This is a genomic window from Bacteroides oleiciplenus YIT 12058 (assembly GCF_000315485.1).
Lineage (GTDB): Bacteria > Bacteroidota > Bacteroidia > Bacteroidales > Bacteroidaceae > Bacteroides > Bacteroides oleiciplenus.
This window is the reverse complement of record NZ_JH992940.1, coordinates 893,786-951,456: the sequence shown is the minus strand read 5'-3', so window position 1 is coordinate 951,456 and position 57,671 is coordinate 893,786. Positions and strand designations below refer to the sequence as shown.

The window sequence follows — 57,671 nt, the reverse complement described above, 5'->3', positions numbered from 1 at the left end:
CTTTCTGGCTGTAGGATTGGAGATTAAGCGTGAATTATTAGTGGGAGAGTTGTCTTCTTTCCGGAAGGCGATTCTGCCGTTTATTGCGGCGTGCGGAGGTATGATACTTCCGGTTATTGTTTATTCATTGCTGGTAACTTCCGGCACTCCCGAAACGCGAGGTATGGCTATCCCTATGGCTACAGATATTGCTTTCTCTCTGGGGGTGCTCAGCTTGCTAGGTAAGCGCGTACCGTTGAGCTTGAAAATATTTCTGACAGCTTTTGCGGTAGTGGATGATATTGGTGGTATTCTGGTGATTGCTATTTTCTACAGTAATGAGGTTGCTTACGGTTACTTGATTGTGGCAGCCATACTATACGCATTCCTATATTATATGGGCAAATTCGGTATGACACAGAAGATTTTTTTCCTTTTCTTTGGCGTAATCATTTGGTATCTATTCCTGCAGTCCGGCATTCATAGCACTATATCCGGTGTAATACTGGCATTCGTCATACCTGCCCGTCCACGACTGGATGCAGGTAAATACATAAGACGTATTCGTACTATTGTTAGTTCCTTTCCTGTGGTACAGTCCGATACCATCGTGCTGACTAATGAGCAAATAGCTACGTTGAAACAGGTGGAGAGGGCTTCAGACCGTGTAATCAGTCCTTTGCAGTCTTTGGAAGATAACTTGCATGGAACGGTAAACTTTGTCATTCTTCCCCTGTTTGCTTTTGCCAATGCAGGGGTAGTGCTTAGTGGCAGTGGGGATGTTATAGGAAATGTAGGGCTTGCCGTCGGGCTGGGATTGCTCTTGGGTAAGTTCCTGGGCATTTATCTGTTTACCTGGTTGACTATTAAAAGCGGACTTACCCGTATGCCCGAAGGCATGAATTGGAAGAATATTGCCGGTGTGTCGCTGCTGGGTGGCATTGGTTTTACCGTATCTTTGTTCATAGCCAATCTTTCTTTCTCCGGTGACTATCCTGAATTGCTGAATCAGGCTAAATTCGGAGTGTTGTGCGGCACGGCTATTGCCGGAATATTGGGGTATATTGTGCTGAATCAGGTGCTTCCAAAGAAAAAGAAAGTATAATATAATAAGGTATATTGATTATCTACTGATAATATTAGTTAAACTACTGAGTCTTCTAGTTGAATAACTGGTATTAGTAGTTGTTTGTTTAAAACTTATTTCTATCTTTGCATTGTTCATCCCGATAAATAGAAAAAGACTATGAAACGATTGACTGCAAAGGAAGAAGAAATCATGCGGATATTCTGGGAACATGGACCGATGTTTGTCCGTGAGTTACTGGCTTTTTATGAAGAGCCGAAACCGCATTATAACACAGTATCCACCTTGGTACGTGGATTAGAGGAAAAAGGATTTGTGAAGTACAGACCCTATGGTAATACCTATCAATATTACGCAGCTGTATCCGATAAAGATTATAAACGCTCAGCACTAAATGATGTGGTAGCTCAATACTATAATAACTCCTATACCAATGTCGTGTCTACATTTATTGAAGAAGAAGGTATGTCGGTAGATGAGCTTAAAGCCCTGATAGCTCGTATCGAGGGTAAGAAAGCAAACGGATAAAGATACCCACCTGATAAACGAATGTATCATGGGAACTATATTATTCCATATATTTGAGTCGACTTTGTGCCTGACCATCCTGTATTTTCTGTTCAGGCTGTTCTTCAGGAAGGATACGCTTTTCCGTACGAATCGGCTGTTGCTGCTAATAGGAACAGTGGCTTGCATATTGTTACCGTTGATGCAGATAGATGTTTCTCAATATACTCCTTTGCAGTTGCCTGTGACTGCTGTCAGGAATCTGCTGACAGAGAAAGAAGCTGGTGTTGTTGATAAAGGAGAGGAGGTCAGTAAGGAATATCCTTTTGAAGGAACAGGTGCTTTCTTCGTAGACGAGGAAGAAAATTCTATTAAAGAATCTCGTGGCAGTGTAATGTCCGCCATTCCCGTAACTCTGCTCCTGGGTGGTTGCTATCTTCTGGGGGCATTCGTTGTATTTAGTTTCCTTTTGCTTTCCACTATCCGTATGTATCGGCTCATACACCGTTTTCCTGCTCATGAGTATGGGGAGTACAGGCTGGTTATCTGTCCGGAAAAGATTGTCTCTTTCAGTTGGGGAAAGACGATTGTCCTCTCACAGGAAGACTATGAACGGAATCCCGAAGAAATATTATTGCACGAACAGATGCATTTGCAGCATCGGCATACATTGGATTTGCTTTGGATGGAATGCCTCGTCATACTCCATTGGTTCAATCCTGCTGCATGGCTGCTGATGCGCGAACTCCGGGAAGTGCACGAATACGAGGCAGATAACAGCGTCATCAATCATGGCATCGATGCAACTCAATATCAACTTTTGCTGGTGAAGAAATCCGTAGGTACAAGGCTCTACTCTATGGCTTGCGGTTTCAACCACAGTAAACTTAAAAACTGTATCACAATGATGTTAAAAAGAAGAACGAACAATTGGGCACGTTTGAAGCTATTGCTTTTCGTGCCGGCGGCTGCCGGAACGCTCTATGCGTTTGCGTGGCCGGAAGTAAAGAAAACAGTGGAACAGGTGATGGCTCCTGTGGAGGTGAAACAAGATTCGATTCCCCAAAGTGAACTGGTACAATTAGAAGCCTTTTTCAAGCGGAAAGCTGAAGATGCGGCTGGCGAAAAGAAGGTATACCAAACTGATAAAAAGTCGGGAACCATTCATTCTTTCTTTGTAAATATGAACAATAAGATGATGTTGAATCAGAAATTGATAAAAGAATATGATGTGGCAACCTTATCGACCCGGCTTACCGACTTGTTGAGAGCGGAATATCAGAAATATGCGAAGGGAGATCTGAATTATTCAACGTATTTGCTTGTCAGGTATGATCGTGGTTCATCATCAGATGCCATTACTTCGTATCTTCGGACAATAAAAGACTCTTATCTGCAAGTGCGTGGTGAAATATCCGGGCAGTTGGGTGGAGTTTCGGAAGCCCGTTTGGATAGTGTATTTCCTATATTAGTTCATTTTGGAGAATCTAAAGTTTATAGTTCCAAATATAAGACGACTACGGATATTTCCTTGCCAATTCAGATATCTTTGTTCTCCGGCGGAAGTGCCGGTCCAGTTCTGAAGAATCCTTCTCTCCGGGAAGTAGAGCAGAGACTTAAAGAGTATAAAGCTACTACAGGCGCTGATCATTTAGCGGTAAGTCTTAAACTGGACAAGGATGTCGCTATGGGAGTGGTGGAAGATGTGAAAGAAGTTATCCGGAATACTTTATATGGCAAATAACGAATGATGAGAAAATATGAAGGTGTGTCGAAAAGGCTTTTGACACACCTCGTATTTTTATTTGATTTTAATTTCACAATTATCCAGACTTTCAATAATCGCCAAAGATTCTACATGAATGCCTTGTTCACGCAATTCATCCCCTCCGTGCTGAAAAGCTTTTTCGATGATGAAACCCATACCCACCAGTTCAGCACCAGCCTGCTTCACAAGTTCCATTATACCTTTGGCGGCATTTCCATTGGCCAGAAAATCATCTATAAAGAGTACCCGATCGCCCGGACGAAGAAAATCTTCACTGACACATACCTCATAAGAACGTTGTTTGGTGAAAGAATAGACAGAGGTAACCAGCATATTTTCCATAGTGCTGGGCTTTTTCTTTTTGGCAAAGACTACGGGAAGTTCCAATAAGTATCCCACCATAATGGCAGGAGCGATACCACTGGCTTCCACTGTAATAATCTTGTTGATAGGGGTGGAAGCAAACCGTCTGACAAATTCAACGCCGATGGATTTCATTAGGATAGGGTCCATCTGATGATTGATGAAGTTGTCAACTTTCAATATACCTCCCGGATAACATTTTCCGTCCTTCAGAATACGGTCTTTTAGGATTTTCATGTTTTATATATTTGATTTTGAATACTTATTTTATCAGTTCGGTTTCTTCTTCCTCTTCTTCCAGTTCTTCTCCTCTGGGTAACAACCTTGCTGAAATTCGTTTTTTAGGAGTGAGGCTCATGCCCCTCAGCATTTCCGCTTGTTTCACTACGCTTCCATTTCCATCAGAAAGTTGGTTGAAAGCCCTGTCATAGTCTTTTTGTAACCCGGTTAACTTGTCTCCGATGCTCAGGAAGGTATCGGTGAAGCCTACAATCTTTTCATACAGTGCCGTACCTCGCTTGATGATTGCCTGTACATTCTTTACCTGGTTTTCCCGTTTCCAGAGGTCAAGGGAAAGACGCAGGGCACTGATAAGGTTGGTAGAATTCATCAGTACCACTTTCTTGTTGTAGGCATATTCCCAAAGATTGGTGTCACTCTGTATAGCCAGCAGGTAGGCACCTTCGGTGGGGATGAACATCATGACAAAGTCCGGTGCTTTGCTGTCGTAGTGGGAGTAATCCTTTTGGCTCAACTCGTCTATATGCGTACGGACAGACTGTAGATGGGCTTTCAGCCAGCGCGTCTTTTCATCCTTGTGTTCGGCAGAAGTATAGGCACTGTAGGCTGTGAGGGAGACTTTTGAATCTATAATCATTTCCCGGTCATCGGGATATTTAACCAGAATATCCGGCTGCATTTTCTGCCCGCTTTCTTCGCTGGTGATAACTTCACCCCGTTCATCTTTCAGGAATTCCTGACGGAAGTAATGTTCGCCCTCAATCAGGCCGGATGCCTGGAGCAGGCGTTCCAGAATCATTTCACCCCAGTTACCCTGCATCTTCGAGTCACCTTTCAAGGCACGGGTCAGGTTGTTGGCATCCTCGCTGAGGCGGTTGTTCAGTTCCACTAATTCTTTGATACGTTCGCCCAGTGAGAAACGCTCTTTGGCTTCGTTGCTGTACACTTGTTCCACCTTTTCTCTGAAATCTTTCAGGTTGTCGCCCAAGGGGCGGAGCAGGTTGTTCAGATGTTCGGCATTCAGTCTGGTGAAGTCTTCTGTTTTGCTTTGGAAGATGCGGTTGGAGAGATTTTCGAACTCCATATTCATGCGTTTATGCATGGCTTCCGCTTCTTCCATGTTTCGTTTCAGCAACTCCACTTCTTTTTCCCGTCCTGTCAGTTCGGCTTTCAGGGCAGTGCTTTTGCGTTCCGCTATCAGATAGCCTACGCCGGCACCTATTGTCAGTCCGATGATTAGAAAAACGATCTCCATGCTTACTCCGTCAATATTTCGTTTCCGGTTTCAGTAATCAGAAGCATGCTTTCCCATTGTGCCGAAGGCAGTCCATCGTCGGTGCACACTGTCCATCCGTCAGCTTCATCAATGAAGACTTCGTAGGTTCCCATGTTTATCATCGGTTCGATGGTGAACGTCATTCCCGGAACAATGAGCATACCTGTGCCACGTTTACCGAAGTGTTCCACATCCGGTTCTTCATGGAATTTGATACCTACGCCATGCCCGCAAAGGTCGCGCACTACGCTATAGCCGTTCTTCTCTGCATGTTCCTGAATAGCTGCACCTACATCCCCCAGTCGCGCCCATGGCTGTGCGGTCTGCGCACCTATGTCGCGGCATTCCTTTGCCACTTGTACCAGACGTTGCATTTCCGGTTTCACGTCTCCGATCATGTACATTCTTGAAGCATCCGAGAAATACCCCTTGTAGATAGTTGAAACATCTACGTTCACAATATCTCCGCTGTTCAGGAACTCTTTTGTGCTTGGAATGCCATGACATACCACATCGTTGATGCTTGTACATACACTTTTTGGAAATCCTTCGTACAGAAAAGGAGCGGGTATTGCGTCATGGTCTGTTGTAAACTCATATACCATGTGGTCAATCTCTGCCGTAGACATCCCTTCGCGTATGTTTGCCGAAATATAATCCAGCAATGCGGTGTTGATTTTTGCACTTTCGCGGATACCTGCCAGTTGTTCTTCCGTGCGTAATAAATGGCGTGACGGCAGTTTATAACCTTCTTTTTTATAGTGTTGAATCTTCTCTTCTACCTCGTCGGAATAGTTTTTAGGAGCAAACCGGACTCCTTTTACGAACTTTTTCATTGTCTCTTTGATTTATAATTGCTACAAAAGTACATAATAATATGGTGTGCGGGCACTTGTAGGAGCAGAAAAATGATAACTTGGCACATACTTTTTCTTTCGCTTGCCCGAAAGAAAAAGTATCAAAAAGAAAGTGTATCTATATCATTCTTACCGTCCTAATCTCACTCCTCGAATTATCAACCCTCTTCACCTGTATCTGCGTTTTTATTCGTTCGCGCAGCCCCTCCACATGGCTGATGATTCCTACCTTTTTTCCACCCATCTGGTGTAATTTCTCCAGTGTGTCCATCACTGTGTTCAGATAATCGCTGCTCAGCGTACCGAAACCTTCATCAATAAATAACGTATCTACTGACAGACTTTGCCGGCTTAGTGAAGAAAGTCCGAGAGCCAGCGACAGGGAAACCAGGAAACTTTCTCCACCGGACAACGTACAAGCCGGGCGTGCTGCACCTCCCTGATAAAAGTCGCGCAGCAAAATGGTGAGCGAACCTGCCTGACATTCCAGTTCATAACGGTCCGTCAGGCGTTGCAGGTAGAAATTAGCTCCGCTGAGTAGTTCTTTCAATACAAAACTTTGGGCTATATTCCGGAAATTCTTTCCTTTCTCGTCACCGAAGTGGTGGCAGAGACGGTCCCATTTTAAATAAATTTCCCGTAATTCGTCCGCACGTTTCTTTTCATCCTTTATCCGGGCGATATTCTTCACATTTTCTTCCAGTTGTATTTTCAGTCGTAGGGCGGTCTGGGTTCCTGCCGCAATCTTTTCATCTGAAACGGTGATGAGGTTGTTTAGTTCATCAAGAGTCTCTTCTTCCTCCATTTCAGGTTTCTTGTTTAGGTGTTCTTCCAATTGCCCGGTTGTCAGTTTGAAGGCCGTCTGTGCAGCTACTTCTTCCTCTTTAAACTTTTGTTGCCCGGTACGCAAATGTTCGATCTGCTCGCTGGAATAAGCGGAGAGGGTAATGATACGTGCTTCGTTAATGTCCGGATGTGAGGTATAGAAGGTTGCCAGATTGGCTTGTAGTTCGTCTATATTCTTTCGGACAGACAGAATGTTTTGTTTCAGCCCACCCGCCTGAGAATTCAATGTATTCCATGCTGTTCCTAAGTTCTTGATTTCCATTTTTTCCTCTATTGGAAGATTCTTCCATTCGGGGAAAGTATCGCAAATTATTTCCCGGATAGCCGATATACCATCCAGTTCTTTAGCAATCAAGGAAAGGGTAGCTTTCAATTCAGCCTGCTTTTCTTGCGCCAGTTTATAATGTCCTGCTGACTTTTGTAAACGTTCGATGAATGCGGCAGGAGAGTTACTCCATTCTGTTTGCCATTCTTTCCAGAGAATCAAGGGAGTGACGCGTTCCAGAGTAATGTGAACAATATCTTTTTCACTTTCTCTCAGCGAATGTTTGTTGATGATATCATTTTTCAGTTTAGTCAGATTCTTATCGGCGGTGTCGAACGCTTTTCGGGCGGTTTCCACAGCTTTCTGATGTTCGTCTTTCTGATGCTGCAATCGAGAGATATTATTGGCGAGGTTTTGCACTTCATTCAGTTTCGCATTGACATTTTCAAGGTCTTGCTTGTTTACCTGAATCAGCTTTTCCAGCACCTCCTTGGTATTGTCGGAGGTATCCGGAATACGGCATCGGCTACATTTCTCCTGTGTCTCTGTTCGGGCAAGGTCATATCCTTTCTGAGCTTTCTCCGTTGCCAGACGATTGCTTACCATCATTTCCTCGTATGTTTTGCTCTCTGCTTGGTTGCCATTCAATGCCTGTTCCGCTTCTTTATAATCTTTCTCTTTTGCCTCCAGTGATTGCCGGATAGGAGCAAGCACAGATTGAAAGTCTTCATCCTTGCAGAGCAATTTTATCTCCTGTCCGCATACCGGGCAAGTATCTCCTACAGAGAGACGGGCACGGGCTTCTTTGGCCCATTCCTCTATTGCTTCTTTTTGTTTGTCATAAAGTGTCTTGATCTCATCGTATACTTTCTTCCTGCTGTCGAATTCGTCTTTGAGTTCTGCATACCGTCTCTTGCTGGTTTGCAATTTCTTGTCCAGTGACTTTTCGTTTTCCTTTGCCGTATCCAATGCTGTCTGCTTCTCTTGCAACACTACCAGAGAATTCTGAGCTTTCAGCAAATTCTCCTTGACGGTTTCCAAAACGTTCTTCTTTTCCTGCAAGGCATTCCGGTTCATGGATTCAAGCTGTACATTCAGTTGGTCTATCTCCTGTTGCCTGGTTTGATTTTCCTTGTCTTTCCGGTTGAAGTCGTTTTCTTTGTTCGTGCGCTCCTGCTCCAAGGTTGGTTGTTGCGGGGTTAGTTCCGTTATTTGCTTTTCATAGATCGCAATGCGCGAGCGGGCAGAAAGTATGGCATTGAGGTCTGCAATGATGGACTGGCTTTTCTCGAACATAGGGAGGAGAGGAGCATGAGTTTTCAGATACTCCCCGGCAAGCAGCAGTTTGGCTTGTTGCTCCTTCATATTCTCTTGCAGCCAGATGCAACCACTACTGAGGCGGATGAAAGCCGCTTTCAGACTTTCGGTTTGCCGGATATTACTTTCTTGTTGGCATTGCTGCTGTTTTAAAGAAGAGGACCAGTTACGGGCATCCGTTGTGTTATTCCAATCCTTAATCAGTGACTCTTTTTGCCGGAAATCATCCGATTGCAGTAACTCTTTTTTTGCTTCCCATGCTTTCTGCTGATTCTCCTGGTTGAAGATGAGTTCTGCATGCTTTTTCAACCAGTCTCGTTTCAGGACGGCTGTATTCTTTTGCCGGGTATTTTCATTGATTTCAGTGTTTAATGCAGCCATAGCTCCATCAATTTCAGCTATCTCTTCATCCGTCAGGATACGGATACCTTCCAGTTTCCGGTTCTGATTCTCATAATCCATGCGTTTCTCTTTGGTGATGGCATAAATTCCGGCACCTATTTCAGAATAAATCCCGGTACCTGTCAGCTTCTCCAGAATATCCGATTTTTCGCTTTCCTTGCTTTGCAGAAACTTGGTGAAGTCTCCTTGTGCCAATAGGGTGGTACGGCAAAACTGCTCGAACGTCAGTCCTACGGCGACTTGTATTTCAGCTTTAATTTCGTTTTTCTTGGTGAGCTGGATACCTGTTTTCCGGTTCTCTAAAGTCCATTTGGTATCTTGAATGGCACCGGATGCTTTCCGGTGTGCACGCGCCACGTACCATTTGGCTGTGTAGGGAATTTCGTTCGAACCTGTAAATTCCAGTTCGGTCCATGCCTCATTGGTATTCCGGCGCATCAGTTGGCGGCTGTCGTTGATTGCCACTTCTTCTTTTTTTGAAGAAAAGGCCTGTCCCACGTCCCTGTACCTTTCATTCTCTGCATGCTCCATACGGGGTGTTTCATTATAGAGTGACAAGCAGATGGCATCGAGTAACGTTGTTTTTCCGGCACCTGTCTCGCCGCAGATGAGAAATAGAGATTCCTCACTTAGCGGTCCGTTCTCAAAGTCAATGACGGCGTCTTCTATGGATGCCAGATTCTTTATAGTCAGTTTTTGAAGTTTCATGATTCGCCACAGATTATGCGGATTAACGCAGATTATTCTTTTCTCTCACTCTTTGCACGGCAGCATCCATCAGCGCGCAAAGTTCCTCGTCCATCTCTTCTCCTTCCGCTTCCTGATAGTAGAGTTTCGCAATTTCCAGTGGAGACATCTCCTGCATCTCCTGAATGGAGATATGCCTTGCTCGGTCATCCGAGGCCTGTTTCTCCCGGTTGGACTTGATGTAGCAGTATTTGCACTTTTTCCCTTTCACTGCGCCCGATGCCCGTTCGTTGCAGTCGGGTGCCAGGTAGTCTTTAATCAGGACATTCAGGCGGATATAAGCCGGTTTATCGTCCGGGTATTCCTCCAGTAGTTTTATGGCTTCCTCAAAAGTCACCGCCTCTTTGGGCAACGTGACGAGCGGCATAGGATTTTCTATTTCTACCGTTCTTATTTGTGGTGCTTCATGTCTCCGAACTTCGATGATAGAGACAGAATGCGGATAAGTTTCGTCGAAGTTCACGGGCAGGGGAGTTCCGCAATACCGTGCATGGCGGCCGTTTCCTTTGATATCCTGCGGACAATGAATGTGTCCGAGCGCCAGATAATCATACCCTTCGCCCATTGAACTGATGGGAACATATTCTATTCCGCCTGCGGTTTCGTCATGACCGGTCCGGTCACTGCCTTCTATAGAGAGGTGTGCCATTAATACGACGGGCAGTTCATCCGTATTTATTTTCTCTACTTCGTCCTGCAATGCCTGGAAGAAGCGTGCCTGTCGTTCTTCGCGGGGTGTCTCTGTATCCAGCATCGGGAAATTCTGCGGATATACATGGGGTACTGCAATGATGTATCCTTTCAGTTCTCCTTCTTTATCCCTCACTTCCACAATATGCTTTCCCAAATTCACCTCTTCCTGGTTCCGTTCTATGTTCCCCACTACTTTCACTCCGAAGTGATTCCACAGATTGCTGTCTATCTCCAATTTGGAACTACTGTCGTGGTTTCCGGCTGTCACAACAATTGCCATTTCCGGGCAAGCCCTGTGAATTTCGAGCATACCGTCCGTGTACATCTTTTGTGTGGTTGCTGATGGGGTGGAGTAGTGGTAAATATCTCCGCTCACTACCATTGCGTCCGGTTTCTCTTCTGCTACGATGCGGGAAAGTTGTTCCAGAAATGCTTGTTGCTCCTGGCTGCGGTCATAGTTATATAGTGTATGTCCCAGATGCCAGTCGCTGGTATGAAGTATTTTCATGTTTATACAGTTTTCTGCTTTCAAAAGTACGCAGAATATGGGAGATAAGCAAATCGACCGGACAAGTGCTTTCAATTCACCTTCACATGAAAAATCTCTTTTCGAAAACTATGAAATCACTGATTTTTAATTAGTTTTGCAATATAATTCATCTGTAAGACAGCCTTTTTGCTCTGTGTCCGGTAAAGAATGGATACACTTACAGAACAAACTATGACTTTGATGGAATATTTGCATAAAATGGCCAAGACATTTATTATATTAGTAATCTTCCTGTTAAACACCGTTAATGTATTGGGCGAAAGCTCCTCGACATTTAAGCCGGGAAGTGAAGATAGAATATTGATCCTCAACGCATATACCGGATCTTCCCGATGGAGTAACGACTTTATTATACCCATTTATAATTCTTTCCAGCATAAAAATTCTCCTTATGTGGTAGATGTTGAGCATATGGGGAGTCAATTTATGCAATTGCAAAATACAGAAAATTTGTCGGAATACGAAAAAAGACTCTTTGAAAAATATGCAGACAATCCTCCGAGACTTCTGATTCTTTTAGGTAGTGCTTCCTGGGGCTTATTGAAAGGTGATATAGAAAAACAGTGGAAAGACGTCCCTGTTATACTTTGTACGGAGACAGATTATGTCGGTCCGCAAGAGGCTTATTTAAAAAGACAGGCAATTCCGGTGGGAGAGAGAACTCCTCTGAAAGATTATAAAGGAGACCTTTCATTAACTGTATTCTATGTACCTGCCTATCTTAAAGAAACGATTTCGTTGATGCAGGATTTAATGCCGAAAATGGACGAGTTGATTTTCTTATCGGATGCCCGTTATATCAGTGCCCAGTTCCGTTCGGATTTGGAGGAGATTGTGAGTAAAGATTTCCCGGAATTGGAACTAAAAAATTATGTTGCCGGCGATATGACCACCGATGCACTGGCTGATTCATTAAATCATGCGGAGGAAAATAGCGGAGTTCTCTTTTGCTCGTGGTATCAGCAGGATGTACAAAATGGAAACGTCGTATTGACTAACAACATTTCCAGGATTCTTAGTTATTATTCCTCTTCCCCTATATTCTCGTTAGATAATACCGGATTGCAACGGAATGGCTTGGTAGGTGGTTATTTCTTTGATGAAAAAACGATTGGAAAGAAAGTTATCGAGATTGTGGGCAATGTCTTATCCGGTGAAAATAAAATAGGGGCACAGATGGTTAGCTGTGGCACTCCCATTCCCATGTTCAATTATCACGATCTTGTAGAAGCCGGCCTATCGACAAAACTGTGTCCTCCCAATTCCGTTTTTTATATGATGCCGCCTACTTTCTGGCAGCAACATAAATATGGCATTATCTTGGCAATTGTAGCTATTGTCCTTTTGTTTATGTGGATGTGGATGTGGTGGATGTATAAGGTAAGAAGAAAACAGGCCGAGCAGATAAAGCTGATGACAAGCTATCATAGTTTGTTCGAGAATATGCCTATTGTTTATCTGAAGCATCAACTGATTTTTGATCAGGCGGGTAAGGTGGTGGATTATCTTACGGTAGAAGCCAATCCTCGTTTTGAGAAGTACTTCAAATCATCAGGCCCGGTCATCGGTAAAAAAGGAAGTGAAATAGATCCGAAGGGAACTGAGAGGATGGTTCATCTGTATAGTATGGTTATATCTACTCAAAAAGAACTTTCTTTTCAGCACTACAGCGAAGCCGGCGGTAATTATTTCAATGTGATTCTGACCCCCTCCAAACATAAAGGATACATCGATGTATTCTGCGTTGACAATACCGAACTGGCTGAAACCCAGCAGATGTTGCGCTCTGCCAATCATAAATTATCAATGTCTCTTGATGTGGCAAACATTGTTCCCTGGAAGTGGGATTTGGAAAAAGGTACTATGCTTTGTGACGTCAACCGTCCGGTGGAACTTAGCCATGACGACGGTATGGTCAATGAAGAACAGCTTTCCGTGCCCGATTATCAATATTTTGCTAAAATCTGCAAGCAGGACAGGGACCGGGTGAAGAAAGCATATAAAGAACTGACGGAAGGCAATGTTTCCAAGATTAAGGAAGAATACCGTGTGGTGGTTCGTAAGAATGGAGTTGCACGCTATGAATGGGTTGAGGCTCAGGCTACGGTGGATAAAAGAGACGAAAACAACAAGCCGATTACTTTGATTGGTTCTTCGCTCGTGATAACCGGACGAAAGAAAATGGAGGAGGACTTAATTATGGCCAAAGAGAAGGCTGAGGAATCCAACCGTTTGAAATCAGCTTTCCTGGCTAATATGAGCCATGAGATACGTACTCCTCTAAATGCGATTGTCGGTTTTTCTAGTATTCTGGCAGACGCGGAAGAACAAGAGGAGAAGGAAGAGTACATCAATATCATTGAGAACAATAATACATTGTTGCTGCAACTTGTTGGCGATATTCTGGATCTTTCTAAAATAGAGGCAGGGACGCTTGAGTTCATTTACTCGGATTTAGACCTGAACGCTCTCTTTAAAGAGATGGAAGCGTCTGCACAACTGCGTCAGAAGAATGCAGCCGTCCCCATCCACTATATGCCGGAAATGCCGGACTGTTCCGTTAGCATTGAGAAGAACAGGCTGACGCAGGTAGTTACGAATATGCTGAATAATGCAATGAAGTTCACCTCTGATGGCAGCATCACTTTCGGCTATCATCTCAAGGATACCGACTTCCTGTACTTCTATGTTACGGATACGGGATGCGGAATAGCAGATGATAAGAAAGACAGCGTGTTCGGGCGTTTTGTGAAACTTGACTCTTTTGCCCAAGGCACAGGTCTGGGACTTTCCATTTGTCAGAGTATTGTTGAACATATGGGAGGCGAGATAGGAGTGGAATCTGAGGTGAGTAAAGGCTCTACTTTCTGGTTTACTCTTCCTTATCGTCCTGTGGCGTTGAAATCGGTGAAAGAGCAGAAAGAGCACCGGATGCAGAAGGTAGAGAATAAACTGACTGTTTTAATTGCCGAGGATAATAGCAGCAATTTCCAGTTGTTCGAGTCAATCCTGAAGAATCAATATAATATCCTCCATGCATGGGATGGGGAAGAGGCTGTGGAGTTGTTTAAAAAGTATAACCCTCATTTGATATTGATGGATATCAATATGCCTAAGAAGAGCGGATATGAAGCTACCCAGATGATACGAGAAATATCGCCGACTGTCCCGATTATGGCAGTGACGGCTTATGTTTATGCCGAAGATGAACAACGCATCCTGAACAGTGGTTTCGATGCATATACCTCCAAACCTATCAATGCGCAGAAATTGCAGAGGGATATCATAGACTTACTGAAAAGGCAATTGATCTTCATGTAATACTAATATTGCTAATAAAAAAGGAGCTGTACTGTTTGACTCTGTTTTCAGGGTTACAGTACAGCTCCTTTTTATAAAGGTTTTATTCTTAGTAGCTTATTCAGTGATACAGATTGCTACACGATTTTCATCATTTGTAGAGAAAGGTTGTACCTTATCTCCCTTGAAGTCGAGCACGATTCTGTCGGCAGCGATACCTTTTGCTTTCAAAGCTTTCTCAACAGCTAAAGCACGTTCTTTGGAGAGGCGCAGGTTGATGGTTTGAGTACCGGTTGCAGCATCTGCATATCCACAAATGGAGACTTTTACTTCTGTATTCTTTTGCAGGAATGCAACTAAATTGGCAATTTTGCTTTCTTCAGAGGAACGTATAACAGCAGAATTAATCTTGAAGAAGATATTTTCAGTCAGAGGCTTCACTTCTTCTTTCTTCTCTTCCACTGGTGCAGGAACATAAGCCGGTTCTTCTTTCACTTCTACTACAGTTTCTACTACCGGTTCCGGAGTGTAAGTAACCACCGGTTTCGCCTTTTTGCCACTCTTTCCAAACTTGAACGTAAAACCGGCCAGTGCATTAAGCTGCCAGTCAGCATTGTCAGCCTTCTTGGAGTTGAATTTGTCCGACAGAACATTTGCATTCACTTCAAGATTGAAAGACACATGCTTGCTCAGGCGTAAGTTGGCACCCAAACCGCCACGACCGGCTACAAAGATTTTTTTGCCGCTCCAAAGATACTGCATATCATAACCAGCATTGTTCAATGCAACTGCATCATCATTATTGAATCCACCGGCAACGCCTACTCCCAAAAACATATAAGCATTGAAGAAACGCTTGGGATTGTAATGACAGAACAGGTTGCTCAAGTCGAGTGTGGCATCTACATTTCCTTGCAGATAGTTGAACTTGTATGAGTCAGAAAGTACCGCCCATTTTCCTTTTGCCTGCCAGCCACTCGCACCGGCACGTATTCCCCACAGAGGAGTAAACTTATATCCGACAGAAAGAGCTGCTGCGGGAGATATCAGGTCTTTAAAACTTGCCTCACCAACAGTTTCTGCTGCACCTGCTTGTACCTGCATGTACCAATGAGGCTTGAACGTTGTATTACTTTCTTCTGTGGCTTGCCCGGAAGATTGAGTATTTTGTGCCGATACGGCTAAAGTGCTCAGGCCTAAGACCATAAACATCAGATTTCTTTTTAATTGCATATTCATCTTGTTTTTAAATTTTTTAGTTCGCGAAATTAAGCATTATTTGTTAGATTTATACTAAATAACAAAAAATAGAGAATTTTGTTTGCGTTGAAATGCTTTCTGATAGGTGTTTTTTGAATGATAGCTTTATATGGATTAAAGCGGTTGCTTCTTGCCCGGAAACAACCGCTTTATTTTGCTGTCTGACCAGCTTTTAGTTTTGCAATAACTTCAGAATATATTTTCCCGGCATCACAATTCTTGCTTTCATTTGTGGCGAGTTGTTGATGTCATATAGAATCTTCCAAATCTTTCCTTTCAGTTTTCCGAAATCCGTCAGTCTGAGGATGGCATTGATTTCTTTGACGACAGTCACTTTTTGCCGCTTCAATTCTTCCATCAATCCCTCATAGTTATGCGTTTGTTTGTCGAGTGCATACTCCGGAGGAACCAGAAGAATCTCCTCATTCTTTCCTGTCTCCCCTTGGGGAGATATAGAGGGGGAGTTATTTATCTTATTAGTTTTATTTATAGCTAAAGCGTCGCTTTGCATGCCTTGCCTGATTTTCTGTTGGTTAGCCAGTCCTCCACGTCTGCCCGACTCTCTATTGGCTTCGCGCTTGGCTTCCAGTGGGCCCATGCGCCGGGTGAGTCCGGGTGATGAGAAGGTTGTGTCGTCCACTTTAAAGAGTCCTGACTCGTAGATGAATCGCTTCAAAGTAGCTACTGTTACTCTCATCTTTTGTGCCAGGATAGGCAGCACTCTCAAGTCCGCCTTATATCCATCCTGCACTCTTAGAAACTCCAGTATCATCCAGTAGATGCCGTATCCTTTCATTCCTTCTTTCTGTATCATCATCATAATTTTAAAGTTATTGCCTGCATTGGCGTCATGTATCAAATATGAGTCCATAATCTCTTATTTTTTAATTATCAATTCTCAATTTACCACCGGTTTCCATTCCAGGAAGTTCTCAATCTGGAACGTTCTCCATCCCTGTTGTTCTATATCCCAGTACACTACGTGGTTTCGGATATGTTCAATGTCATACTTTCGGTGGAAGTGGGCTTCATAATACACAAGTGTTCCTCTTGCCATATAGAATTCCCCATTCTGTTTTCGGTAGGCTATCAGTGCACATCCGTATGCCATGTAGTCTGTCAACTGCAGGATGCGTCGTGTCATCCATGCGATAGTTTCATCTGATAAATCGGTTTCCTGTCTGATAAGTTTTTTCCATAGATTTTCTACTCTTTCTTCTTTCGTTACATGATTTGGTTGGTGACCCAACGTTTGCTTCTTCATTTTAATAATTTTAGTTGTTCATAAAAACTTAATAATCAACCTTCTGTGATGGCTACACCCTTTGCTTCGGATAGCTACACCCTTTTATGCTTAGGGCTACACCATCCGGTTGAAAGGGTGTAGCCCTTCCACATTCAGGTTGACGGGGGCAAAGTTATGCCCTTTCTTTGGAGTAAACTATCAATGATTTATTCTTACATCATATCCGTATGGATCTATGTGTTCGGTATCTTCCTTTTGTATCACTGCCCATACTTTATCAATCTCTGTACTTAGACTGCTGTACTTTAGTGGTTTGCGTTCTCCTTTCTCGTGTTTTCGCATCATTTCTAAACCGTATATCCACTTTGTTAAATCGCTGATTGTTTTGATTCCCATACATTCAAAACCACCTAACTTAAAGTGTCTCAGATAACCTACATAAAGATGGGTATTATCGCCATAATATACCCGAAGGGGTAATAGACTTTCATCTACAACACTTACTCTTTTTTGTTTCTTACTATCGCCTTTTCTCTGATTTTCAGATTTGTACGATTTACTTCTCTGCTGATTCTTGTTCAGCTTCTCACTTTTTTAATTTCTGTCATAGCTTTAATGATTATATACCCGTTAATTGATATTAACGTGGTTAAAAATTGCGAAAGTATAAAATAATATTGAATAACAGAGGGTTAGGGAAAGAAATATGATAAAAATAAGTTGTTTAGAATTGTAAATAATGCATTGATTTATAGTGTGCTATTATGTGTTTTTATGGGTGTTCAAAAAACGTTCGTTTAATGGGCGCAAAGATAAAGGTCTTTTTTTGAATGACAAAATGCTTGATGAAAAATCTTTTTTAATAGGATAAAATCGAGACTAACAGCTTGATTATAAACGACAAAGAAGTTATAAAAATATCCGTTAATATTCATTCTTTTATTCTTTTTCCTGTTTTGAAATTTTTCTAAATCTTGACGCCCATTAAACGAACGATTAAAAGACGCTTGTTTACTTGTAGTTCGTTCGCTAACATCTATTTATAAGCATTTATATGCTAGTGCGGTTTTGAAAGAGCAAATGTCTCGATCGGGCCGCGAAGCGTACCCAAAACAAACTTCTTATCATCTAATAAACTTTCTCAAGTGTCTGAAACACAGAAATATTGGTTTGCAGCTCGTACACTAAGCAAACAGGAGTTTGCTGTTCAGAAGCGTATCGAAAAACTGAATTTAGAGGGAAAAATGGATGTGGAATGTTATCTTCCTACCTGTACTATAGTCACACAATTAAAATATCGCCGGAAACGTAGTGTAGTTCCTGTTGCGCGTGGTTTGATTTTTATTCATGCTACCAAGCAGTCCGCTTGCGACATCCCCAACATATATGGTGTTCAAGTCTTTTATATGAAAGACCTTTCCACACATTCCATGTTGGTAGTTCCCGACAAGCAAATGCAAGACTTCATGTTCGTGATGGATTTAAACCCAGAAGGCGTTAGTTTCGACAACGAACCTCTCACCATCGGCAAGAAGGTTACAGTTGTTAAAGGCGAATTTAGTGGCATTGAAGGTGAAATAGCCACAGTAGCTAATAAAACCTATGTTGTTATCCGCATTACAGGTGTTTTGGTAGCGAGCATCAAGGTTCCTAAATCTTATTTGAAGATAATTGAAGACTGAAATCAATATTTATCAATAGTGTTGACACCTTGGTCATCCTGAACCTGTCGAAAGATCTTCTTTCTTGCCAGTAAATAATAAAAACTCAATACAAAGATGAACTCTTTACTTTCTCGTGCTCTTGAGCTTCAGCAAGTTGCTCATGATTTTATGTATTTGGAGACAAATACCGCCCCCATTTATTCCGATGATTTCTGCCGTCTGAATAAAGAACTTCTCGTTAAATCTGACTCCTTATTTTCAGAAAAGAGTTTTGATCTCGAAGAAGAAGCTAATTTGTGTCTTGCCCTTTTAATGGGATATAATGCTACTATCTACGATAATGGAGATAAAGGGCAAAAGAAACAAATAATTTTAGATCGTATCTCTGATATCTTGGAACAACTTCCGGCTTCTTTACTAAAAGTTCGTTTGTTGGCTTATTGTTATGGAGAGATATATGAAGACGTTTTGCTTCAGGAGGCTCACGCTATTATTAATAGTTGGGGTAGGGAGAATTTGACAACAGAACAAATAGGAATTATTGAGGAGCTGAGGAATTTTGAAGCAAATCCTTATCCATTTGAGGAGATAGAATAAAAAATGGTATAATTGTGTTTGTTTTTTCATACTTATCCTTAATTTTATATGAAATTTCTTGTTACGGGGGCTGCTGGTTTCATTGGCTCTTATGTTTGTAGACGCCTTCTCTCTCGTGGAGATGAGGTGGTAGGGCTTGATAATATTAATAACTACTATGATATCAATCTGAAGTACGGGCGTTTGGGGACTTTAGGCATTGCTAAAAGTGCTGTCGACTGGTATAAGTTTGTTCAAAGCAATACATATGAGCAATTCCGGTTTGTCCGCATGAATCTGGAGGACAAACAGGCGATGCAGATGCTTTTTGCCAATGAACATTTTGACATGGTTGTGAATTTGGCGGCCCAAGCAGGAGTACGCTATTCTATAGAAAATCCCTATGCTTATGTGGAAAGTAATATAGATGGCTTTTTGAATATACTGGAAGGATGCCGCCATTATGGAATTAAACATTTGATTTACGCCAGTTCCAGTAGTGTTTATGGTCTGAACGGAAAAGTTCCTTTTTCAGAAAAAGATAGTATTGCGCATCCTGTAAGTCTTTATGCAGCGACTAAGAAATCGAATGAATTGATGGCGCATACTTATAGCCATTTATATGGTATTCCTTCTACCGGTTTGCGCTTCTTTACGGTTTACGGTCCTTGGGGACGTCCGGATATGTCACCTTTTCTTTTTGCCGATGCCATATTGCATGGGAGGTCGATAAAGGTTTTTAATAATGGTGACATGTTGCGCGATTTTACTTATATTGATGATATTGTTGAGGGGGTTCTTCGGGTAATAGACCACATCCCTGCTCCTGATATTGATTGGAGTGCTCAGGCTCCTGATCCCAGTTCTTCTACCGCTCCTTACAAAATATATAATATCGGTAATTCGCGTCCGGTGAAGCTTATGGATTTTATTCAAGCTATAGAAGAAGCGATCGGTCATCCGGCAGAAAAAATATATCTTCCGATGCAGCCGGGAGACGTTTATCAAACGAATGCGGATACTTCGGCTTTGCAAAATGAGTTAGGATTTAAGCCTGACAAGCCGATTAAAGAGGGAGTTCAGGAAACGATAAACTGGTATCGTTCTTTTTATCAATTGTAATCAATAGTAAACTAAGATAATATGAAAATAGCAATAGTTGGTACTGGCTATGTCGGCTTGGTGACAGGTACCTGTTTCTCAGAGATGGGCATTGATGTGACTTGTGTGGATGTGCAGGAAAGTAAGATAGAAAATCTGAAGAAAGGCATTATTCCCATTTATGAGCCGGGCTTGGAGGATATGGTGCATCGCAATTATACTGCTGGTCGTCTGAAATTTACAACAGACTTGAAGGAATGTCTGGATGAGGTGGAAGTTGTATTCAGTGCGGTCGGTACCCCTCCTGATGAGGATGGCAGTGCTGATTTGAAATATGTGTTGGAGGTTGCGCGTACCATTGGGCGTAATATGAATAAGTATGTGCTGGTTGTGACTAAGAGTACGGTTCCGGTGGGTACTGCACAAAAGGTAAAGTCGGCCATTCAGGAAGAACTTGATAAGCGTAATGTAAAGATAGAGTTTGATGTGGCTTCCAATCCCGAGTTCTTAAAAGAAGGTGATGCAGTGGATGATTTCATGAAGCCTGATCGTGTGGTGGTAGGTGTGGAATCGGAAAAAGCCAAGGCTATTATGGAACGTCTTTACAAGCCTTTTATGATGAATAATTATCGGTTGATATTCACTGATATTCCGAGTGCTGAGATGATAAAATATGCTGCTAATTCTATGTTGGCTACACGGATTAGCTTTATGAATGATATTGCTAACCTCTGTGAATTGGTTGGTGCTGATGTGAATATGGTTCGCAAAGGTATTGGTGCGGATAGTCGTATTGGCAATAAGTTCCTGTATCCGGGCTGTGGGTATGGTGGCTCTTGTTTTCCGAAGGATGTGAAAGCGTTGATAAAGACTGCTGAAAAGAATGGTTATCCGATGCGTGTGTTGAAAGCTGTGGAAGAGGTAAATGAGAGGCAAAAGAGTATTCTTTTTGAGAAGTTGTTGAAACATTATAACGGGGATTTGAAAGGTAAACAGATCGCTTTATGGGGTTTGGCTTTCAAGCCTGAAACGGATGATATGAGAGAGGCTCCGGCACTGGTGTTGATTGATAAGTTGATAGAGGCTGGCGCAAATGTGAAGGTTTATGATCCGATTGCGATGGATGAATGTAAACGTAGGATAGGGGATAAGATTGTCTATGCTACGGATATGTATGATGCAGTGTTGGATACGGATGCATTGTTGCTGGTGACGGAATGGAAGGAGTTCAGAATGCCGAGTTGGGGGGTAGTGAAGAAGACGATGAAAAAGGCGGTGGTAGTTGATGGAAGAAATATCTATGATAAAAAAGAACTAAAGGGGGTTGGTTTTGAATATAGTTGTATTGGATGATATATTGAAATTGTTTGTGTCTAATTTTAATATTACTTTGTAAAAATAGATAAGGAAAAGACTATGAGAATAATTTTACGATCTATTACACTAAACGATGGTGATCTTATCGTTAAGTGGAGAAATAATGAGAATGTATTGAGCCATTGTTTAAGTAAAGAACCAGTTTCTCTAGAATCAAATAAGGAATTTTTTAATAAAAATATTATTACTGGTCGATATAAACAATTTATTGTGGAACGTGTAGATGAAGACTTTGGTGTATTTGCTTATCCTATTGCAACTATATATCTGAAGGATATGGATTATGCTAATAGAAAATGTGAGCTTTGTATCTTTACAAGTAATGATATTGAATGGAAAGATACAAGTCAGAGCGTGGCGATAAAAATGCTTCTTGATAAGGCTTTTACTGAATATGGCATGCATAAAGTTTACTCTTATGTTTTCAAAAAGTTCCCTGAGGAAGTCGAATTATTAAAAAGTGCGGGTTTTACAATTGAAACAACTCTTATTGAGGAAGCATTGAATGAAAATAATGTTTATGAGGATATAATTAGACTCTCAGTTTTTAATAAAAATTGAGAGTCCATTAGAGGTCTAATTATTATAACTAAATGTAAATACTAAACAGTATAATATATTCTTTTTTGATAATGTATAGGTATAATTACATTCTATTTAATTCCTACGATAATAAATTGAAAATTGACAGAAATGGTTATTATACTATTTGTGCTCAAGAATTAGAAACATCTCCTTCTATTAGGGTTGTATCTTATCCTTTGGATATATATCCTTATTGGATTAGATTATTATTTGCAATACATCATTCTGAAAAAATAGCTCGTTATATAAAGCTGCCTTTTAAAAAATTATGGTATCCTTATTACTTTAAAAATGATTTTGAGGAGAAAAAACCTTTCTGTTTTGTAATACTTAATCGTTTTTTACCAATCGAATATTTGAGTTATCTAAAAAAGATGTACCCTGATTGTAGAATTGTATTGTTGCATAGAGATCTTTTGAGAATTTGTAAACGTTTAAATCCTGAATTATCACAAAATCCCATATTGGATTTAGAGATGACTTATGATAAGGGAGAAGCTCAATTATACGGTATGCCATATTTTAACGAATTTGAATCATCAATAGATATTTTGAAAGAAAAAAAGATGGAATCCGATGTCTTTTTTGCAGGAAAAGCAAAAGATAGATTACCTCAATTAATGGAGGCATATAAAGTGTTCACTAAAAACGGATTAAAATGTAACTTCTATTTAGTTGGAGTTCCCATAAATGAGCAAAAAGAACTTCCTGGAGTTAAATATGCATCTTGTTTTATGTCTTACAAAGAGATGTTATATCATACGGTAAATACACGTTGCGTTTTGGAGGTTAATCAAGGCGGTTCTAATGGTTATACATCAAGATTCCTCGAATCTGTAATATATGGGAAGAAATTGATTACAAACAATCTTGCAATAAAAGAGTCTAAATATTACTTTCCAGACAAAATTATGATAGTAAATAAAATGTCAGATATAGATCCGTTATTTGTAACTAAAGGAGGTGATTTTGTAAATTATAATTATGAAGATGACTTTTCTCCATTTAAAGTTATTAGTAGAATAGAAGAAGAACTAAGTAAAAAATATGGTAAATATTAGATTGCGGTTAGAAGGCCCTCAACTTCTTGTACTTCCCATGTATGGTTGCAGTAGTATTTATTCACAATGATAGTTTTACTATGACAATTCAAGGGGTGAAAGTCGGTAGTAATTAGTTATATGCCACTTTTTTATGTAAGTAGTACGTTATTTTCTCAAGTGATTGCTAGCATTGCTGTGTTACTTCTTTTTTTATGTCCGGTTTCTTGTCTTTTCTTTATGCAGAATTTAACAAAGACGTATATCTCCATAAAATGAAAAGCCATTTTCAGACGTTGCTGATTCCTTATTTATTTTGGAATATTAGCTTCATAGTCATTTATTATGTTGTATCTCATTTACCAGGAATTTCGTCTTCTTTTAGTGGAGTAAATTATACTTGAGAATATTTTACTTCTGCACTTTGGGGGAGATATAGTGAACAAGAGAATATGTTGTTTCCTATTATCTATCAGTTTTAGTTTATCCGTGACTTAATGGTTATTGTTATATTAACACCTTTAATTTTCTATTTTTTGAAATTTACTAAATGGTATGGCTCATTAGCGGTAGGCTTATGCTGGTTCTTAGATATTTCTATTCCATATCAGTGTAATGGGGTTAGTATGGTATCATTGTTACTTTTAATGGCAGGAGCGCATTTTAGTATTTGTCGGAAAATTTAGTAGAGGAATTTAGTCGGATAAGGGAAAAATGGATATATCTTTTTTACATAATGGTTGCTGTTGCAGATTTGTGTACAAAAAAATATACTTATAACCTGTTTATTCATAATATAGGTATTTTACTCAGTGTAATTTGTAGTTTTAAACTTTCAGTATATTTACTAATAAAATGCAATGTTAAGCCGATTCCATTCTTATTAGCGGCCAGTTTCTTTATAATTGCTGTTCACACCCCTTAGCTATTATTTATGAGGTGTAAGAAAATGCTGTTTGCGATATTCCAGCCGGAAAATGATTTGGCATTAACGTCTCTCCATTTTATAATTGTATTATTTGTAGTTATTAGAGCATTGATGCTTTATTATCTTCTGAAACGTTTTGTGTCGCGCTTTACAGCAGTAATAACTGGAGGAAGATAATTTGTGCAATAATAATTTGTGTATAAAATTTTAAATAGTTAAATAATAATTAAATAGCGATTATGATTAATGTTTATCAGCCAACTCTTGGCAAGGAAGAGTTGGAAAGCCTTGAAAAGGTATTTGAGTCAAATTGGCTTGGAAAGGGAAAGCGTGTCATTGAATTCGAAGAAAAATATGCTGAGCATATAAAAAGTTCTAAAGACTTAGTTTTGACTACTAATTGTTGTAGTGAAGGATTGTTTTCTTCTATGCATTTACTTGATATTAAATCTGGCGATGAAGTAATTCTTCCAACTCTTAGTTTTGTAGGTGCAGGTAATGCGGTTTGTGCTTGTGGTGCTAAAATGGTTCTTTGTGATGTGGATCCTCGAACTCTTAATGCAAGAGCTGAAGATATAGAAAAGTGCATAACTCCTCGAACTAAAGCTATATTGTTGTTGCATTATGGAGGTATACCATGTGAAATGGATGAAATAATGGCATTGGCAAAAGAACATAATATAAAGGTTATTGAGGATGCGGCTGCTGGAGTTTGTTCAACATATAAGGGGAAGGCTGTGGGAACTATTGGCGATATAGGTATGTGGTCGTTTGATGCTATGAAAATACTTGTATGTGGTGATGGGGCAATGCTCCACTTTAATTCTCAGGAGCTTCGGAGAAAGGCTGATAGATGGCTCTATTTTGGTCTTGAAACTAAGAGTGGGTATGAAAATAGCGTTGCCCAAAAATGGTGGGAGTTTGATATTTCATGTTTTGGACATCGAGCCATAATGAATGATATTACTGCGGCTATGGCTTTGGAGCAGTTAAAGAAACTTCCCATGTTTATGGAGAAAAGGGCTGCTGTTCATGAGTATTATAATGAGAAATTAAAAGAACTAACTTGGTTGGATCTTCCACTTCAGTTGCCTGATTATGTAACGACATCTTATTATTTTTATTTCATTCAAGTGAAAAATGGAAAGCGTGATCAATTAGCTAAATTTTTGCGTGAAAATGGTATATATACTACTTATCGCTATTATCCGTTGCATAGAGTACCGGGGTATGGAGTGACAGGAAACTTTCCGAATGCAGATTATGCGGCAGATTGTACTCTTTGCTTACCTATGCATCAAAGTTTGGAAGCGGCAGATACTAGATTCATTGTGGAAAAAATTGAGGAATTTGGTAATAAGTATTGTTGATTAATTATACTGTTTTTTAATATAGATTCTAAAATATGGCTGGAAGTTCTCGAGCTGTTAGAAGTATTAAAAATGTCCAAATAGCTTTGTGCTTTTATGTAGTAAATTTAGCCCTACAGTTCTTCTCTCGTAAAGTTTTTCTAAATTATTTGGGAGCAGAAGTCTTAGGATTGAATTCTACTGCTCAAAATCTTATTGGTTTTTTAAATTTGGCAGAATTAGGCATCGGTAGCGCTATTGCTTTTACGCTTTATAAGCCAATCTATGAAAGAGATATTCAATCTATAAATGAGATCGTTACGATACAAGGTTGGTTCTATCGGAAAGTGGCAGGGATTATTATTATAGCTGCTTGTATTTTGATGTACTTCTTTCCTATGATTTTTGCAAAGACACAACTCTCGCTTTGGTATGCTTATGGTTCATTTATCGTTTTATTGATAAGTGCTCTTCTTAGCTATTATGTAAATTATAAGCAGATTGTTTTAGTTGCTGATCAGAAGGAATATAAAGTTACTTTGTGTGTGCAAGGCGGAAAAGTTTTGAAAGTAATACTGCAAATAATAGCAATTCTATTTTTGGCTAATGGGTATTTTTTTTGGTTGGTTATAGAACTTCTGATGTCATTTGTCATTGCATATTTTCTTAATCTTACTATTCGAAAGGAATACCCATGGCTTGTAATTTCTATTGTAGAAGGTAAGCGTTTAAATAAAAAGTATCCCCAAATTATTCAAAAAACAAAACAACTATTTATTCATCAGCTTAGTGCTTTTGCTTTAAGTCAAACAAGTCCACTGATTATTTTTGCATATGCTTCGTTGACACTTGTGGCAATATATGGGAATTATATGTTGATAATTAGTGGAATTCTTTTGTTGGTGAAATCTCTTTTTAAGGGTATGTCAGCAGGAATAGGTAGTTTAGTTGCTGAAGCGAATAAAAGTAAAATTAAATCTTTTTATTGGGAATGCATTGCTATTCATTTTTGGACTGCTTCGGTTCTTTGTTTTGGATTATTGATGTTAACACGTTCATTCATAATCTTATGGATTGGTGAAGAATATGTTTTGTCTCAAAGCACCTTATATCTATTGTTGATTTATACATTTTTAGTTATAACAAGAGCTAGTGATTATTTTATTTCGGCATATGGATTATTTCAAGATGTGTGGGCGGCCTTGGTAGAAGCTATTCTTAATATTGGTTGCTCTATTCTTTTTGGCTTCTATTGGGGGTTAAACGGTATAATATCAGGGGTAATTTTAAGTTTATTTTTAGTTATATTTTGTTGGAAACCTTATTTCTTGTTTAAATATGGTTTTAGGGAATCAATTAAAGAATATGTTTTAAAATGTGTTAAGTATATCCTACTAATATCAGTCTCATTTATATTCTCCTACTATAGTTATCACTATTTTTTTTCGATTGAGGCCAGTCATTTCGTGTGGTGGATTATAAAAATGTGTTTGTGTATGGGGATATATATTACAATAAGTATCTCTCTTTTTTTGCTATTCGATTTAAATTTGAGATATTTTTTTAGTCGTATAATTCTATTCTTTAGAAGAAAAAAATGAAAGACGAACAACCTCTTGTTAGTATTATTGTTCCAGTATATAATGTAGAAAAATACCTGAGAACTTGTTTGGACTCTTTAGTCTCCCAAACACTTGAAAACGTTGAAATCATTTGTGTGAATGATGCTTCACCGGATAATTCTCTTGCAATATTAAGAGAATATGAAAAAAGGGACAAGCGCATTATTGTAATTGACTTAAAAAAGAATCTCCGTCAGGGTGGGGCACGTAATCGGGGAATAAAGATTGCTAGAGCTAAATATATCGCTTTTGTAGATAGTGATGATTGGGTAGCAAATAATATGTATGAGCTACTTTATAATAAAATTATATCTGCTAGTGCAGATTTAGTACATTGTGATTATTACAGATATTCGAATGAAATATTGAAAGTTGGTAGGCAGTTTGAGAAAAATACTTGGTTGAAACATAGAGAAATGGCTAACAAAGATTTTATAATGGTATCGGAGTTCCCTGTCACAGCCTTGTATAATAGGAATCTATTTGTTACTAATGATTTATATTTTCCGGAGCATACTTTTTATGAAGATACTGCTATTACATCTTTGTTATATTTACTTGCAAATAAAGTAGAACACATAGATGAACCTCTATATTATTATAGAATACATTCTTCTTCAACTACTCATAGGAAAGGTAATGATAATTATTTTCAATGTGCTAATACGGTTCTAATATTTCTTGAAAATGCAAAGCGTTTAGGATTTTATGAAAAGTATGAACAAGAAATGGAATTTGTGTATATACGTTATGCATATTGGAGTGTGATATGGGGAGCATTGACACTCTTCTCTTCAATAAGAAAAGATAAAATAAAACAAGCAAAAACGGAAATTAAAAAGGAGTTTCCTCATTATAGGAAGAATATTTATTATAAAAAAAGAGTATTTACCAAAAAGAGAATAATTCTGTATTGCATAGATATAAATACAGAATTAGGAGTGTTGTTAACAAAATGTTTTTATTGGATTAGATCAATTATGAAAGGATTTAAAAAGGTCTTGTGATGTTTTGTCGTCATGCTAATAAAAATAAATTTGTTGGAACAACTTGTGTAGGTTGAGTATAAATGGTTAATATTATGCAATGATTATAATCTTTAATTTTGTATTATTTCTACTTTGGACAATAATAATAATGTCAATAAAGGATATTTCCTATTATAAGCGAAGTAAATATCTCTTACTGATAATAGGCATTCAATTATTTGTTATCAATTGTTTAAAAGATTATAATTCATTACCTGATTTGCCTAGTTATGCTTTGGGGTTTGAACATGTTTCTCGAAATGGATATGATATTCAGTGGAATACTGGTATGAAAGTATCAGAACCTGGTTGGATAGTCCTTAATATATTTTTATCTAGTCTTTATTCTGACCCTTGGATTTTATTTGCTTGTGCTGGAGGAATTATCATATTGGGACATTTTAGGACATATACACATTATTCAACTATACCATGGCTTTCTGCATACTTATTCTTATGTACTATATTTTGTCAATCATTATATGTAATTAGGCAGCATATTGCGATTGCGCTGTGTCTGCTTACAATCCCTTATATTCTCCAGCGTAAATTTATATCATTCTTATTAGTTGTGATAGTAGCGGCTTTAATACATAATACTGCTATTATATTTGTACTCGCATATTGGGCGTATTCATTGAATGTTAATCGTAAATTTATTCTTTTTTTTATATGCACGGCGTGTCTGTCTTATTTTTTTCTGTCTCATATTTTAATGAATATAATGACTACATATAATTTTTATACGCCCTATGTTGACGGAGAACAAACAAACGCCACAGGATTTCTGATTTCTTTATGTGTACTCATACTTGCATTATATTCTATTCCTTTGAAGAAAATGCAAAATGAATTAAAGCTTTTTTTTATAATGTCTTGCATTGCTACTTGCATTGGTTTAGGTGGTATGGGAGTGTCAGCAACAGGGCGACTTAACGCATATTTTACAGTCTTTTCTATTTTGCTAATACCACATGCGGTTAGTTATTTGTCGAAGAAACTGCAATTGGTGGTTATTACATTAGTAATGTTTGCTTATATGTTTTTTTCCTTTTCCTCCATTTCATATGTAAATGGAGCTAGAAATATGGAGTTTTTAATGTAGAAATCTATATGAAGATTCTTTGTTTTACAGATTGTTTGGGGCCAGGTGGGGCACAACGTCAGTTAGTAGGTCTTGCAGCATTACTAAAGAAAGATAACAATGAGGTGGCTGTGATGACGTATTATGATGTACCTTTTTATTCCTCTTTTCTTTTTCAAAATAACATTCCTCATATTCTTATTCCAAATATGAGATTTAAATTTATGCGTATCTATGCCTTGCTTAAATATATATATAGAGAGAAACCGGAAGTCGTAATTGCCTATCAGACACATTCTGCTGTAATTGCATGTTTAGTTAAAATTTTATATCCTAAATTTAAGTTATTAGTTTCAGAGCGAAATACGACACAGAAATATGGTATTAAAGAGTGGGGTTATTTCTCGTTATATAGGTGGGCTGATTATATAATTCCTAATTCGTATAGTCAAGAACGATTTATTGGTAAAAATATTCCTAAATTAATGAGTAAAGTGCATACTATAACAAATTTCGTAGATACTAATTTTTATATATCTCAACCAAAGGATCAAAAGAAGGAAAATGTTGAGACTCTTAAAATTGTTACTATTGGACGTATAACAGAACAAAAAAATGTACTTCGATATTTAGAGGCTTTAGCTAAAGTACGTGATGAGGGTATATTAATAAAGGCATTATGGTATGGTGTTCGTCAAGGTGAAGAGTACTATAAGTTATGCATAAGAGAAATTGATAATTTGCACTTGCATGATATTTTTTCATTAAATCAAGAAACTGCAGATGTTTTATCTGTATATCAGGCTGCTGATATTTTTTGTTTGCCCTCAATATATGAAGGTTTTCCTAATGTTGTTTGTGAAGCGATGAGTTGCGAACTACCTATTCTTTGTGGTGATATATGTGATAATGGAACATTGGTGACTTCTGGTTATAATGGTTTACTCTTTAATCCATTTGATGTTGACGATATCTTTGGAACAATAGTAAAATATGCGCGATTATCTATTGAACAGAAAAGGCAAATGGCTATTAATAGCCGTAAAAGAGCAATAGAAAAATTATCTCCTGAGTCTTTTAAAATTAAGTATAAAACATTGATTGGTTATTAATAATTTAGCATATGATTGGTAAATTTAAAAGGTGGACTTTTTTTAGAGGTCTATATATGATTTTTATTTCATATTTTGGAGTAAGAAAAAGGAAATTGGGCTATTGCGGTAAAAATGTTATCCTCACACCTCCCATTACTTTTGGAAATCCTCAAAATGTATACTTATATGATAATACACAGATTTCTTATAACTCTCATATATCAGCTGTTAATGCAAGGTTTATAATAAAACAAAATTGTTGCATTGCTGAAGGGCTGACTGTACACACAGGAAATCATGCTATGATTGTAGGCCGATTTTGTAATAATATATTAGAAAGCGAAAAACCAAAAGGTTATGATGCGGATGTTGTCGTGGAATCAGATGTCTGGATTGGTTGTAATGTGACGTTGTTATCTGGGGTAACAGTTGGGAGAGGAGCTATTGTTGCAGCGGGTGCTGTTGTGACTAATGATATTCCTCCTTATTCTATATGTGGTGGGGTGCCTGCAAAATTTATAAAATTTAAATGGACTATAGAAGAAATTATTAAACATGAAGAACTCCTTTATATGAAAGAAGAAAGATTTACGAAAGAACAATTGGACTATTATTTTACTTGTTTTTCTCCTCAAGGGAAAAATGTAAAAAAGAGCATATCTATAGGGGAAACTTAAAAGGATTATTATTCATTTCTTTTCATAGAGTTGCCATTACGTTTTTGATTAAATATCTCATATGTTTTTTACCCTATGTGGATGTTTATTGTCTGATTTTAATTGGGTATTGATATTTTTAAATATACGCTGATAGGTAAAATACGTTATTGGGCATAGAATAGTTTAATAATTTATTCTCAAACTAAAATAGGAGATAATTGTGCTTTTAAAGCATAATATAACCATTGGTAATCTAATGTCAGTGGAACAGCATTTGCTCTCTGAGTGGTGCATATAGTGTGACATTTGGAGAAGTTGTTATAGAAAAAATGTTGCAATAGGTATGGACTGATTGTACAGAAAAATATATGGGTGGTGCCGTCGTAATTAGAAATTCTACAAAATATAAAATTCTAAAGAATAATGGTAAATATAATACTTTTAGCTCCGTTATATGGTAATGGAGGCATTGCTTCATGGACAAAAAAGTTCATAGCTACTTTTCCTACAGAAGAATTTAACTTATTTCCGATTTCGTCCGTATTATCATCAAAAAACATGCAAGCTTCGATTTATGAACGGATTATAAGAGGATTTCAAGAAATTAATTATATAGCCAAACAACTTAAGAGAATTATCACAGAAAACAATGTAAAAATATTGCATACTACAACAAGCGGATCTTTAGGCACTTACAGGGATTATAAGGTTGGAAAACTATGTCGGAAATATGGTGTTAAAGCAATAATGCATTGTCGATATGGGTGTATTCCAGATATATTAAAACGTAATGGTTTGATGCGGTGGACTTTGTTGAAAGCGATGAGCCATTATGATCAAATATGGGTTTTAGATAAATTTTCTTTCAATGCTTTGTTGGCAATACCAGAAATTTGTGATAAGGTAAGATTAACCCCTAATAGCATAGAAGTAAATCAGTTGGATTGTATTTCACCTAAAAATTATAATAATTTTGCTTTTATAGCCAACGTACTACCAACTAAGGGTATTTTTGAATTAATAGAGGCTGTGAAAAAAGTAAAATATAATATACAATTGCATATTGTAGGACCTGCAACAGAGAAGATGCTATTTTTACTAAAAGAGTCTGCAGCAGACTTGTGGGGACAAAAAATTCTTTATCATGGTAAAATAGCGAACCAACAGGCTGTACTTTTAATGAAAGAGATGGATGCTCTTATTTTACCAACATATTTTCCGGGTGAAGCGTTTCCTATATCAATATTAGAAGCTATGAGTTGTGGAACATTAGTTATAGCGACTCCCAGGGCTGCAATAGCGGATATGCTAACAGCATTGGATGGTATGCGTTGCGGCATATTAGTCCGTGAAAAATCTGTAGAAGATATTGTAAAGGCAATTGAGTGGGTTATAAAGAATAAAACATTGGCTGACAAAATATGTATGAAAGCATACGAAAAAGTGTGGAATTCGTATAGGACTGATGTTGTATATGAATTGTATCGTAATAATTACAGAGCTCTTCTGTAATTTTTTTTTTGTGTATATAATATAAATCTTTTATAATCATGTCTGTTTTTAAAGACAAAGTTTTATTAATTACCGGTGGAACAGGTTCCTTCGGCAATGCTGTTTTGCGTCGTTTTCTTGATTCCGACATCAAAGAGATCCGCATATTTTCGAGAGATGAGAAGAAGCAGGATGACATGCGTCATCATTTGCAGAATCCCAAAGTGAAATTCTACATCGGCGATGTACGTGACAAACGTTCTGTTGATGGCGCAATGAGCGGTGTGGATTATATTTTCCATGCTGCCGCCTTAAAGCAGGTTCCTTCCTGTGAGTTTTTCCCCACACAGGCTGTCCGTACCAATGTCCTTGGTACAGAGAATGTCCTTGATTCGGCCATCCAGCATGGTGTAAAGAATGTCGTGGTTCTTTCCACCGACAAGGCCGCTTATCCCATCAACGCTATGGGCATCAGCAAAGCCATGATGGAAAAAGTAGCCATTGCCAAAGGACGCCAGTTGGGAGAGGATGGTGCTACTACCATCTGCTGTACCCGTTACGGTAATGTAATGGCCAGCCGTGGTTCTGTGATCCCTTTATGGGTGGAACAAATGAAGGAAAACAATCCTATTACTATAACGGACCCCAACATGACCCGTTTCATGATGACTCTGGATGATGCTGTAGACTTAGTACTGTATGCCTTCCAACACGGCCATAACGGTGACCTTTTTGTCCAGAAAGCTCCCGCTGCTACACTGGATGTTCTGGCCGATGCGCTGAAAGACTTATACCACAGTACTGCTGAAGTTAAAGTTATCGGTACCCGCCACGGTGAAAAACTGTATGAAACGCTGGTAACCCGCGAAGAGATGTCCAAAGCCATCGATATGGGTGATTACTACCGTATCCCCTGCGATACCCGTGACCTTAACTATGACAAATTCTTTGTGGAAGGCAGTGAGGAAGTCTCCCGCATAGAAGACTACCATTCCCATAATACCCGCCGTCTGGATGTGGAAGGTATGAAGCAACTTCTCCTGAAACTTTCTTTTATCCGTGAAGACCTCCATCTTTGATTTTTCCTTTTTACTCTAAGCAATATATTACTTTATGATACGAGTTGGTATAACGGGCCAGCCCGGCTTTGTAGGTACCCATCTTTACAATGAGCTCGGTCTGTTCCCTGATGAATTCCTGCGTATCCCCTTTGAAGATTCCTATTTTCAGAGTGGGGATGAATTGCGTTCCTTTGTGCGTGAATGTGATGTAATTGTGCATCTGGCTGCTATGAACCGCCACCCGGATGCCTGTGTGCTTTATGAAACGAATATCCGCCTGGTAAGCCAGTTGATATCCGCCATGGAAGCCGAGAAAGTCACTCCCTATGTACTGTTCTCTTCTTCTACTCAGGAGGAGCGTGACAACGAATACGGGCGTTCCAAACGCGAAGGGCGTAGCCTGCTTGAAGAGTGGGCGGGACGGAACCATGCCAGTTTTACCGGCATGGTTGTTCCCAATGTGTACGGCCCTTTCGGCCGTCCCAATTATAACTCTTTCATCGCTACTTTCTGTCATAAACTGACTCATGGGGAAACTCCTGAGGTTCTGCAGGACAGTGAAGTGAATCTTATCTATGTGGGTAACCTTTGCAAACATATCATCGGCAAGATACGCGAAGTTGCTTCAAGTGATGCTCCGGTAATCGAACGCGATGCCGTCCCTTATGATTTTGAGAAGAAAGTAACCAAGATATTGGACTTATTGGAAAACTTTAAATCCCTCTATTTTGACCAGGGTATCATTCCTGTCCTGAAGGATAAGAATGAAGTGAACCTTTTCAATACCTTCTGCGGCTATATTGACTTTGTTTCCGTCTATCCCCGTAAATTGATAAAACACGAAGACCCGCGTGGTATGTTTGTGGAAACGGTCAAACTGGGTATTGGCGGACAAGTTTCTTTTTCCACTACAGTTCCCGGTATCACGCGTGGTAACCATTACCATACCCGTAAGATCGAACGTTTTACCGTTATCCGTGGGAAAGCCCGTATCCAGTTGCGCAAGATAGGCACGGATGAAATCCTGAACTTCTATCTGGACGGCAATGAGCCTTGCTATGTGGATATGCCCGTCTGGTATACCCATAACATCACTAATATCGGCGATGAAGAACTCTATACACAGTTCTGGATCAATGAGTGGTATGACCCTTCGGACGGTGACACCTACTTTGAACCTTGTGATAAAAATGAAAACTATAAATTGAAATGAGCAAGCTTAAGTTAATGACTATCATAGGCACCCGTCCGGAGATTATCCGTCTGTCTGCCACCATTAAACGTTGTGACCAATACTTCGACCAGATACTGGTACATACTGGTCAGAACTATGATTATTCCCTGAATCAGGTATTTTTTGAAGACTTGGGGCTTCGTGAACCTGACTATTACCTGAATGCGGTAGGTAAGGACCTTGGTGAGACTATCGGTAATATCATAGCGAAATCTTACCAACTGATGGCGGAAGTACAACCCGATGCAGTTCTGGTTCTGGGAGATACTAATTCCTGCCTTTCCGTTATCGGTGCTAAACGTCTCCATATTCCCATCTTCCACATGGAAGCGGGTAACCGATGTTTTGATGAGTGCCTCCCTGAAGAGACTAACCGGCGGATTGTTGACGTGACTGCTGATGTGAACCTTTGTTACTCGGAACATGCCCGCCGTTACCTGAATGCCGCGGGTACTCCCCGTGAGCGTACCTATGTGGTTGGTTCTCCTATGGCTGAAGTCCTGCATAACAATCTGGAACAGATCAAGGCGAGTACTATTTTGGAACAGCTCAATTTGGAAAAGGGTAGATATATTCTTCTTTCCGCGCACCGTGAAGAAAACATCGATATTGAGAAGAATTTCTTCAATCTGATGAATGCGGTCAATGAGATGGCAAAAAAATACGATATGCCTATTCTCTATTCATGCCATCCGCGTTCGAAAAAGTTCATCGAACAGCGTGGTTTTGTATTTGACGAGCGGGTTATCCAGCACCAACCTTTGGGTTTCCATGATTACAATCATCTTCAGATGAATGCTTTTGCCGTAGTTTCAGATTCAGGTACTTTGCCTGAAGAGAGTAGTTATTTCCTTTCTATCGGTCATCCTTTCCCGGCTGTTTGTATCCGTACGAGTACGGAGCGTCCCGAGGCTTTAGACAAGGGTAACTTTATATTGGCCGGTATAACAACGGAACAGGTGTTGCAGGCTGTTGATGTGGCGGTGGAGATGAACCGTGACGGTGCTTTGGGTATTCCTGTTCCTGACTATGAGGATGAGAATGTATCGGTTAAGGTTGTGAAGCTGATCCAGAGCTATACCGGGATAGTGAATAAGATGGTTTGGAGAAAATATTGATTTAGGAAAATGAATATTCTGTTCCTGACCCTGCATCGTATTTCTGATTTATCAGAAAGAGGTATCTATACTGATTTGATGCGTGAGTTTGTTCGTCATGGGCATCATGTTCACATAGTAGTTCCTGCCGAACGTCGCTTTCGTGAGTCCACTAAAATGTTGAAGACCAATGATGCCCAAATTCTACGGGTGAAAACCCTGAATATTCAGAAGACGAATCTTATAGAGAAAGGCCTTGGTACATTGCTATTGGAATATCAATATCAACGTGCCATTCAAAAATATTGGAAGGGTATAAAGTTTGATTTAATACTGTATTCTACTCCTCCCATTACTTTCAACCGGGTGATTGCTTCTGTAAAGAAACGGTGTGAGGCAAAAACCTATCTTTTGCTGAAAGATATATTTCCTCAGAATGCGGTTGACTTAGGAATGTTTTCAAGAAGTAGTTTCATATATAGCATGTTCCGTAAGAAAGAAGAAAAGCTTTACCAACTCTCTGATTATATCGGCTGTATGTCTCCTGCTAATGTGGAGTATGTATTAAGGCATAACCCATCGGTGAAAGCTGAAAGGGTGGAGGTGTGCCCTAACAGTATTGAAGTGGATGAAAAGAATCTGGAATATGACAGGGATGCCTTACTTCAGAAGTTGAATATTCCGATGCATAAGCTGCTGTTTATTTATGGTGGCAATTTAGGGCGTCCGCAGGGGATAGACTTTCTGACTGAAGTTCTTGCTGCTAATGAGGAATGCTCTGATACTTACTTCATAATCGTTGGTAATGGCACTGAATTCGGAAAAATGGAACGTTGGTTTTACGATAATCACCCTCGTAATGCCTGTCTGTTATCTTCTCTTCCCAAACAGGAATATGATAACCTGGTGAGAGCTTGTGATGTAGGTTTGATCTTTTTGGATAAACGCTTCACAATACCCAATTATCCTTCCAGGTTACTATCTTATCTGGAAAACAGAATGCCTGTGCTGATGGCTACTGACATGCATACGGATATTGGTGCAATAGCAGAAAAGAATGGTTATGGTCTATGGACCGAAAGTGGCAATCTGGATACGTTTATGGAGATGGTTGATTTCATGGCTACTGATAGAAATAGGGTCAGAACAATGGGTGAGAAAGGTTATTCTTATCTGATTACCAATTATACGGTAGAAAGAGCATACCGGATACTAATGAGACATTTTGAGTGATTATGTATTCTTGTTTTCTGAAGCGTCTTATTGATTTTGTAATAGTGTTTTTTGTATTGGCTGTTATTTGGCCTATATTACTTTTTATGGCAATCTGGTTGCATTTTGCCAATAAAGGTGCGGGTACGTTCTTTACCCAGGAACGCCCCGGAAAGAACAGTAAGATTTTCAAAGTCATCAAATTCAAAACAATGACTGACGAACATGATGAAGATGGCAACCTGATGCCGGATGAGAAACGTTTAACAAGAATAGGAAAGTTCATCCGTTCTACTTCTGTTGATGAATTACCTCAATTAATTAATGTGCTGAAAGGTGATATGGCCCTGATTGGTCCCCGTCCCTTACTTCCTCAATATCTTCCTCTTTACACAAAGGAGCAGGCACGCCGACACAATGTTCGTCCGGGTATTACGGGATGGGCTCAGGTGAATGGACGTAATGCTATCTCTTGGACAAAGAAGTTTGAACTGGACGTATGGTATGTGGATCACTGTTCTTTCTTACTGGATTTAAAAATATTTTTCCTTACAATAAAGAAAGTCTTTGTACGTGAAGGTATCAGTTCTGATACTTCAGTAACAATGGAGCCTTTTAACGGAAACAATTGAAATATTAGCTAATGTATTTATATGGTGCCAGTGGTCATGCTAAAGTGATCATTGATATTTTACGTGCAAATAATGAAAGAATTGATGCATTATTTGATGATAATGAAGCGCTTCATTGTCTTCTTGACTATCCCGTATTACGTTCGTCGGAGGTCCGTGGACCGTTGATAATCAGTATTGGCAGCAATGGTATTCGGCGGAAGATTGCTGAAAGTCTGAATACAACATTTGGTAAAGCTTTTCATCCTTCAGCCATCATATCGGAAGAAGTTGAAATAAAGGAGGGTACAGTGGTGATGCAAGGATCTATTATACAATCCGGTGTTCATATCGGCAAGCATTGTATTATAAATACCGGTGCTTCCGTGGATCACGAATGCCTGATTGGTGATTATGTTCATATTTCTCCTCATTGTACTCTTTGCGGTAATGTACAGGTAGGTGAGGGTACCTGGATTGGTGCAGGTACCACTATTATTCCGGGAGTTAAAATCGGCAAATGGAGCGTGATAGGTGCCGGTTCTGTTGTTACCAAGGATATTCCGGATAATGTTCTTGCAGTGGGTAACAGGTGTAAAGTTATAAAAAGATTATAATCGTTTTCTTTTAATCATATACTTCAATGGACAAGAGGATTTATCTTTGCCTTGCTCACATGAGCGGCAAGGAGCAGGATTTTATAAAGGAAGCCTTCGATACGAACTGGGTAGTCCCTTTGGGCCCCAATGTGAATGCTTTCGAAGAAGAACTGAAACATTTTGTAGGACAGGATAAGGAAGTTGTTGCTTTATCTGCAGGTACGGCAGCCATTCATCTGGGATTAATCCAACTTGGTGTAGGTACTGGTGACGAGGTGATCTGCCAGTCATTTACCTTTTGTGCTTCTGCCAATCCGGTGGCTTATCAGGGGGCAACTCCTGTGTTTATCGATAGTGAAGAGGATACCTGGAATATGGATCCTGCTTTATTGGAAGAAGCTATCAAGGACAGAATCGCGAAGACAGGCAAGAAACCTAAAGCTATTCTTCCGGTTCATCTTTACGGTATGCCTGCCAGGATTGATGAGATTTGTGCTATTGCATCGAAATATGATATTCCGGTCTTGGAAGATGCCGCAGAAGCTTTGGGCTCCGAATTCAAGGGTCAGAAGTGCGGTACTTTCGGCACTTTCGGTGTCTTGTCTTTCAATGGTAATAAGATGATTACGACTTCGGGTGGCGGTGCGCTCATTGTTCCTGATGAAGCGTCAAAGAAACAGACTATGTTTTATGCTACGCAGGCTCGTGAGCCTTATCCTCATTACCAGCATGAAAAGATTGGTTATAATTATCGCATGAGTAATATCTGTGCTGGTATTGGCCGTGGCCAGATGACTGTTCTGGATGAACACATCGCTCATCACCGTCATGTCCATGAGCTTTATGCGAAGGCTTTTGAAGATGTGGATGGCATTGCTTTGAAGTCTAATCCTGATGATCGTTTCAATGCTAATTACTGGTTATCTACGATTCTGATAGATCCGGATAAGACCGGTACTAATTATGATGAAATTCGCTTGAAACTGGATGCTCAAGGTATTGAGACCCGTCCCTTATGGAAGCCTATGCATCTTCAACCTGTTTATGCGAACAATCCCCGTTATGTTAATGGTGTTTCTGAACGTTTATTCAATATGGGTTTGTGTATTCCTGCCGGTCCTTGGGTGACGGATGAAGATGTTGCTTATATTGTGGAAAGAATAAAACGATGCTGCAAGAAGTAGTACGATGCTACGGAATACCCCCATGTATTAGAAATTGGGATGAAAAGCCTTGTAGCGTTTAGCTGCAGGGCTTTTTTTGTAAAAATGCTTATGAGCCTTTCAACAAAGTTCTTTGAGCCACACAGCAAAGTTCTTGTGAAATATTCCTCGTAGATTTGCACCGTAACAATAAAACGAATGAAATATGAACGATATTTTTGCAAAAGATTTAAGTGGCAAAATGTTTTCACCCAATGAACAGGGTTATGAGAGACTGATTTCTGACATTTTTGTGAAGTAAACGAAAAATAAAGTAAGCAATGAAAAAGGAATATGAAATGAGCCGCCGCGGTTTTCTGAAAACGGCAGCCGCTGTGGGGGCGGCATTGACCATTCAACCCACAATTAATAAGGTAAAAGCGGCTAATGCTGCTCTCAATGGCCAAAGCATGTCGCCCGTAGAGAAGGACGGGGTGCAGTGTCGTACGCTTGGAGCTGGAAATGCAGTATTTGAGGTTTCGGCACTTGGTTTTGGTGTGATGGGTATGAACTATAACCGCTCGCAGTCGCCCGATAAGAAAGAGTGCATCCGCATCATTCACGAGGCAGTGGACAGAGGTGTGACGCTGTTTGATACTGCTATTATTTACGGGCCATTGCATAATGAGTTATTGGCAGGTGAGGCATTGGAGCCTTATAAAGGGCGGGTGAACGTAACAACGAAGTTCGGTCACGAAGTGATAAATGGCAAAGGAACAGGTAGACAAGACAGTAGTCCGGCAACCGTTCGCCGTTATTGCGAGGAATCATTGAAACGTCTGCGTATCGACTCTATTCCGCTCTTTTATCAGCACCGTTTTGATCCGAACGTGCCAATAGAAGAAGTTGCGTCGACTATTGGTGACTTGATAAAAGAAGGAAAGGTGCAGCGTTGGGGCTTGTGTGAAGTTAGTGTCGACACCATCCGCCGTGCGCATGCTGTACAGCCGCTTACAGCCATACAGAGCGAATATCACTTGATGCACCGACTGGTGGAAGAAAACGGCGTGCTTGATGTGTGTCGTCAACTCGGTATCGGTTTCGTTCCATACAGTCCTATCAACCGTGGTTTCCTCGGTGGTTGCATTAATGAATATACGGTATTTGATACGAACAATGACAATCGTCACACACTACCCCGTTTTCAACCCGAAGCCATCCGTGCAAACACGCGTATTGTGAATGTGCTGCAACAGTTTGGACGCACACGGGGCATGACCTCGGCACAAGTAGCCCTCGGCTGGCTCTTGCAGAAAGAGCCATGGATAGTTCCCATTCCCGGCACGACTAAACTTTCGCATCTGGACGAGAATCTACATACGCTTTCGTTCAATGTTTCACCCGGAGAGTGGAAAGAACTGGAAGATGCTGTTGCTGCTGTTCGCGTAGTGGGCGAACGGTATAATGCGGAACAGCAGAAGCAAGTAGGACACTAATCTGCTACGTGTCTATTACTGCTAATGGCTATGCGCTGTTGTTGGGCATCGCCATAGCGGCAATTGATTATTGCCAAAGTAAATAATGCCTTTTAGCTTTGCTATATTAATCATATTATATACATTTGTCCCTCAATTCAAAGCAAACATAAATAATAGAGGGGATGGGCTTTATTTCAGTTTATACATTCAAATATACTATAATAAGGCTCATTCTTTGTAGCCTTATTGGGATAGAACTACTGGTTGCTTGTAACCCGAAAGGAGAGGACAGGCGGGTATTGGTGATACATTCTTTTGAAGAAGCTTATAGCGCGTATCCCGATTTTAATAAGATGATATCCGGACAATTTAAGAAAGCCCATATAAATGCTGATATTAAAACTTTATATCTGGATTGTCATACCTATGAAGAGCAGGCCGAACTGGACTGGATGTACCTGCAACTTGATTCTTTAGGTGATTGGATACCGGAAGTGATTCTTGTAAATGAGGATCAGGCAACTTACTCACTGCTGAAATGCGGACACCGACTCGTAAAAGAAACTCCTGTTGTATTTGCCGGCGTCAATTATCCCAATTGGAATTTAATTAAACAATTTACAAATGTGACAGGGTTTTATGATGCTCCTGACTATATAACAAATATAAAGTTTATAGAACGGTTTTTCCAACGGAAACCAAGAGTGATGTTGCTGCAAGAGGAGACGTATCTTGACAGGCAAATTAAGGCTGATTTAAGAAAGCAGTTGAGCACTACGAAAATAAAAATCTATGAATCTAATATAGGAGAGCCGGAACCTCCCAGGCGTACATTGAAACAAAAAATGGAATTTCGTGCAGGATTAGACTCTACTGTGGTTACCATTAAAAGTTTTCACGATACTTCAGTAGGTAGTGCAGGGATTATATGGAATTTGGGGAGGTATGTAAATAATTCCCATTATTTGCAGACGAAACGGGATTATATAACTGTGAACGTGGGTAACTTCTCTTATAACTCCAGCTTTTCTGCTATAAATGAAGCCGTCGGGTATGGAGAGAATCTCATAGGGGGATATTTTACTCCTCTGCATGTGCAAGTGGAAGATGAAGTGGGAGCGGCAATACAGATTTTGAAAGGTAAGCATCCCTCTGATATGTCTATACAGGAAAGCAAGAAAACATATGTAGTAGACTGGAAGGCTCTTCGAAACGATAACCTGGATGTTTCTTTACTTCCTTCCGATTGTGAAATACTGAACCAGCCCTTTTATGAGCGATATAAGGCGTTGAGCCTGTGGGTGGGAAGCATTTTGCTGATGACTGTTGTTGCTCTGTTCGCATGGTTGATATACATTTACAGGCGTGAAACACGTAGAAAAAAGAATGCTCTCCATGAACTGAAGAATGAAAAGGAATCTTTAGCATTGGCTATTTCCGGTGGAAATATTTATGTGTGGAAGCGTGTGGATGAGTATTTTGTGATTGAAGATGCTTTTTGGAAGTCAATGGGATTGTTGCCTCATAAATTCACTACAGAAGGATTTCTGGAAATTCTTTCGCCGGAGCATAGGAGAACTTTCCTGAAAAATGAATATAAGTTGCATTATGCAGGTACCCGCATGGCAAAATATCAATGTAATTTTGATGGTAAGGGTTACCAATGGTGGGAGTTTCGTTATAGCATAACAGAAGATGCTAAAGGAGAATTAAGCTTACTTGGTATGATGCTGAATATCCAGGAGGTGAAGGATCGTGAGCAAGAGTTGATAGAAGCAAGAGAGTTGGCCGAAAAAGCAGAACTGAAACAATCTTTCCTGGCAAATATGAGTCATGAGATACGCACACCGCTGAATGCTATTGTAGGTTTTTCAAATATATTGGCTGCTGATGAAGCTTTGACGGAAGAAGAACGCTGTGATTATATCGATTCCATCAACAGGAATAGTGATCTCCTGCTGAACCTTGTGAACGATATACTGGAGCTTTCGCGCATTGAATCGGGATTTATGACTTTTGAATTGGTTGCGTGTGGGGTAAATCAGATTATTGATGAAAATTTTGATACGTATAAAGTTTTAGTACCGGAACAGTTAGGTTTTCTCAAAGAGACACTGGATAACGATGTTGTTGTTTATGTAGATAAAAATCGTCTGGCCCAGGTGATTGGGAACTTCGTGAACAATGCGATTAAATTTACAAAGAGCGGATACATAAAGTTAGGAAGTGCATACGATCTGGATACCCGTCAGGTTTCTATCTATGTAGAGGATACCGGTAAAGGTATTCCTAAGGAAGAACATCAAATGATATTCAACCGTTTCTATAAACAGGATGAGTTTACCCAGGGCACTGGTCTGGGTTTATCCATAAGTAAGGTGATTATCGATAAGTTAGGAGGAAGGATTGATTTGTATTCAGAACCGGGTAAAGGAAGCCGCTTTACGGTGATTCTGTCTGCTATGCAATAATTACTCTTCAATCCATTCTACTATCTTTTCTGATAGCGGATCGGTTGTTGATCCATAGGAAGCTACCCACTTTCCGTTTTCATCTATCAGGAATTTGTGGAAATTCCAACCGACTTTTGCATCCTGAACGCCGTTTTCGCTTTTCGTAGTAAGCCATTTGTATAGGGGGGCAATGTCTTTTCCTTTAACGGAAATCTTTTCCATCATCGGAAATGTAACTCCATAATTCAATGTGCAGAATTCCTTGATTTCTTCATTGCTTCCCGGTTCCTGATGCATGAAGTTATTGGCAGGAAAGCCAATTACCACGAAATTATCTTTCCCATATCTGGTATATAATTCTTCGAGCTTGGCGTATTGCGGAGTGAATCCACATTTGGAAGCAACATTAACCACCAGCACTTTTTTACCTTTAAAGGTAGAAAGTGATATATCTTTTCCATCAATAGTCTTGACTGTGAAGTCATAGAAACTCTTCTGCTGTGCCTGAACAGCTATTGCCATCATTGCCATACATATACTTATAATAATTGTTCTCATCTTTATATTCTGTTTATGTATAAAAACAAAATGCAGTCTTAAATAGTTTATCACTGGAATAAAAAAAATACTACCTTTGCACCCCGGTAAAAAGATTAGTTTTTTAGGTAAAAATAGGTATGAAGAAGAGTCTTATTGCATTAGCATTCGGCACCTTGGGATTGGGTATTGCTGAGTTTGTCATGATGGGTATTCTGCCTGATGTGGCTAAGGATTTAGGTATTAGTATTCCTGTTGCAGGACATTTTATTTCTGCATATGCTTTGGGCGTTTGTGTGGGTGCGCCTGCTTTGATCTTAGCCCGTAAACATCCGTTGAAACACATTTTATTGGCATTGGTGGCACTGATTATGGTGGGAAATATCTGTGCGGCAATGGCACCTAACTATTGGGTGTTGCTATTGGCACGTTTCATTTCCGGACTTCCTCACGGTGCATACTTCGGTGTGGCTTCTATTGTAGCGGAGAAATTGGCTGATAAAGGAAAAGGTTCCGAAGCTGTGTCGATTATGATAGCGGGAATGACTATTGCCAATCTTTTCGGGGTTCCGCTGGGCACTTCACTGAGTAATTCAATTTCCTGGCGTGTTACTTTCTTGTTGGTGGGCTGTTGGGGAGTGATTATCCTTTATTATATCTGGCGATGGGTGCCTCATGTGGAGGGATTGAAAGATACAGGATTCAAAGGACAATTCCGGTTTTTGAAAACGCCTGCGCCTTGGCTTATTCTGGGTGCGACAGCATTAGGGAACGGAGGTGTTTTTTGTTGGTATAGCTATATCAATCCGTTGCTGACAGATGTGTCCGGATTCAGTGCTGGTAGCATTACCGGATTGATGGTATTGGCAGGTTTTGGTATGGTGGTAGGAAACTTGGTTAGTGGACGTCTTTCTGATCGTTATACTCCTGGGAAAGTGGGAACTACCGTGCAAGCCATGATTTGTATTGTGTTGTTATTGATATTCTTCTTGTCTCCTTATCCGTGGTTATCTGCATTATTGATGTGTCTTTGCACGGCAGGTTTGTTTGCAGTTTCCAGTCCGGAGCAGGTACTGATTATCCGTGTAGCTAAAGGTGGGGAGATGCTGGGGGCAGCTTGTGTACAAGTGGCATTTAATCTGGGCAATGCAATTGGAGCTTATGTGGGTGGATTGGCTATTAGTGGCGGTTACCGCTATCCTGCACTGGCAGGAGTGCCTTTTGCCATGCTGGGTTTCATTCTGTTTCTGGTCTTCTACAAGAAATATCAGGCAAAATATTAAGACATCTCAATATCTTTTCGTATTTTTGTCCACAGGTATTAACTAAACGAAATGAATTATGAAAACTTTGAATGTTGGAAAAATATTACTGCTATGTGCCTTTGCTATTGGTTTGACGTCTTGTGGAGATGATGTTTATTATACTATGGAGAATAGCGATAAAAAGCTATGTGACAGAACATGGGTGGATGAATCAGAGACGAATGAGGGAGCGCCTTGCACTTATCAACTGAAATTCTTCAAAGATAATAATAAGGGTCAGGAACTCACAATAACGTATGATGAGGGTGGAAAAACAACAGTTGACAGAGAGTTTTCCTGGCGCTGGGCGGATAATAGTAAAGAGGCTTTGAGGATGACTTTTCCTGATGGAAAAGTAAAGTACTTTGAGAATGTGTGGGTACGCGATCATTATCTTAGCGGTAAATTGGATGGTAAGATTATAATGATGACAGATGCCAGTTATACGAAGAACTAATTTAAAACATAAAGGAAATGAAGAAATATCTATATTTTATATTTGCATGTGTGTTGACTTTAAGTCTGGCATCATGTGATGACGATGATCAATATAGTATAGAATCGGTAATAATTGGTCGTGCATGGACGGGAGATGTCGGTATGAATGCTGACAATGGTGAACCTCTTTTCAGTACATTCACTTTTGGAGGTGATGGATTTGGTGAAGAATATCAGTATTATTCATATGATGGAGCTCAATATGAGTATTACCGTTTTCAATGGTGGTGGGAAGATGATTTTAGCAATAATCTTGTATTAAATTATGGCAGGGCAGGTACTTCTTTTATGGACAATGTCAGAGTAACAGGAAACCAGTTGCGAGGTACATTTCATATATCGGATGATAGTCCGGGATTCAATTTTATATTAGAAATGGAATAAACATATATATAATAAAAACGGGTCACTTTATAAAGTGACCCGTTTTTATTATGTTCGTTTAATCTTTTCTCTTTAGAAACAACTTCTTGAAATCTGACGGATAAGGCGTCTCAAACTGCATTAACTCTCCCGTCACCGGATGATAAAAACAGAGTTTGAAAGCATGTAGCGCCAGGCGTCCGATAGGATTTACTTCTTCCAGACCATAACGTCCATCACCAATAATAGGATGTCCCAAATCTTGCATATGTACACGGATTTGGTTCTTGCGTCCTGTTTCCAGGTTCAGTTCTACCAAAGAATAACCGTTAGCACGTTTAATAGTGCGGTAATGCGTAATGGATTTTTGTCCTCCGTCATCTGTCGGACTGGAATAGACATAAAGCATGCGGTCTGTAAGCCAGGATACCACACAGCCGGCATTCTTTTCCATTTCTCCGTTAACTACCGCTACATAACGACGGTCGGTCACAATATCATGCCAGTTATCACGCAAAGTAAACTGTGTCTTTTCGTCTTTGGCAAACATCATTAACCCCGAAGTATCACGGTCGAGGCGGTGGACGATATAAACACTACTGCCACGTCCGTTTGAGCGTTGCACGTATTCATTTAAGATATGGTAGGCAGTGCGTTCTTTCTGGCGTTCGGTGCTGACTGATAGTAATCCCTGCATCTTTTCCACTACAATGATATACGCATCCTCATATACAATCTTCAGCAGCTTATTATGAAACTCCTTCTTGCCCTTATCGCGACTGATTTGTACTTTCATACCCGGTTTGAGCGGGAAGTTGTATTGAGTGGTTATCACACTGTCTACAAATACCACTCGCTTGCTGAGCAGTGATTTTAGTTTGGTGCGACTGGCGTCCGGCATCTTGGCTGCCAGAAACTCCATAAGCTCAATTGGCTCTTTAACTGTGTAGTCCGTGTATTGAGTGCGGGCTCGTGCTACAATTTTTCCTCTTGCCACGTTGATGGTGATTAATGGTTAGTGATTAGTGATTAATTCTCAGTCTTCATTTCTTAATTCCAGTAACACTACATTTTCCACATGATGAGTGTGTGGAAACATATCTACTGGTTGCACGGCTTTCACCTTATATTTTACGTCAAGCAATTGCAAGTCGCGTGCCTGGGTTGCAGGGTTACAGCTTACATATACAATGCGTTTCGGTTCAGCGAATAAGATTACATCTACTACATCCTGGTGCATACCTGCACGTGGGGGATCGGTGATGATGACATCCGGACGACCGTATTCATTAATGAAATCCTGCGTCAGTATATCCTTCATATCACCGGCAAAAAACAGCGTGTTCTTGATTCCGTTGATTTCTGCATTTACCTTTGCATCTTCAATAGCTTCGGGCACATATTCGATTCCGATGACCTGGCGGGCTTGTTTGGAAACGAAGTTGGCAATGGTTCCCGTGCCCGTATAAAGGTCGTATACCAGTTCCTCCCCAGTCAGTCCGGCAAACTCACGTGCTATCTTATAGAGATTATACGCTTGTTCTGAATTAGTCTGATAGAACGATTTGGGACCTACTTTGAAGCGTAACCCTTCCATTTCCTCAAAGATGTGGTCTTTACCTTTGAAGGTGTATACATCCAGATCAGTGACGGTATCGTTCCGCTTATTATTAATAATGTATAGGAGAGAAGTGATTTCAGGGAATGTATCTGCTACATATTGCAAGAGTTGCTTGAATAGTGGCATTTCTTCCTCTTCTTCTATCTTTGCAATGAGGATAACCATCAACTCTCCAGTGGTAGATGTGCGTACAATCATATTGCGCAACATACCTTCCTGAGTGCGTAGGTTGATGAATGAATAGTTGTGCTCGTAAGCGTAATCACGTACGGCATTGCGGATGCGATTGGAAATGTCATCCTGTAGCCAGCACTTTTCTATGGCCAATACTTTATCGAAAGCGTTGGGAATATGGAAACCTACGGCATTCATTTGGTCATATACCACATTCTGTTTTATTTCTTCTTCCGTCAGCCAACGTTTGTTTGAAAAAGTATACTCCAGTTTATTTCTATAAAACTGCGTCTTCTCTGAACCAAGGATAGGGGAAATTTCCGGAAGTTCTATTTTTCCGATGCGGGTAAGGTTGTCCGTCACCTGCTTTTGCTTGTACTTGATTTGTTCGGAATAGGGGAGAACTTGCCATTTACAACCGCCGCATATACCATAGTGTTGGCAGAATGGGACAGCTCTTTCACGAGAATATTCGTGGAACTTCACTGCTACAGCTTCAGCATAATGATGCTTTTTTCTCTTAATTTGCAGGTCTACTACATCTCCGGGAACGACATAAGGTACGAAAATAACCAAATCATTGACCTTTGCGATGGCTTTTCCTTCGGCAGCCACATCCGTTATTGTCACTTTCTCCAGTAGGGGAAGCTCTTTTCTATTTCTTGCCACTTTTACACCAGTCTAATAAATTATTCTGCAAAAGTAGACATTTTTTCGGGATTTCTCTCTATGAAGTGAAATATTAAAGATTGCAATGTCGAAATTGCATTTTGATAGAAAGTTTTTTCTCAAAAAGTTTTCTAGTATGCGAAATATACTTAGATTTGCGAACAGAAAAAATCACAATCGAGAAACTTAAATTTATATTATGGACAAAAAAAGAGTTTATACCTTTGGTAACGGTCAGGCAGAAGGAAAGGCCGACATGAAGAATCTTTTGGGGGGCAAAGGTGCCAACCTTGCCGAAATGAACCTTATCGGGGTTCCGGTTCCTCCCGGTTTTACAATCACGACTGAGGTTTGTACCGAATATAATGAGATGGGGCAGGAGAAAGTTGTTGCTCTGTTGAAAGGTGAAGTAGAAAATGCTATTGCAAATGTAGAAACGTTGATGCGTTCTAAATTCGGTGATATAGAAAATCCGTTATTGGTTTCCGTTCGTTCGGGTGCTCGTGCTTCCATGCCGGGTATGATGGACACAATCCTCAATCTGGGCTTGAATGATGAAGTAGTGGAAGGTTTGACGCGTAAAACAGGCAATGCCCGTTTTGCATGGGACTCTTACCGTCGTTTCGTACAAATGTATGGTGATGTGGTATTGGGCATGAAACCGACGAATAAAGAAGATATCGACCCCTTTGAGGCTATCATTGAAGAAGTGAAGCATGAAAAGGGTGTGCAGTTGGATAATGAACTGACAGTGGAAGACCTGAAAGAACTGGTGAAGAAATTCAAAGCGGCTGTTAAGAAACAAACTGGAAAAGACTTCCCGACTTGCGCTTATGAGCAATTATGGGGCGCTGTTTGTGCGGTGTTCAACTCTTGGATGAATGAACGTGCTATTCTGTATCGCAAAATGGAAAGTATACCTGATGAATGGGGTACTGCTGTTACTGTACAGGCAATGGTGTTTGGTAATATGGGTGAAACTTCGGCTACAGGTGTTTGTTTTAGCCGTGACGCTGCTACCGGTGAAGATTTGTTCAATGGTGAATATCTGATTAACGCGCAGGGTGAAGACGTGGTAGCCGGTATCCGTACACCACAACAGATTACAAAGATTGGTTCACAGCGCTGGGCTGAATTGGCAGGTGTTAGTGAAGAAGAACGTGCTGCCAAATATCCGTCAATGGAAGAGGCTATGCCGGAAATATATAAGGAGTTGGATGCTATCCAGACTAAACTGGAAAATCATTATAAAGACATGCAGGATATGGAGTTCACCGTTCAGGATGGTAAGCTCTGGTTCCTCCAGACTCGTAACGGTAAACGTACCGGTGCGGCGATGGTGAAGATTGCAACGGATTTGCTCCATCAGGGCATGATTGATGAAAAAACTGCATTGATGCGTTGTGAGCCTAACAAGCTGGATGAATTGCTTCACCCAGTATTTGATAAGTCTGCTCTGAAGCAAGCCAAAGCCCTGACTCGTGGTCTTCCCGCATCTCCGGGTGCTGCTACGGGACAAATCGTGTTCTTTGCAGACGATGCTGCCGAATGGCATGCTGCCGGCAAACGTATCGTAATGGTACGTATTGAAACTTCTCCCGAAGACTTGGCTGGTATGGCAGTTGCAGAAGGTATTCTTACTGCCCGTGGTGGTATGACTTCTCACGCGGCTGTTGTTGCCCGTGGTATGGGTAAATGTTGTGTGTCCGGTGCCGGTGCATTGAATATTGATTATAAAGCTCGTACTGTGGAGATAGATGGCGTTCTGTTGAAAGAAGGCGACTACATTTCATTGAACGGTAGTACGGGTGTGGTTTATAAAGGTCAGGTAGAAACGAAAGCTGCCGAACTTTCCGGAGATTTTGCAGAATTGATGGAGCTGGCTGATAAATATACGAAACTTCAGGTGCGTACCAATGCTGATACTCCCCATGATGCTGCAGTAGCACGCAACTTTGGGGCTATAGGTATAGGCCTTTGCCGTACGGAACACATGTTCTTTGAGGGTGAAAAGATTAAAGCTATGCGTGAGATGATTCTTGCAGAAGATGCAGAAGGACGCCGCAAAGCTCTGGCTAAGATTTTGCCTTACCAACAGGCTGACTTTAAGGGTATCTTCAAGGCTATGGAAGGTTGTCCGGTGACTGTACGTTTGCTCGATCCTCCTTTGCATGAGTTTGTTCCCCACGATTTGAAGGGACAACAGGAAATGGCGGATGCAATGGGCGTTAGTCTACATTATATCCAGCAACGTGTAGAATCACTTTGCGAACACAACCCGATGTTGGGACACCGTGGATGCCGTTTGGGTAATACGTATCCTGAAATCACGCAAATGCAGACACGTGCCATTCTGGGGGCAGCTTTGGAACTGAAGAAAGAAGGCGTGGAAACACACCCCGAAATCATGGTTCCGCTGACCGGTATCTTGTATGAGTTCAAAGAACAAGAAAAGGTAATCCGTGAAGAAGCTGCTACACTCTTTGAAGAAATAGGAGATAGCATCGACTTCAAAGTAGGCACGATGATTGAAATTCCTCGCGCTGCGTTGACTGCCGATCGCATTGCTTCTTCTGCCGAGTTCTTCTCATTCGGTACGAATGACTTGACGCAGATGACATTCGGTTATTCTCGCGATGATATTGCTTCATTCCTCCCGGTTTATCTGGAAAAGAAAATCTTGAAGGTAGACCCATTCCAGGTTCTCGACCAGAATGGTGTAGGTCAGTTGGTGCGCATGGCTACTGAAAAAGGCCGTGCCATCCGTCCGGACTTGAAGTGTGGTATTTGTGGTGAACATGGTGGTGAACCTTCATCTGTGAAATTCTGCCATAAGGTAGGCTTGAACTATGTAAGCTGTTCTCCGTTCAGAGTTCCCATTGCACGACTGGCAGCGGCGCAGGCGGCGATTGAAGACTTTAAGTAAATATTTCTAAAATCTGATATTTATAGGCTGTAAACCTCTTCTGAATAGGTTTGCAGCCTATTTTTTTTGAAAAAACATGTATTCAATAACCATTTATTTGTTTTTTCTTTAGTATATTTGTCCCCACTTAGAACAATCATATTACCTAATCTTTTTAATAACCAACTTTATGAAGCCGGATCTTGCCATATATTATAGATTTTGGGTTACAGAGTTTATCTCTAAAAATGAGCTTATATTGCTCTGTTTTGGGGTGATAATTTTGTTGCTTTTGGTTATTATGATTACTATATCCATGAGTAAGAACAAGCGTCTGAAGACTTTGCAGCAGTTAAATGACGTGGCAGAAGAAAGCAATCAGTTGAAGAATGCTTTCATTGCCAATATGACACATGAGATACGTACTCCGCTGAATGCTATCGTAGGATTTACGAATATACTTGCAGAGACTGATAATCTGAGTAGGGAAGAACGGATGATTTTCTTGAAAGAGATTAATGACAATAAGAATTTTCTTGTTCAGATGATAAATGACTTATTGGACTTTTCGAAGATAGAAGCCAATACGATAGAGTATAATGACGGAGATGTGGATGTGAATGCTTTGATTGAGGAAATATGTGCAGTTGAGAATGCGCATCCCAGGCCATCGGGAATCTTGTTGGAGTTTGTAGAGAAACTGCCTCAATGTCGTTTGATGATAGACCGGGTACGTTTTGCGCAGGTGGTTAATAATCTGGTAAAGAATGCTTTGAAGTTCACTGAGCAAGGTAGTGTGCGAATTGGCTATCGCCGTCTGAGCAATGACAATTTCTATTTTTATGTGGCCGATACAGGTTGTGGTATTGACGAAGAAAGCCGTAGGGCTATTTTTGAGCGCTTTGTGAAGATGAACTATAATATTCGTGGTACGGGTTTAGGACTTTCTATCACAAAATCCATTGTAGAACATTATGGTGGTGGTATCGGTGTAGAGTCGAAAAAAGGAGAGGGCTCTACGTTCTATTTTACTTTGCCTGCCGGAATAGAATACAAGGAATACGGAAAATTCTAAGTTGATGGACTTCGTTTTTAATCTGCCATTTCCTTTAGTTTCTTAAAATGGCGGATGACACCCAAGTAATCCCGGTCTGTGCAGACATTGAATTTGTTCCATAAGTCGCCCAGTACTACAGCACCGCCAAATCCGAAATCTTTTATTTCCAGAATGTTATCGGGGGTAATCCCACCTAATGCCATCACTTTTGTATCAATTATTCTTTCTTTTCCTGCTGCGCGTAGCTCTTCGGGGGTATAGCCGGAAAGAGTGCCTTGTTTAGTGATGCAATCATAAACCGGACTCATAAATACATAATCATAAAAATGCTTTTTGCTTTTTACTTCCTCTACCGAGTGGCAAGTGCAACTGACGTGTCCTGAATAGTCATGCGGTTCATGCGGATTTCGTGAGTTCAGATGAATACCCATGAGGTCAAACTCCTCTTTCAGATAGAAATGTTCGTGAGTAACGATGCGCCTGTGGTATTTCTCGGGAATTAGCGTCAATAGGCGCTCGGAATACATAGCAGGTGTTTCCGGCTTCCTTAGATGCAGAATATCCAACCCTTCTTCAAAAAGTGCTGTGATAATCTTGTCTTCTTCCACAAAAAATGTGGGGGCTGTGACTACAATAAGCTTCATTTCTATTGTTAAACGTTTATGTTTAGCAAAGTTAATGATAAATGCTTTCAGTGGGTAAGGTTTTTCTTTAAAAGATGTTAGATTGGATACACAAAACGTACCTTTGGGAATAACCATTCACAAAGGTACGCTTAAAAAGAGTTTATGATGTTGTTGTTATTTCATTCGGCTGCCTACTACGTCCCAATCAATAATACCCCATAGGGCATTTACATGATCGGCGCGGCGGTTTTGATAGTCGAGATAATAAGCATGTTCCCAAACATCGAAGCCCAACAACGGGGTGAGACCTGAACGTACCGGGTTACTTCCGTTAGCTTCTTTGGTGATGTGTAGTTTGCCATCCTTGTCTACTGACAACCAGGACCAACCTGATCCGAATAATCCTACAGAAGCGGCTGCAAATTCTTTCTTGAAGTTATCAAAACTTCCAAAGTCGCGTTTGATGGCTTCTGCCAACTTCCCAGTAGGTTCACTATGAGCAGGTTTCGGAGAAAACTGCAGGAAGTAAAGGGTATGATTCAGAACTTGTCCGGCATTATTGAAGATAGCTCCATCCGGTGCAGTGGCCACAATAGTCACTAAATCTTTATTTTCATACTCAGTACCCGGAACCAGGTTATTGAGGTTATTTACGTATGTTTGCAAGTGTTTACCGTAGTGGTAATCTATGGTTTGCTGACTGATTACAGGTTCCAATGCATTGTTTGCATATGGAAGTTTTGGCATTTCGTGAGTCATAATTATAAGCATTAATGATGTTAATAACGTATTCATAATTTGTCTTGAATTATAGTTTTGTTATTATAACGTTTTCCATCCTATAAATGTTCTTCCATATCCATTAATTTTTTTAGAAGTAGTTTTATTAGAGTGTTTCAGTCCACAAACATTTTTTATTCATTTTCATTCAATCATGAACAAGTTTCAATAGCTGATTCATATTAATTTCTGTTTTAGTTGGAGCAACATTATATATATGTGAAAATATTCTTCTAATTTTGCATACATGAATGCGAATTATATAGAAGAACTGAATGAAGGACAGCGTGCGGCAGTGCTCTACAACGACGGTCCGTCACTGGTTATAGCCGGTGCAGGCTCTGGAAAAACGCGGGTGCTGACCTACAAGATAGCCTATTTGTTGGAGAATAATTACCAGCCCTGGAATATCCTGGCTCTGACTTTTACGAATAAAGCTGCCCGTGAGATGAAAGAACGTATTGCCCGGCAGGTGGGTGCCCAGCGGGCACGTCATTTGTGGATGGGTACGTTCCACTCCATCTTTCTGCGTATTCTGCATGTAGAAGCTGCGAATATCGGCTTTACTTCCCAGTTCACCATTTATGATACGTCGGACAGCAAGAGTCTGGTGCGCTCTATTATAAAAGAAATGGGGCTGGACGAGAAAGTTTATAAGCCGGGCAGTGTGCAGGCGCGTATATCCAATGCAAAGAACCATCTGGTTTCTCCGGCAGGATATGCGGCCAATAAGGAAGCGTACGAAGGTGACTGCGCCGCTAAAATGCCTGCTATCCGTGATATTTATCGTCGGTACTGGGAACGTTGCAGGCAGGCGGATGCCATGGATTTTGACGATTTACTCTTTTATACTTTTATATTGTTCAGGGATCATCCTGAAGTGTTGGCACGTTATCAGGAGCAGTTCCGGTATATTCTGGTAGATGAGTATCAGGATACCAACTATGCGCAGCATAGCATTGTGTTACAGTTGGCCAAAGGACACCAGCATGTTTGTGTGGTGGGAGATGATGCGCAAAGTATTTATTCTTTCCGTGGAGCTGATATTGACAATATATTGTATTTTACGAAAGTGTACCCTGATACGAAAGTCTTTAAGCTGGAACAGAACTATCGCTCTACGCAAACCATTGTCTGTGCCGCCAATAGCTTGATTGAGAAAAACCAAAGGCAGATACGCAAGGAAGTTTTCTCTGAAAAGGAGAAGGGAGAGGCTATCGGTGTATTCCAGGCATATAGTGATGTGGAAGAGGGCGATATTGTTATCAATAAGATTGCGGAGTTACGCCGTTCGGAGCACTATGTTTACTCTGATTTTGCTATACTTTATCGTACCAATGCACAGAGCCGTGTATTTGAGGAAGCTATGCGAAAGAGGGGGATGCCTTACCGTATTTATGGTGGCCTGTCTTTCTACCAGCGTAAAGAGATTAAGGATGTGATAGCTTATTTCCGTCTGGTAGTGAATCCTAATGATGAGGAGGCATTCAAGCGTATCATTAATTATCCGGCTCGTGGCATCGGAGAAACGACGGTGGGCAAGATTATTGCTGCTGCTACGGAAAATAATGTCAGCCTTTGGAATGCACTTTGTGAACCGTTGACGTACGGTTTGAACTTCAATAAAGGCACGCATACCAAGCTGCAAGGTTTTCGTGACCTGATAGTATCGTTTATAGAAGGAGTGGCCGAGAAGAATGCTTATGAGATAGGTACGGAAATTATCCGCCAATCCGGTATTATCAATGATGTCTGCCAGGACAATTCACCGGAGAACCTAAGCCGTAAAGAGAATATTGAGGAACTGGTGAATGGTGTGAGTGATTTCTGTGCAATGCGTCTGGAAGAAGGTAATCCCAATGTTTCGCTGACAGACTTCCTTTCTGAGGTGTCGTTGCTCACCGATCAGGATTCAGACAAGGATGGAGACGATGAGAAAATTACGCTTATGACTGTTCATTCTGCTAAAGGACTGGAGTTTAAAAATGTATTTGTGGTGGGAATGGAAGAGAATCTCTTCCCCAGCGGCATGGTGGGAGACTCACCTCGCGCGTTGGAGGAGGAGAGGCGCTTGTTTTATGTAGCTATTACGCGGGCAGAGGAACATTGCTTCCTTTCGTATGCCCGCACTCGTTTTCGTTATGGAAAGATGGAGTTCGGTAGTCCCAGCCGCTTCCTGAAAGATATAGATATCCGCTTCCTACGCTTGCCCCAGGACACTGGACTGGGTAGTAAGGTTGATGAAGAAGCCGGGCATTTCCGCAGGGAAAATAGTGGCGGGTTCTCTCGTTCGCCTCATGCCCGTGAATCATTGTATAATTCTGAAAAAGAAACTTCCCAGCGTCCAAAACAACAGATTATTGCTCCGAGCGTACCGCGTAACCTGAAACGGGTGACTCCATCTGCTTCGCCTGTTGCGCCGTCTTCTGCTTCGGCAATGGCCGTGCAGCAGGGACAGCTTATCGAACATGAACGTTTTGGTTTGGGAGAAGTGATAAATGTGGAAGGCAATGGCGATAATGCCAAAGCAACCATTCGTTTCAAGAATGCGGGTGACAAGCAACTTTTATTGCGCTTTGCTCGTTTTAAGATTATCGGTTAAATGAAGAATTTTGCTACTTATGATAGATTTTAATTGTTTCCCTTCTCCATGTTATATCATGGAGGAGGATTTGCTGAGAAAGAACCTCACTCTTATAAAGAGTGTTGCCGACCGTGCCGGAGTCGAAATTATCCTGGCGTTCAAGTCTTTTGCTATGTGGCGTTCATTTCCCATTTTCAAGGAGTATATCAATCATTCTACGGCAAGCTCCGTTTACGAAGCGCGTCTGGCATTGGAAGAGTTCGGCAGCAAGGCACATACATATTCTCCCGCCTATACGGAAGCAGATTTTCCTGAAATCATGCGTTGCAGCAGTCATATCACTTTCAACTCCCTGTCGCAATTCTGCCGTTTCTATCCTATGATAGTGAGAGAGGGGAGCGGCATTTCTTGCGGCATTCGTATCAATCCTGAGTATTCTGAAGTGGAAACAGAGCTTTATAATCCCTGCGCTCCCGGAACCCGCTTCGGCATAACGGCGGATTTATTGACTGAAACCTTGCCGAAAGGCGTTGATGGCTTCCATTGTCATTGTCACTGCGAGTCCTCCTCCTATGAACTGGAACGAACGCTGAAGCATCTGGAAGAAAAATTCTCCCACTGGTTTCCGCAAATCAAATGGTTGAACCTGGGCGGCGGTCATCTGATGACGCGCAAGGATTATGATGTGGAACATCTTATCCATGTACTGAAAGGTTTGCGTACCCGTCATCCCCATTTGCGCATTATCCTGGAACCCGGTTCCGCTTTTACCTGGCAAACCGGTGTACTAACTTCCGAAGTGGTGGATATTGTAGAAAGCCGAGGGATCCGTACCGCCATTCTCAATGTCAGCTTCACCTGCCATATGCCCGACTGTCTGGAGATGCCTTACCAGCCTGCGGTGCGTGGCGCTGAGATGGGAAATAACGGTGGCTGCCATGTGTATCGACTGGGTGGGAATTCGTGTCTGAGCGGTGACTATATGGGCGACTGGAGCTTCGGACATGAATTGCAAATCGGCGAGCGCATTGTCTTCGAAGATATGATTCACTACACCATGGTAAAAACAAATATGTTTAATGGAATTCACCATCCTGCTATCGCTATGTGGACAAAAGACGGGAAAGCTGAAGTATTCAGGCAATTTTCTTACGAAGATTATCGGAACAGAATGAGCTGATAATCAAAAAAATGCCGTGTATGCAGGGCGGATGTATATTTTTCTTCGCGAAAAAAAGAGCCAGAATGTTTGCAGGTTTGGAGAAAATATCTACCTTTGCATCCGCAATCGCGGAAATAGCTCAGTTGGTAGAGCATAACCTTGCCAAGGTTAGGGTCGCGAGTTCGAGTCTCGTTTTCCGCTCA

47 protein-coding genes and 1 tRNA gene (1 of these 48 cut by a window edge) are annotated in these 57,671 nt (G+C 40.5%); 34 read left to right on the top strand and 14 right to left on the bottom strand.

Annotated features, from left to right (window positions below; all coding sequences use genetic code 11):
• The 3 genes from nhaA to HMPREF9447_RS04095 all read left to right on the top strand — a co-directional run.
• Positions 1-1,084, top strand: partial view of a Na+/H+ antiporter NhaA gene (nhaA, locus tag HMPREF9447_RS04105; RefSeq protein ID WP_009128344.1) — the 3' portion only. It extends 236 nt beyond the left edge of the window; the window shows 1,084 of its 1,320 coding nt (coding positions 237-1,320); its start codon lies off the left edge, out of view; its stop codon occupies positions 1,082-1,084.
• Positions 1,085-1,225: 141 nt separating this feature from the next.
• On the top strand, positions 1,226-1,594 hold the full coding sequence (locus HMPREF9447_RS04100) for a BlaI/MecI/CopY family transcriptional regulator (RefSeq protein ID WP_009128342.1): 369 nt from the start codon (positions 1,226-1,228) through the stop codon (positions 1,592-1,594).
• A gap of 28 nt (positions 1,595-1,622) precedes the next feature.
• The gene (locus tag HMPREF9447_RS04095; RefSeq protein ID WP_009128340.1) at positions 1,623-3,317 is read left to right on the top strand and encodes a M56 family metallopeptidase; all 1,695 of its coding nucleotides are present in this window, start codon (positions 1,623-1,625) and stop codon (positions 3,315-3,317) included.
• A gap of 57 nt (positions 3,318-3,374) precedes the next feature.
• On the opposite strand, the gene xpt is transcribed toward HMPREF9447_RS04095, so the two are convergent.
• The 5 genes from xpt to HMPREF9447_RS04070 all read right to left on the bottom strand — a co-directional run bounded on the left by xpt (position 3,375) and on the right by HMPREF9447_RS04070 (position 10,855).
• On the bottom strand, positions 3,375-3,941 hold the full coding sequence (xpt, locus tag HMPREF9447_RS04090; RefSeq protein ID WP_009128338.1) for a xanthine phosphoribosyltransferase: 567 nt from the start codon (positions 3,939-3,941) through the stop codon (positions 3,375-3,377).
• Positions 3,942-3,966: 25 nt separating this feature from the next.
• Entirely contained in the window at positions 3,967-5,199 is a 1,233-nt protein-coding gene (locus tag HMPREF9447_RS04085) for a DNA recombination protein RmuC (protein ID WP_009128336.1), read from the bottom strand.
• Between the two features lie 2 nt (positions 5,200-5,201).
• Positions 5,202-6,056, bottom strand: a complete 855-nt coding sequence (map, locus tag HMPREF9447_RS04080) for a type I methionyl aminopeptidase (protein WP_009128334.1) — start codon at positions 6,054-6,056, stop codon at positions 5,202-5,204.
• A gap of 139 nt (positions 6,057-6,195) precedes the next feature.
• Entirely contained in the window at positions 6,196-9,615 is a 3,420-nt protein-coding gene (locus HMPREF9447_RS04075) for an AAA family ATPase (RefSeq protein ID WP_009128332.1), read from the bottom strand.
• A gap of 22 nt (positions 9,616-9,637) precedes the next feature.
• On the bottom strand, positions 9,638-10,855 hold the full coding sequence (locus HMPREF9447_RS04070; protein WP_009128326.1) for an exonuclease SbcCD subunit D: 1,218 nt from the start codon (positions 10,853-10,855) through the stop codon (positions 9,638-9,640).
• A gap of 189 nt (positions 10,856-11,044) precedes the next feature.
• Here HMPREF9447_RS04070 and HMPREF9447_RS29010 point away from each other — a divergent pair, with 189 nt between their 5' ends.
• Positions 11,045-14,218: an ATP-binding protein gene (locus tag HMPREF9447_RS29010; protein WP_009128324.1), complete on the top strand. Its 3,174-nt coding sequence runs from the start codon at positions 11,045-11,047 to the stop codon at positions 14,216-14,218.
• Between the two features lie 96 nt (positions 14,219-14,314).
• Here the strand turns inward: HMPREF9447_RS29010 and HMPREF9447_RS04060 are convergent, their stop codons facing one another.
• From HMPREF9447_RS04060 to HMPREF9447_RS29005, 4 genes are all read right to left on the bottom strand, one after another.
• Positions 14,315-15,430, bottom strand: a complete 1,116-nt coding sequence (locus HMPREF9447_RS04060) for an OmpA family protein (RefSeq protein ID WP_009128322.1) — start codon at positions 15,428-15,430, stop codon at positions 14,315-14,317.
• Between the two features lie 199 nt (positions 15,431-15,629).
• Complete coding sequence (locus tag HMPREF9447_RS04055; protein WP_009128321.1) at positions 15,630-16,328, bottom strand: DUF4373 domain-containing protein; 699 nt, start codon at positions 16,326-16,328, stop codon at positions 15,630-15,632.
• Positions 16,329-16,355: 27 nt separating this feature from the next.
• The gene (locus HMPREF9447_RS04050; protein WP_009128320.1) at positions 16,356-16,721 is read right to left on the bottom strand and encodes an SH3 beta-barrel fold-containing protein; all 366 of its coding nucleotides are present in this window, start codon (positions 16,719-16,721) and stop codon (positions 16,356-16,358) included.
• Positions 16,722-16,901: 180 nt separating this feature from the next.
• A complete protein-coding gene (locus tag HMPREF9447_RS29005) occupies positions 16,902-17,048 on the bottom strand; it encodes a hypothetical protein (RefSeq protein WP_181983398.1) in 147 nt (48 codons plus the stop codon).
• Between the two features lie 800 nt (positions 17,049-17,848).
• Here HMPREF9447_RS29005 and HMPREF9447_RS04040 point away from each other — a divergent pair.
• The 22 genes from HMPREF9447_RS04040 (at position 17,849) to HMPREF9447_RS03935 (ending at position 43,206) form a co-directional block, all read left to right on the top strand.
• Positions 17,849-18,385: a UpxY family transcription antiterminator gene (locus HMPREF9447_RS04040; protein WP_009128318.1), complete on the top strand. Its 537-nt coding sequence runs from the start codon at positions 17,849-17,851 to the stop codon at positions 18,383-18,385.
• Positions 18,386-18,481: 96 nt separating this feature from the next.
• The gene (locus tag HMPREF9447_RS04035) at positions 18,482-18,964 is read left to right on the top strand and encodes a UpxZ family transcription anti-terminator antagonist (RefSeq protein ID WP_009128317.1); all 483 of its coding nucleotides are present in this window, start codon (positions 18,482-18,484) and stop codon (positions 18,962-18,964) included.
• A gap of 48 nt (positions 18,965-19,012) precedes the next feature.
• On the top strand, positions 19,013-20,065 hold the full coding sequence (locus tag HMPREF9447_RS04030) for an NAD-dependent epimerase (protein WP_009128316.1): 1,053 nt from the start codon (positions 19,013-19,015) through the stop codon (positions 20,063-20,065).
• A gap of 21 nt (positions 20,066-20,086) precedes the next feature.
• Positions 20,087-21,397 carry a UDP-glucose dehydrogenase family protein gene (locus HMPREF9447_RS04025; RefSeq protein ID WP_009128315.1) on the top strand — a complete coding sequence of 437 codons (1,311 nt, stop codon included), beginning with the start codon at positions 20,087-20,089 and terminating at the stop codon, positions 21,395-21,397.
• A 63-nt stretch (positions 21,398-21,460) separates the two neighbouring features.
• Positions 21,461-21,982: a GNAT family N-acetyltransferase gene (locus tag HMPREF9447_RS04020; protein ID WP_009128314.1), complete on the top strand. Its 522-nt coding sequence runs from the start codon at positions 21,461-21,463 to the stop codon at positions 21,980-21,982.
• A gap of 116 nt (positions 21,983-22,098) precedes the next feature.
• Positions 22,099-23,067 (top strand): hypothetical protein, encoded by a 969-nt coding sequence (locus tag HMPREF9447_RS04015; RefSeq protein ID WP_244267575.1) that lies wholly within the window; start codon positions 22,099-22,101, stop codon positions 23,065-23,067.
• 1,146 nt (positions 23,068-24,213) lie between these two features.
• A complete protein-coding gene (locus HMPREF9447_RS04010; RefSeq protein ID WP_009128312.1) occupies positions 24,214-25,344 on the top strand; it encodes a DegT/DnrJ/EryC1/StrS family aminotransferase in 1,131 nt (376 codons plus the stop codon).
• 35 nt (positions 25,345-25,379) lie between these two features.
• Entirely contained in the window at positions 25,380-26,924 is a 1,545-nt protein-coding gene (locus tag HMPREF9447_RS04005; protein ID WP_009128311.1) for a lipopolysaccharide biosynthesis protein, read from the top strand.
• Complete coding sequence (locus tag HMPREF9447_RS04000) at positions 26,921-27,952, top strand: glycosyltransferase (protein ID WP_009128310.1); 1,032 nt, start codon at positions 26,921-26,923, stop codon at positions 27,950-27,952. The genes HMPREF9447_RS04005 and HMPREF9447_RS04000 overlap by 4 nt, the downstream gene beginning before the upstream one ends.
• A gap of 130 nt (positions 27,953-28,082) precedes the next feature.
• Entirely contained in the window at positions 28,083-29,078 is a 996-nt protein-coding gene (locus tag HMPREF9447_RS03995; protein ID WP_009128309.1) for an EpsG family protein, read from the top strand.
• Positions 29,079-29,086: 8 nt separating this feature from the next.
• Positions 29,087-30,169, top strand: a complete 1,083-nt coding sequence (locus tag HMPREF9447_RS03990) for a glycosyltransferase family 4 protein (RefSeq protein ID WP_009128308.1) — start codon at positions 29,087-29,089, stop codon at positions 30,167-30,169.
• A gap of 11 nt (positions 30,170-30,180) precedes the next feature.
• Positions 30,181-30,828, top strand: a complete 648-nt coding sequence (locus HMPREF9447_RS03985; protein ID WP_009128306.1) for an acyltransferase — start codon at positions 30,181-30,183, stop codon at positions 30,826-30,828.
• A 405-nt stretch (positions 30,829-31,233) separates the two neighbouring features.
• On the top strand, positions 31,234-32,322 hold the full coding sequence (locus tag HMPREF9447_RS03980; protein WP_009128304.1) for a glycosyltransferase family 4 protein: 1,089 nt from the start codon (positions 31,234-31,236) through the stop codon (positions 32,320-32,322).
• Positions 32,323-32,360: 38 nt separating this feature from the next.
• The gene (locus tag HMPREF9447_RS03975; protein WP_009128302.1) at positions 32,361-33,380 is read left to right on the top strand and encodes a polysaccharide biosynthesis protein; all 1,020 of its coding nucleotides are present in this window, start codon (positions 32,361-32,363) and stop codon (positions 33,378-33,380) included.
• 34 nt (positions 33,381-33,414) lie between these two features.
• Positions 33,415-34,575 carry a polysaccharide biosynthesis C-terminal domain-containing protein gene (locus HMPREF9447_RS03970; protein ID WP_009128301.1) on the top strand — a complete coding sequence of 387 codons (1,161 nt, stop codon included), beginning with the start codon at positions 33,415-33,417 and terminating at the stop codon, positions 34,573-34,575.
• Positions 34,572-35,714: a non-hydrolyzing UDP-N-acetylglucosamine 2-epimerase gene (gene wecB, locus HMPREF9447_RS03965; RefSeq protein ID WP_009128299.1), complete on the top strand. Its 1,143-nt coding sequence runs from the start codon at positions 34,572-34,574 to the stop codon at positions 35,712-35,714. Before HMPREF9447_RS03970 ends, wecB begins: the two co-directional genes overlap by 4 nt.
• A gap of 9 nt (positions 35,715-35,723) precedes the next feature.
• Positions 35,724-36,926 (top strand): glycosyltransferase family 4 protein, encoded by a 1,203-nt coding sequence (locus tag HMPREF9447_RS03960; protein ID WP_009128297.1) that lies wholly within the window; start codon positions 35,724-35,726, stop codon positions 36,924-36,926.
• Positions 36,927-36,928: 2 nt separating this feature from the next.
• Positions 36,929-37,537 carry a sugar transferase gene (locus tag HMPREF9447_RS03955; protein WP_009128295.1) on the top strand — a complete coding sequence of 203 codons (609 nt, stop codon included), beginning with the start codon at positions 36,929-36,931 and terminating at the stop codon, positions 37,535-37,537.
• Positions 37,538-37,548: 11 nt separating this feature from the next.
• The gene (locus HMPREF9447_RS03950) at positions 37,549-38,133 is read left to right on the top strand and encodes an acetyltransferase (RefSeq protein WP_009128293.1); all 585 of its coding nucleotides are present in this window, start codon (positions 37,549-37,551) and stop codon (positions 38,131-38,133) included.
• Between the two features lie 26 nt (positions 38,134-38,159).
• On the top strand, positions 38,160-39,299 hold the full coding sequence (locus tag HMPREF9447_RS03945) for a DegT/DnrJ/EryC1/StrS family aminotransferase (RefSeq protein WP_009128291.1): 1,140 nt from the start codon (positions 38,160-38,162) through the stop codon (positions 39,297-39,299).
• 299 nt (positions 39,300-39,598) lie between these two features.
• A complete protein-coding gene (locus tag HMPREF9447_RS03940; RefSeq protein ID WP_009128287.1) occupies positions 39,599-40,753 on the top strand; it encodes an aldo/keto reductase in 1,155 nt (384 codons plus the stop codon).
• Positions 40,754-40,917: 164 nt separating this feature from the next.
• On the top strand, positions 40,918-43,206 hold the full coding sequence (locus HMPREF9447_RS03935) for a sensor histidine kinase (RefSeq protein ID WP_009128286.1): 2,289 nt from the start codon (positions 40,918-40,920) through the stop codon (positions 43,204-43,206).
• On the opposite strand, the gene HMPREF9447_RS03930 is transcribed toward HMPREF9447_RS03935, so the two are convergent.
• Positions 43,207-43,746, bottom strand: coding sequence for a glutathione peroxidase (locus HMPREF9447_RS03930; RefSeq protein ID WP_009128285.1), 540 nt, complete (start codon positions 43,744-43,746; stop codon positions 43,207-43,209). It abuts the gene before it with no gap.
• Positions 43,747-43,865: 119 nt separating this feature from the next.
• On the opposite strand from HMPREF9447_RS03930, the gene araJ reads away from it, so the two are divergent.
• Genes araJ through HMPREF9447_RS03915 form a run of 3 tightly spaced genes read left to right on the top strand, consistent with a single transcriptional unit; the run spans position 43,866 to position 45,911 of the window.
• Complete coding sequence (gene araJ / locus HMPREF9447_RS03925; RefSeq protein WP_009128284.1) at positions 43,866-45,008, top strand: MFS transporter AraJ; 1,143 nt, start codon at positions 43,866-43,868, stop codon at positions 45,006-45,008.
• Between the two features lie 58 nt (positions 45,009-45,066).
• A complete protein-coding gene (locus HMPREF9447_RS03920; RefSeq protein ID WP_009128283.1) occupies positions 45,067-45,486 on the top strand; it encodes a hypothetical protein in 420 nt (139 codons plus the stop codon).
• Between the two features lie 17 nt (positions 45,487-45,503).
• Positions 45,504-45,911 carry a hypothetical protein gene (locus tag HMPREF9447_RS03915; protein WP_009128282.1) on the top strand — a complete coding sequence of 136 codons (408 nt, stop codon included), beginning with the start codon at positions 45,504-45,506 and terminating at the stop codon, positions 45,909-45,911.
• Positions 45,912-45,969: 58 nt separating this feature from the next.
• Here HMPREF9447_RS03915 and HMPREF9447_RS03910 read toward each other — a convergent pair whose 3' ends face one another.
• Positions 45,970-46,887 (bottom strand): RluA family pseudouridine synthase, encoded by a 918-nt coding sequence (locus HMPREF9447_RS03910; protein ID WP_009128281.1) that lies wholly within the window; start codon positions 46,885-46,887, stop codon positions 45,970-45,972.
• 39 nt (positions 46,888-46,926) lie between these two features.
• The gene (gene rlmD / locus HMPREF9447_RS03905; protein ID WP_044137418.1) at positions 46,927-48,354 is read right to left on the bottom strand and encodes a 23S rRNA (uracil(1939)-C(5))-methyltransferase RlmD; all 1,428 of its coding nucleotides are present in this window, start codon (positions 48,352-48,354) and stop codon (positions 46,927-46,929) included.
• Positions 48,355-48,553: 199 nt separating this feature from the next.
• On the opposite strand from rlmD, the gene ppdK reads away from it, so the two are divergent.
• Together ppdK and HMPREF9447_RS03895 are read left to right on the top strand one after the other, a co-directional pair.
• Entirely contained in the window at positions 48,554-51,280 is a 2,727-nt protein-coding gene (gene ppdK, locus HMPREF9447_RS03900; RefSeq protein WP_009128279.1) for a pyruvate, phosphate dikinase, read from the top strand.
• Between the two features lie 169 nt (positions 51,281-51,449).
• Positions 51,450-52,334 (top strand): sensor histidine kinase, encoded by an 885-nt coding sequence (locus HMPREF9447_RS03895; protein ID WP_009128276.1) that lies wholly within the window; start codon positions 51,450-51,452, stop codon positions 52,332-52,334.
• Positions 52,335-52,351: 17 nt separating this feature from the next.
• Here the strand turns inward: HMPREF9447_RS03895 and HMPREF9447_RS03890 are convergent, their stop codons facing one another.
• Together HMPREF9447_RS03890 and HMPREF9447_RS03885 are read right to left on the bottom strand one after the other, a co-directional pair.
• A complete protein-coding gene (locus tag HMPREF9447_RS03890) occupies positions 52,352-52,960 on the bottom strand; it encodes a thiamine phosphate synthase (protein ID WP_044137718.1) in 609 nt (202 codons plus the stop codon).
• 156 nt (positions 52,961-53,116) lie between these two features.
• On the bottom strand, positions 53,117-53,713 hold the full coding sequence (locus HMPREF9447_RS03885) for a superoxide dismutase (protein WP_044137416.1): 597 nt from the start codon (positions 53,711-53,713) through the stop codon (positions 53,117-53,119).
• Between the two features lie 256 nt (positions 53,714-53,969).
• On the opposite strand from HMPREF9447_RS03885, the gene HMPREF9447_RS03880 reads away from it, so the two are divergent.
• The 3 genes from HMPREF9447_RS03880 (at position 53,970) to HMPREF9447_RS03870 (ending at position 57,669) form a co-directional block, all read left to right on the top strand.
• Complete coding sequence (locus HMPREF9447_RS03880; protein WP_009128270.1) at positions 53,970-56,324, top strand: ATP-dependent helicase; 2,355 nt, start codon at positions 53,970-53,972, stop codon at positions 56,322-56,324.
• Between the two features lie 19 nt (positions 56,325-56,343).
• Positions 56,344-57,486, top strand: a complete 1,143-nt coding sequence (gene nspC, locus HMPREF9447_RS03875; protein ID WP_009128268.1) for a carboxynorspermidine decarboxylase — start codon at positions 56,344-56,346, stop codon at positions 57,484-57,486.
• Positions 57,487-57,596: 110 nt separating this feature from the next.
• Positions 57,597-57,669: transfer RNA gene (locus HMPREF9447_RS03870), tRNA-Gly, on the top strand.
• The last annotated feature ends 2 nt before the right edge of the window (positions 57,670-57,671 follow it).

Bases quoted from the DNA above. Each gene is read 5' to 3' on its own strand.
- HMPREF9447_RS04000 (WP_009128310.1), top strand. From the start codon at position 26,921: ATGAAAGACGAACAACCTCTTGTTAGTATTATTGTTCCAGTATATAAT.
- HMPREF9447_RS03950 (WP_009128293.1), top strand. From the start codon at position 37,549: ATGTATTTATATGGTGCCAGTGGTCATGCTAAAGTGATCATTGATATT.
- HMPREF9447_RS04095 (WP_009128340.1), top strand. From the start codon at position 1,623: ATGGGAACTATATTATTCCATATATTTGAGTCGACTTTGTGCCTGACC.
- HMPREF9447_RS03970 (WP_009128301.1), top strand. From the start codon at position 33,415: ATGATACGAGTTGGTATAACGGGCCAGCCCGGCTTTGTAGGTACCCAT.
- HMPREF9447_RS03940 (WP_009128287.1), top strand. From the start codon at position 39,599: ATGAAAAAGGAATATGAAATGAGCCGCCGCGGTTTTCTGAAAACGGCA.
- ppdK (WP_009128279.1), top strand. From the start codon at position 48,554: ATGGACAAAAAAAGAGTTTATACCTTTGGTAACGGTCAGGCAGAAGGA.
- HMPREF9447_RS03995 (WP_009128309.1), top strand. From the start codon at position 28,083: ATGTCAATAAAGGATATTTCCTATTATAAGCGAAGTAAATATCTCTTA.
- HMPREF9447_RS04025 (WP_009128315.1), top strand. From the start codon at position 20,087: ATGAAAATAGCAATAGTTGGTACTGGCTATGTCGGCTTGGTGACAGGT.
- HMPREF9447_RS03890 (WP_044137718.1), bottom strand. From the start codon at position 52,960: ATGAAGCTTATTGTAGTCACAGCCCCCACATTTTTTGTGGAAGAAGAC.
- HMPREF9447_RS03880 (WP_009128270.1), top strand. From the start codon at position 53,970: ATGAATGCGAATTATATAGAAGAACTGAATGAAGGACAGCGTGCGGCA.
- HMPREF9447_RS04020 (WP_009128314.1), top strand. From the start codon at position 21,461: ATGAGAATAATTTTACGATCTATTACACTAAACGATGGTGATCTTATC.
- HMPREF9447_RS03955 (WP_009128295.1), top strand. From the start codon at position 36,929: ATGTATTCTTGTTTTCTGAAGCGTCTTATTGATTTTGTAATAGTGTTT.
- HMPREF9447_RS04050 (WP_009128320.1), bottom strand. From the start codon at position 16,721: ATGAAGAAGCAAACGTTGGGTCACCAACCAAATCATGTAACGAAAGAA.
- HMPREF9447_RS29010 (WP_009128324.1), top strand. From the start codon at position 11,045: ATGGATACACTTACAGAACAAACTATGACTTTGATGGAATATTTGCAT.
- HMPREF9447_RS04060 (WP_009128322.1), bottom strand. From the start codon at position 15,430: ATGCAATTAAAAAGAAATCTGATGTTTATGGTCTTAGGCCTGAGCACT.
- HMPREF9447_RS03895 (WP_009128276.1), top strand. From the start codon at position 51,450: ATGAAGCCGGATCTTGCCATATATTATAGATTTTGGGTTACAGAGTTT.
- HMPREF9447_RS04075 (WP_009128332.1), bottom strand. From the start codon at position 9,615: ATGAAACTTCAAAAACTGACTATAAAGAATCTGGCATCCATAGAAGAC.
- HMPREF9447_RS04005 (WP_009128311.1), top strand. From the start codon at position 25,380: ATGGCTGGAAGTTCTCGAGCTGTTAGAAGTATTAAAAATGTCCAAATA.
- HMPREF9447_RS03920 (WP_009128283.1), top strand. From the start codon at position 45,067: ATGAAAACTTTGAATGTTGGAAAAATATTACTGCTATGTGCCTTTGCT.
- map (WP_009128334.1), bottom strand. From the start codon at position 6,056: ATGAAAAAGTTCGTAAAAGGAGTCCGGTTTGCTCCTAAAAACTATTCC.
- HMPREF9447_RS03915 (WP_009128282.1), top strand. From the start codon at position 45,504: ATGAAGAAATATCTATATTTTATATTTGCATGTGTGTTGACTTTAAGT.
- HMPREF9447_RS04055 (WP_009128321.1), bottom strand. From the start codon at position 16,328: ATGGACTCATATTTGATACATGACGCCAATGCAGGCAATAACTTTAAA.
- HMPREF9447_RS04100 (WP_009128342.1), top strand. From the start codon at position 1,226: ATGAAACGATTGACTGCAAAGGAAGAAGAAATCATGCGGATATTCTGG.
- HMPREF9447_RS03980 (WP_009128304.1), top strand. From the start codon at position 31,234: ATGGTAAATATAATACTTTTAGCTCCGTTATATGGTAATGGAGGCATT.
- xpt (WP_009128338.1), bottom strand. From the start codon at position 3,941: ATGAAAATCCTAAAAGACCGTATTCTGAAGGACGGAAAATGTTATCCG.
- HMPREF9447_RS03885 (WP_044137416.1), bottom strand. From the start codon at position 53,713: ATGCTTATAATTATGACTCACGAAATGCCAAAACTTCCATATGCAAAC.
- HMPREF9447_RS03990 (WP_009128308.1), top strand. From the start codon at position 29,087: ATGAAGATTCTTTGTTTTACAGATTGTTTGGGGCCAGGTGGGGCACAA.
- HMPREF9447_RS03960 (WP_009128297.1), top strand. From the start codon at position 35,724: ATGAATATTCTGTTCCTGACCCTGCATCGTATTTCTGATTTATCAGAA.
- araJ (WP_009128284.1), top strand. From the start codon at position 43,866: ATGAAGAAGAGTCTTATTGCATTAGCATTCGGCACCTTGGGATTGGGT.
- HMPREF9447_RS03975 (WP_009128302.1), top strand. From the start codon at position 32,361: ATGTCTGTTTTTAAAGACAAAGTTTTATTAATTACCGGTGGAACAGGT.
- HMPREF9447_RS03985 (WP_009128306.1), top strand. From the start codon at position 30,181: ATGATTGGTAAATTTAAAAGGTGGACTTTTTTTAGAGGTCTATATATG.
- wecB (WP_009128299.1), top strand. From the start codon at position 34,572: ATGAGCAAGCTTAAGTTAATGACTATCATAGGCACCCGTCCGGAGATT.
- HMPREF9447_RS04070 (WP_009128326.1), bottom strand. From the start codon at position 10,855: ATGAAAATACTTCATACCAGCGACTGGCATCTGGGACATACACTATAT.
- HMPREF9447_RS03935 (WP_009128286.1), top strand. From the start codon at position 40,918: ATGGGCTTTATTTCAGTTTATACATTCAAATATACTATAATAAGGCTC.
- HMPREF9447_RS03930 (WP_009128285.1), bottom strand. From the start codon at position 43,746: ATGAGAACAATTATTATAAGTATATGTATGGCAATGATGGCAATAGCT.
- HMPREF9447_RS29005 (WP_181983398.1), bottom strand. From the start codon at position 17,048: ATGATGCGAAAACACGAGAAAGGAGAACGCAAACCACTAAAGTACAGC.
- HMPREF9447_RS04035 (WP_009128317.1), top strand. From the start codon at position 18,482: ATGAACTCTTTACTTTCTCGTGCTCTTGAGCTTCAGCAAGTTGCTCAT.
- HMPREF9447_RS04085 (WP_009128336.1), bottom strand. From the start codon at position 5,199: ATGGAGATCGTTTTTCTAATCATCGGACTGACAATAGGTGCCGGCGTA.
- nspC (WP_009128268.1), top strand. From the start codon at position 56,344: ATGATAGATTTTAATTGTTTCCCTTCTCCATGTTATATCATGGAGGAG.
- HMPREF9447_RS04010 (WP_009128312.1), top strand. From the start codon at position 24,214: ATGATTAATGTTTATCAGCCAACTCTTGGCAAGGAAGAGTTGGAAAGC.
- HMPREF9447_RS03945 (WP_009128291.1), top strand. From the start codon at position 38,160: ATGGACAAGAGGATTTATCTTTGCCTTGCTCACATGAGCGGCAAGGAG.
- HMPREF9447_RS04030 (WP_009128316.1), top strand. From the start codon at position 19,013: ATGAAATTTCTTGTTACGGGGGCTGCTGGTTTCATTGGCTCTTATGTT.